Raw genomic sequence first — 57,671 nt, 5'->3', positions numbered from 1 at the left:
ACCTCCACTAGCAAATTGTTCTTTAAATTGAATTTCACTTCGTTATTATACGCTAACTTTAGCAAATATAGTAGTTTTTTTATGTATTTAAGCATTAATGTTCGTATTTATGAAAAATAAGCTCTTAAAAGCTTGAATTTTTTCAGTCTATTACAGAACAAATTAACGTTCGCGTATTACGAAGCAGCAAGATTTAACTTATCACTTTTTACGAGTTTCGTCAATCTTTTTATTAAAATAGCTAGTCACTTGACGTTTGTATTGCTTACTTAATTAAATTTTCCCACTAATTATCCGTTAAACTGTTTTAGTTCGTCCGTTAGGCTTTTAAAATTGTATTATTATAGATATAATTAAGTTTAACAAACGTTTAGGAATAAGGTGAGACCTTGGAGATCACAGAAAAGGCCCCGGCCAAATTAAATTTGTGTCTAGATACCCCATTTCAACATCCTAATGGTTGTTTTGAATGGGAGATGGTAATGACAGCGATCGACCTGGCAGATTATGTTCATATTGAAACCATGTCTGATGACGACCGGATCACTGTCAAAACCGACAGCGGCTTTTTACCTTGCGACCAACGCAACTTAACCTATCAAGCCGCAAAAAAAATCAAAAGTCATTTTGGCATTGAAACAGGCCTTAAAATTTCAATCAAAAAAAATATTCCGGTTGCTGCTGGAATGGGGGGCGGTTCAGCGGATGCAGCTGCAGTTTTACGAGCGCTGAATAAATTATGGAAATTGGGATTGTCTTCCAAAGAATTAGCACAGTTCGGACTGTCGATCGATTCTGATGTTCCTTTTTGTGTCTATAGTCAAACTGCACTCGTGACGGGGCAAGGCGAAATAGTCACCCCTCTTAGAGAATTACCAACAATGTGGTTCGTTATTGCTAAACCTCCTGCAAGCGTCTCTACTCCCTTTATCTTGAAGCAGATAAACTATGATAACCTAGAGCATTTAAATGTCGCTCAACTCGTATCAGGGATCAAAGACCAAGATTTCAAGCTGATCACTAGTAATATGCAAAATGTTCTAGAACCGATCTCCGCTGCTCGTTATCCGGAAATAACGAGGATCAAGCATAAAATGCTTCAATTCGGGACCTCTGCAGCTTTAATGAGCGGAACTGGACCAACTGTTTACGGAGTTTGCCAAAACTATTCTCGTGCTGCCCGTGTTTACAATAGTTTGCGGGGGTTCTGTGAAGAAGTCTATCTGGTGAAGCCTATCACTTTGAAGGGCTCCAATGTTCATACAATAAAATGATCTTACCCTGTTTTTTGAAGAAAACAGAGTAAGATCATTTTATTAAAAAAAAGCCCTTTGATGTTATCACATCAAGGCGCATTTTTAGTCATTATCAAAATTTAATTCAATGTTTTTAGTTAAAACATCTGTGTAACTAAAAGAGACGCGTTTGACCGCATTCTCATTTTGGTCAAGGTCAACAACGAAAACAGCAGGAAATGTCTCACGTAAAATTCCATGTCTTGTAGTAACTTTTTTGCGGCCAACCTGAGTTGTTACAGTTAAATTATTACCGATGCGGTCATCTAATTTGGTTTTGATCGTAGCTATCGTAACAGGCATTTGATCCACTCCTTCTAAAGAGCAATGATACCACTTTTTTACAAAAACCGCAATTATACCACACCAATAATTTTACATCAACAAAAATAATAAATTTTTTATTTACTTTTTGGTACTAACTTTTGTTCTTCTAAACTATCGCTCAGCTTGACAAAATCCGCGACACTAAGCCTTTCTGCTCTGATTCCTGGCTCGATTTGCGAACTGTTTAAAGCAGAAGTTAATTTGTTTTTAATATTTTCATCCTTACCATATAAGCCTAATAAATTATTCCATAAACTTTTGCGCTTATGCATAAAACTCCCACGAACTAATCTTTTAAAATTAACTTCATTTTGTGGATGATATTTCTCCTGCCGCCTTTTTTTCATTGATACAATAGCAGAATCAACTTTAGGGCTTGGCACGAACACTGTCTTAGGTACAGTAAAAGAGATCTCACTGTCAGTTGAATAAGCAACTCCGATCGTTAAAGACCCATAGTCCTTATTTCCGGGGCTAGCTGTCAAACGTTGTGCAACTTCCTTTTGCATCATAACCGTGATCGACTCAAAATCTGCCTCTTCATCAAGGAGATGTAATACGATCGGAGTCGTAATGTAATAGGGCAGATTGGCAACGATTTTTACCGCATGCTGCCCATCAAAATGTTCTTGGATCAGGGCTGATAATTGTGTTTGTAAAATATCACCATGTAAAACTGTAATGTTGGCATAGTCTGCTAAAGTTTCTCCTAAAACAGGAATCAATCTTTCGTCGATCTCTAAAGCCAATACTTGATGGGCATTTTTTGCGAGCTGCTCAGTCAAAGCCCCAATTCCAGGTCCGATCTCGATCACATCATCATCTGCAGTAACATCAGCCGCAGTTACTATTTTTTTTAACACATTCAAGTCAGTCAAAAAATTTTGTCCTAAGCTTTTTTTGAAGGTCAGACCATAGGTTTCCATAATTACTTTAGTGCGTGTACCAGAACCAATTTCCGGTCTTTCATTATCACTCATTATTTTCCTCCATCTCGTTAACGTATTGTAAAGCTTTCTTAAATTCTTCTGGCGTGACTTGAAATAAATTTAATCTTTTATATAGTTGTTTGCCATTTACATAGCCGATCCGTAAAAATTCGCATAAAACTTCTCTTCTTTTTCTAGCATTGGGTCCAGAAATCAGCTTAGCGGCTAACAGATCCGCTTGTGTGATCTGCGGCTGCGCTTCAGGAACTTCTGTATACAAATGTGCTAAAGCATCTCTGATCGTTTCAGGGGTTGCATGTTCCACTCCTAGACTTCCTTGTCCATGAGGCACAGCATCTTTTTTCTTCAAAAAGGCATGCTTTACTCCTGGTACAGCAGCTTGGATCGTCTTTCTGATTTTTTCTCCAGAAAAATCGGGATCAGTAAAAACGATCACTCCTCTGATCTCATTTAATTCATCAATTTGTTGCAAGACTTCATCGCTGATAGCTGAACCCCTGGTTTCGATCGTATCGGCATTAACGGCCATGTTGATCCGTTTAGTATCATCTTTTCCTTCAACTACGATCACTTCTTGAATCTTCATTTTTTTACTCATTTAAGGTGTAAAACTCTTTTCGTATTTTGATAAGCAGCTTCTGCAAGTTCAAAAGCAGGTACTCTTCGAGCCTCCGCAATAAATTCTAAAGTGTAACGTGTCATGGCAGGCTCGTTTTGCTGACCACGATATGGCACCGGCGTCAGGTATGGTGCGTCTGTTTCAACTAATATGTGGTCGAGCGGAGTTTTAATAGCAGCCTCTTGAACTTCTTTTGCATTATTAAATGTTACCACACCGCTATATGAAAGTTCCATTCCTAAGTCTAAAAATTTCTGTGCCCACTGCCAGTCTCCATTAAAACTATGCATAATTCCGCCATAATGGCCGACATCAGCTTCTTTTAAAATCTCATAGCAATCAGTAAAGGCGTCACGATTATGCACACTGATGGGCATTTCAAGCGTTTGTGCTAATGCAATTTGCTTTTTAAAGACTTCTTTTTGCAAATCATGGTCAACGCCGCAATGATAGTCGAGCCCTATTTCACCGACTGCAACTACTTTATCCTTCTTTAAAAAATCTGTCATTTTCTTCTCTAAAGTCAGACAATATTTTTTGCTATCTTCAGGATGACAACCGACTGCGCCATAAATATGCTGGTAGTTTTCTAATAATTTTCCTAATTCAATAGTGCTTGGCTCATCATAACCAATAACCAGCATCGCCTCAACACCCAGAGCTTTTGCACGCTCGATCACGTCTTCCCTGTCGTTTTCAAATTCAGCAGAGTTAATATGTGTATGTGAATCAAAAATTTGCATCAGATACTTCCTCTCCTATTTTTAAGACATAAATAGTTCTTGCTAAACCCCGCTTATCCTGTCTGGGTCTCACAGTGCCAGAAACACAATATGCTTAAAACCCGATATACTCGCTTCTTCCCGCTTGCCTCCGCTCTGTTTTTGTAGTCGAGCTCCAAAACCCAGAAGGTTGTGCCTAGCTAACTTTCACACCATATTACCAAGTACGCAATATAGCATGAAAGCCTGCTAGTGCTCACCTTCTACCCGGGTTTCTCCGCTCTGTTTTTATAGTCGAGCTCTGGCAAGCAAGAAGTTCCGTCTATCCAACTTCAACAACACAGTGCCTAAACCGCACTATCTTGTTGGGGTCCGATATACTCGCTTCTTCCCGCTTGCCTCCGCTCTGTTTTTAAAAAAGGTTCGAGAAGTTTTTCTCCCCGAACCTCTATCTTTTCTATATTAGCTGATACTTGATCCTGCTGGAATATTGTCCGGAACAGTGATCAATTGCACCTGATCACCAAATTCAGCTGAAAGCAGCATTCCTTGGCTGACCTCACCCCTCATTTTACGTGGCTGGAGGTTAACAACAGCGACTACCTTCTGACCTACTAATTTTTCAGGTTCTGGATACCTTTGAGCTATACCTGATAAAATCTGCCGTTCGCCTTGATCACCAGCATCTAAACTAAACTTCAAAAGTTTATCTGCACCTTCAACTCGGCTGACTTCTTTGATCAAAGCAACACGTAGCTCTACCTTATCAAATTTATCAAAACGAATCTCTTTTTTATTTAAAGTTAAGGTATTTTCCTTAGCAGCATTAATTTTTTCTGCCATTGCTTTACGCCCCTTAACCTTCTCGTTTTTGGTCATCTTAGATTTGATGTATTCAACTTCTTCATCAGTATCTAAACGAGGGAAAAGCGGTGTTCCTTTTTTGATTACCTGACTATTTTCAGGTAGATCAAAGAAAGAAACATTATCGATCTGCATATCCGCTGTTTCAAAACCAAGTTGCGTAAAGATCTCTTTAGGAGCATGAGTCAAAACAGGCTGTAATAAAATAGCAATTACTCTTAAAGAAGCTGCCAAATGAGCCAAAACACTATCCAACTCGTCTTTTTTAGTATCATCTTTTGCTAACGCCCACGGCTCGGTTTGATCGATATATTTATTGCTGCGCGAAACAAACTTCCATAAAGCACTTAAAGCATTGGAGAAGTGCATGTTATCCATTTCTTCTTCATACTCTTTGACAGCAGTTCGTGCGCTTTCTTCCAGATCCTTATCAAATTCAGTCACACCGCTAACTAATGTTGGAATTTGACCTCCACGATATTTATTGATCATTGCAACTGTGCGATTCAACAAATTTCCCAGATCATTGGCTAGATCATAGTTAACTTTATTAACAAAATCTTCGGGAGTAAAGACCCCATCATTTCCAAAAGGCACTGCACGCATCAAGTAATAGCGCAAAGCATCAAGTCCATAACGTTCAACCAGCATTTCCGGATAAACAACATTGCTCTTGGACTTGGACATTTTGCCACCTTTCATTAAAAGCCATCCATGACCGACAATATGCTTTGGCAATGGCAAATCTAAAGCCATTAAAATGATCGGCCAATAAATCGTATGGAAACGAACGATTTCTTTACCCACCATGTGCACATCGGCTGGCCAATATTTATTGAATAGTGTCAAGTCATCGGAACCATAACCTAAGGCAGTGATATAGTTGCACAAAGCATCGATCCATACATAGACAACATGCTTAGGGTCATTTGGTACTTTAACGCCCCAGTTAAAACTAGTCCTTGTGATAGCTAAGTCTTCCAAGCCAGGTTTAATGAAGTTATTCAGCATTTCATTTTTTCTAGTTTGCGGAATAATGAAATCAGGATGTTCATCGTAATATTTGACTAAGCGGTCAGCATACTTGCTCATCTTAAAGAAATAACTTTCTTCTTCTACCAAGGTTACTTCATGTCCGGAAGGTGCCTTACCGCCGATCATGTTTCCTTGATCATCATGATAAACTTCAGCTAACTGTGATTCCGTGAAGAATTCTTCATCAGAAACAGAGTACCATCCCTTATACTTGCCTAAATAAATATCACCTTGGTCAAGTAATTTCTGAAAAATCTTTTGGATAGCTTTTTCATGATAGTCATCGGTCGTACGGATAAACTTATCATTAGAAATTTCCAAGGTTTTCCACAATTTTTTGATGCCAGCAACCATTTGATCCACGTATTCCTGTGGTGCCATCCCTAGTTCTTCAGCTTTTTCCTCAATTTTTTGTCCATGTTCATCTGTTCCCGTTAAGAAAAAGACATCAAAATTTTGTAATCTTTTGTACCGTGCCAACACATCACAAGCAATTGTTGTATAGGCATTACCGATATGCAATTTACCTGATGGATAATAAATCGGTGTTGTAATATAGAATGTTGGTTTATCAGCCATATAACTTTCGTCCCCTTTATCAAGTTCAAGTTTGTTTTTTATTTAATAAATTTTAATTTCAATTCTTTTTATTATAGCATATTAACCTTGATGTTCTCACTATCTCTAGCCAAATTAACTTGGAAAAAACAAAAACATGAGATTTTTCCCATGTTTTTTGTAGTTATTCAACATTTACAGAGGAAAACTCTTTCGTAGCATCATTTTGTATCATGACTCCATTTTCTGGAATACTAATTCGCTGCTTATTAACCGCCACTAATTTAGCATGCAAAGAACGATAAGAGATCAGACCTGCAAAAGGATAAACTACAAATGAAGTTCCCACTACGACCAAAAGATCAGCAGATTCAATGGCGGCTAATGAACGTCGCAAGTTATCTTCATTGATCGGCTCGCCGTATAAAACTATCCCTGTCCGCAAAATACCGCCGCAGCCTTTATGATGCATGTCTTGTTGATATTCCGCCAATGTGGCTGTTTGTCCACATTTTTGACAGTACACATTCGTCAGGTTACCATGAAATTCCACCAGCTTTTCTGCAGGCGTACCGGCCTTACTATGCAAACCATCAATATTTTGCGTGATGATCATAGCACCCTTTTTTTGGGCAAACTCAGCCATTTTTTCGTGGATCACATTTGGTACAGCATCCGGATAGATCATACTTTTGGTTACAAAATCATAGTGCTTTTGTGGTTCCCGTTGTAAACACTGTGCACTCAACAAATATTCTGGTGCCTCTTGTCCGGCATAAAGACCATTTTTAGACCGATAATCCGGGATACCTGACGCCGTTGAAACGCCTGCCCCAGTCATAAATACAACATGTTTTGCTTGATTCAATAAGTCATTGAGTTCAGTCATTTCTAGACTTCCTTTCCAAATTTTAGCGTAACAAATAGTTAACGTTCATTTGTTGCAAGATGTCACCAATTTTTGCCGCATAAAAACCACGGAATATTTTTTCTTTATCGCTCTTTGGTTCTGGAAGCACAAAAGAATTTTGCCGGTCAGACTTGTACCGCACAATATACGCCGGCTTAAAGTGGAGATTATCTTGTAATGATGAATGGTACACTTCAAATAATTGAGAGACTTCCAACCTAGTTTGCCGCTCACTCAAGACCGGTTCCAGACTAATGAAATCATTTAGTCCTAAGGGAGCAAGGCCCCAACTTTCTAGTTGTGCATCAAATCCACGCCATAACTTGACGATTGCTGCCCTTATTTTCTGGGGGCCTGCTGTCTTTTTTTCCGTTAAGCTTGCATATAATCTTTGAGCTGCTTCGAAACTTTGGGGATATAGTTCTTGCAGTTTCTTTTCGGCTTTTGGCTGTTCACCTGCAAATAAAACTAATGCATCGACCAACTTAACAGTCCGTAAAACCATCCAACTATCAACTTCATCTTCTTGTTCTGGTTTTAATTGCGCCAAGATCCCTTTATAAAACAACTCAACTATCCCATCGTCAAGCAAACCTAATTCACGTTGACGTGGATAAATCTGCAAATGAAGCACACTATCATACAGTTCCATACCAACTGTCATAATTTTTGAATCATGTTCAGTCTGGCCAGTAGTCATATTAAAATTGATCTGTGGGACATCTTGCACCATCGTCATGATATGAAGCAATTCATGAGAAACCGTGTAATTAGGCGCTGTAATATCATACACATCTAATTGCATTTGCCCATCATGTAAGTACATTTGCGCCTGATCACTCGCCAGCCAGCCCTTTTTTTCTTCCTTAAAAGTAACGTTCACAGTTTTCTTAACAGCTTCTTCGACCTGCTTTTGCAGCTTTAATGTAGTCTGATTCAACATTGATTCACTCATTTTTAAAAACCCTCATTTCTAATTTCGTATAAAATCTTTTTGGCAGCCGCTGCATCTTGTTGTGGTAGTTTCTTCAAACGTTTGATAACTTGGCTGACCTCTGCTCCGCTTGCCCCGACGGAGGCAGCTAGAGATTTCATTTGCAGATTCATATGACCCTTTTGAATACCATCAGTAACTAGGGCGTACAATGCGGCTAAATTTTGTGCCAGCCCAACACTAGCAATAATATTTTCCAACTCACGTGCATCCTGCTCTTGCCTTAAAGTGGAATTGAGCTGTACAAGTGGGACTAGTCCGATCGAACCCCCAACTGAACCCACCGGAACAGGAATACGTAATTGTCCCACCAACTGTTCACCCTTGATCTGCCAAGTACTTAGGCCGCGATAATATCCATCTTTGGCAGCGTAGGACTGGATCGCAGCTTCTATAGCACGCCAATCATTTCCACTGGCGATCACAGCAGCGTCGATCCCGTTCATGATCCCTTTATTATGGGTTGTCGCCCGGTAAGGATCTAATTGAGCGACTCTGCTGGCTTGAACGATTTTTTGGGCTATTTCTTTGCCTGAAAGATTTTCCTTTGCCAAAGATTCAACTGGTATTTCACATGAAGCAGTTACTAAACATTCAGTCGTAAAATTAGACAAAATTGCCATTAGGACATCCACCTGCAAATCAGAACGTAATTTAGCGGCTACAGCTTCCAACATAGTATTGATCATATTAGCCCCCATAGCTTCCTTAGTATCGATGATCATGTCAACCGACAAGAGATCATGATCTAAGACCCTAACAACCAGCTGTAAGGGACCTCCACCTCGTTTGACAATAGATGGATGAGCCTCTATCGCCGTTTGTAATAGTGCAGGTGCAAAATCTTCTATTTCCTTTTTTAATTCTGCTACATTGCTAACATTTTCAATGATAACTTGTCCGCGCATAGCTCGTTGTTCACTTTCAGCAGTAAAACCGCCAGCTTTTTTAACAATAGCTGCTCCGTGACTAGCGCCTGCTATCACAGATGGCTCTTCAGTTACCATCGGGACCAAGTATTCCTTGCCATTGATCACAAAATTTAACCCCAAACCTTCTGGTAAGCTGAATTGGGTAATAAAATTCTCTATTTGAGTTTCGCCAAGCTCCGGAGCCAAAGCACTTTTCTCTAATTGTTGAATCTCCGTTTTTGTAAGTTTATTTTCGTGCTCTAAAACACTTAATCTTTCAGGCCAGCTCTTGCGATAGTATTTTTCAAATCCCTTCATTTTGTGAACTCCCACTTTCTCCAAATTTTATTTAAGAACCGATTTTTTCACAAATTATTCAGTTCCTATTATATAATAAGAAGTGATATACACTGCAAGCTTTTAGTTTATTCAACTATTAAATAGTTAGTTATATTCTATGTTTGCTCGGCTAGCAGGCAACAATTCTATTTTTTTCAGAAACAGGAGCAAGCTTTATTTTTAGTAGTCCAGCTCCAAAAGCCAGAACTCTCCGCCCAATCAATTCGAACATCACGACAAGAAAGACGCTTGTCATCTTGCCCGAAACCATTGGTGCTCAAGTTCTCTCGACTTTTTACCGCTCTGTTTTTTTTTTTTTTAGTCGAGCTGCTCATGACAGAAGGTTGTGCCTAACCAACTTGCACCCCCTAATGCTGAAAAACGTATTATTGGGCGCAAGTCCGTTAGTGCTCACCTTCTAAACGTCATGCTTCGCTCTGTTTTTAAAGGAGGTTCTTTCTTGAAATACACCGCTCGTAAACATTTTATACTGATATTTGTACTCTCATTTTTTATACTGCTCTTTTTTACGCCATCTATTTCAGCTGTTAACGTCCTTAAAGTGGGCGTGCTAAAGGATGACGCACCACTTAGTTCAGCATACTCTAACAATCAAGCTCACGGAGCAAATGTCGCGGTAGCTGCTCAACTCGCAAAAGACTTGGATCAAAAAGCTAAAATTGTTCCTTGCAAAAATAAAAAGCAACAGCTCAAGCAATTACGTAACGGTAAGATTGACATTGCACTGGGAAGCTTTTCGCCCCAAACCGCTAATTACAAATTAAGCACACCGATTTTTTATGTAGAAAATATCCTTTTTAGACGGGCCGATGGCACTAAAAAGTCAGTACAAAAACTAGCAGACCACAAGGTTGGTATGTTAAAAAATGGTACACAAAGCTCCTTGTTAAAAGAATTGCAGTTTAAAAGGAAACGCTACTCGTCTATCTCTGCAATGGTGACCGCTTTACAAAATAAAAAAATCAAAGCTGCGATCTTAACTGGTCCTGAATATACATCTTATTTGCAAAAACACCCGGAATATACACAAGCTAAAGACCACACAGACCAGCAACAAACTCAGCAAGTTTTAAAACGGATCAAAGATTCACAGATCACTGCACAAGAAGTGAGCGTTGCAACATATCATTCAAAAAAACTTGCAAAAAAAATCAACAAAGATTTGAAAAAGATGTCCAAAGATGGCCGCTTAAACAAAATTTCACTAAAATATTTTGGGAAAGACATTACACAACAGTAAAAAAAGACGGTTCTATACTTTTTCCTGTTGATAGCTTACTTAACATGGTAATCTATTAGCAGGATTTTTTAGTGCAAAATAAAAAAGGCCCATAAGCCTCGCACCTAAAAAATCCACCCACTACAGTATCATTTTTAAAGGACGTGAAAACTTATGGACCCTGTAGATAATAATATAAAATTTGCGCTCAGTATTAAAGACCCAAATGTGGTTTTTTACAAATATAACTATCAAGTGATTAAAGCTAAGCGCGCAAAAGTATATATAGCCACGGTTAAGTTCGACCAGAAACATTGCGCTAACTGTGGCTTTTGCGAGCTAATTCATAATGGACACTACGTATCACGCGTGACCTATCTGGCAGCGAATGCGAGTGAACCAGTTTATTTAGAACTCCATAAAGAACGCGTCATTTGTCGTAATTGTAAAGCGTCGTTTATGGCTACTTCTGATGTGGTAGACAAGTACTGTTGTATCTCCCGAGCCACGCGTCAGAAAGTGTTTATGAGTCTACAAGACGACCGCACTCAAGCTAGCATTGCGATCGATGCCGGCATATCAGCTAGCACTGTCTGTCGTTACTTAGACAACTATGATGACTTATTTCGCAGAAATCTTAACTATCTACCGGTTCATCTCGCCATGGATGAATTTAGAGGAATTGGTGGTCGGCTCCATTTCATCTGTATTAATGGCGCTGGTGAGCACGAAATTCAACAAATTCTGCCAGACCGATTCAAGCAAAGTATTACTGATTATTTTAAACAATTTCCAGCAAGTGTTCGAGCACGTGTCAAAACAGTTACCGTAGATCTAAATAGTTACTATCAAGACATTGCCAAGGCAATGTTTCCGCAGGCAAAAATTGTGATCGACCGCTTTCACATCGTTGCAATGATGACTCGAGCTTTTAATCAAACTCGGGTGCAAACCATGAAAAAGTACAATAAAAGATCCTATGAATATCGCACGTTAAAGTTCGCCTGGCGGCTTTATTTGAAGTATGCCGGAAATCTAGATGAGGAACATGTCTTTTATGACCGACACCTGCGAAAACAACTCACACAACTAGAACGTGTAGAACAAGGACTGACAATTAACGAAGAACTTAAAGCATCGTACGAGTCGATGCAAAGCATCATGGAAAACCTTAAGAATCAAGACAAAGACAAGCTTGTGGAAGATCTATATACAAATCAAAATATAAGTCCCTACATGAAAGCAGTGTTTCAAACGTTCAAAAAGAACTTAGTGGTTGTACTCAACGCCAGTGAATCGGACTATACGAATGGCCCAGTCGAAGGCATGAATCGAATGATTAAACAAATTCAACGCACAGCATTTGGATTCCGTAATTACCATCATATGATTTCACGTATTAAGTTACGGCAAATGAGAACAAAACCAATGAAAAAAACAGAGTTGAAAGTCGCATGACTTTCAACTCTGTAAAAGCTATTCATCAACAGGATTTGACAAAGAGCCAAAAAGACTTGAGGATAAAAATCTCAAGCCTTTTTATTTACTTAGTTAATTCGGCTATAATTCCTTCACGGACCCCACTTTCAGAAAAAATAACTTCAGGAACTTCAAATTGTTGAATCAGCATGACAACCGGAGTCAGTCCAGCAATGATAATATCTGCCCGCTCTTTTTCAACACCCAAAGAGTCTTCCCGTTCTTTTTTATCCTGCCCCAGCCACTTTTGGAAAATCTCGACAAAACTAAAGGATGACATTTTCTCTCCGTGTAAATTTACTTTATTTTTTTGAGCAGCTTGGTCTCGTCCTTGACGGGCAACGGTTCGATTGGCCCCACCCAATAAAACAAGTGGAAAGCCATTACCTTCAGAAAGCCAGGGTAATTGTCGAAATTTATAGAGAACAAAACGTTGTAAAGCAAAGAAATCAGCCGCACTTATCTTTTCACCAGCATGATACTTCTCACTTAAAGTCACGGCTCCATATGGGATACTGATATAATTAACTGCCTGCCGATTTTTGACCACAGCAAGCTCAAAACTACCGCCTCCCATATCACAGATCAGGCAGTTTTTCAGATCAAAGGCATGCATCACGCCCACATAGTCATAATATGCCTCTGAATCACCTGACAAGACCTCAATTTCAACCCCGATTTCTTCTTTTACGCGGTCTAAAAATCCTGCCCCATTTGAGGCATTACGCACAGCTGCCGTAGCAACACCGCGAACCATAGTAAGATCTGAGACTTGTTCATACTCTGACTTAAATCTCTTTAAAGCCTCGATAGTTCTATCGATCGCATCTTGTTTTAAAACTGATTTAGTGCTAAATTCGCCCATACCTTCTGCCAAACGGGTCATTTCTTTGAAACGTTTGATCTCTTGAAAAGAATTATCTTGGTTGATTTGATAGATCCCCATCCTAGTAGAATTAGAACCTAAATCAAGTAGTGCAACTTCCCCCATACTTGTCACCCCTTGTCTCAAACTACACAATTTATTCGGTTATTTCTTTAAATTGTATTATTCAAAATAATTAACGCCGATCGCAGCTCTGACCTCTTTTAAAGTCTGTGCAGCAACTTCATTGGCCTTTTCACTGCCCTTTTTTAAAATATCATAGACAGCCAAAATATCTTGAGCATACTCTGCACGCCTGTTCCTGATTGGAGCCAAAGTGTCTTCCAAAACATCATTTAGATAACGTTTGAGCTTAACATCACCCAGTCCTCCGGCACGGTACTGGTCTTTAAGATCAGCTACGTGCTGCTTGTCTTTTGCAAAGACATCTAAATAAGTAAAGACTGTGTTCCCTTCGACTTTGCCGGGATCTTCCACATGAATATGGTCAGGGTCAGTGTACATTGACATGACCTTTTTCTTTAAAGTATCCGCATCATCTGACAAATAAATGGCATTATTTAATGATTTGCTCATTTTAGCATTGCCATCTAAACCAGGCAAACGTCCAGACCCTTTGGGCGGAAAAATACCTTGAGGTTCGACAAGTACTTCTTGTCCATAAATACTATTAAAACTGCGCACGATCTCTCTGGCCTGTTCGATCATTGGTTCCTGGTCATCGCCAACTGGCACAGTATCTGCCTTAAAAGCTGTAATATCAGCAGTTTGGCTGACTGGATAAGTGAAAAAACCAGCCGGGATAGAACGCTCAAAATTCTTTTGCTGAATCTCAGCTTTCACGGTAGGGTTACGTTCAAGGCGTGAAACTGTCACTAAGTTTAAATAATACAGGTTTAGTTCTGCTAAAGCCGGAATGGCAGATTGAACAAAAATAGTCGATTTTTGAGGATCGATCCCCACTGCCAAATAATCAAGTGCCACTTCGATCAAGGACTTCTTAATTTTTTCAGGATCACGAACGTTATCTGTTAAAGCCTGTTGGTCGGCAATCATAATATAAGAGTCATAATCACCCGTTTCTTGCATAGCGACCCTTTGAATCAAAGAGCCGATATAATGTCCAATGTGAAGCTTGCCAGTTGGACGATCACCAGTTAAAATTACGTGTTTACTCATAACGATTTTCTCCTTTGCATTCTTTTACTCTTGATTTATATCAGATAACACGATAACTAAAATTTTTTTGCACCGCTGTACAAAAAAATCCTATTGTTGAAAAACAATAGGACGATTGCTCGCGGTGCCACCTAAATTGCGGAAATCCCGCCACTCATTTTATTTATCATGTCTTATCCCAGGTCCATTTCGAGTTCTGTTTACATCTTTCAGCTTGCAATGTATCTCTGTCAGCCAGTCTCTACTTTTCCTGTTCAACTAATTAACTTAATTTTATCAAACTGGTCAAGCTTGTAAAGACCTAACGACCAAAAAACTAAAATTCTGACAATTCGCAGATTTTGTGGTATCTTAATTAGAGTTTATTCAAATATTCCGCACGATCTAAGACACGTATCTAAACAGCTTGTTAACTTTGCAAGCTGATATTTGTCGCGGAATAAGCTTATCTTTTAGAGAAAGGATCTGCATTCATGGAAAACGAAAGAAAATTAGAACAAAAGCGTGTAGATCAAGTTATCACAGAAATACAATCTCAGCTGAAACAGACTGAAAAAGAATATAAAAAAGCCCATGACGAAACATCATCGGTTGAAAAAAATTACGTACAAAATGCCAAAGTCAACACAACCGAAGTTGATGATCGGATGGAAACAAATGCCGAGATCCAGCAACAAAAACAATTAGTTGCTAAAAACATTCAAACCGAGCAGATCTTAAAAGAACAGTTAAATACACTGGGGGAGCTAGAAAAAACACCCTATTTTGGTCGGATTGATATCCAAGACCCTGGCGATGACAGGGAAACGTTGTATATTGGCACAGCATCGCTAAATGATGACCAGCAAAACTTTCTGATTTATGACTGGCGTGCACCGATCTCTTCCGTTTATTACAATGGTACCTTGGGTACAGTTGAGTATGAAACTCCTGCCGGGCTGCAACAGACAGATCTTCTAAAGAAAAGACAATTTAAGATCAACGATGGTGTCATCAAAAATATGTTTGATACTAACGAGACCGTTGGTGATGAGATCTTGCAAAGTGTACTCGATGAACACAGTGACGAATATATGAAAAACATCGTTGCTACTATTCAAAAAGAACAAAATGACATTATTAGGAACACCAAAAGTGACCTCCTATTAGTCCAAGGTGTCGCTGGCAGTGGAAAAACTTCTGCCATTCTACAAAGAATTGCCTTTTTGCTATATCACAGTCGAGACACGTTAAATGCAGATCAGATCGTTCTTTTTTCGCCTAACTTGTTATTCAGTCGTTATATTTCTGACGTTTTGCCGAGCCTAGGCGAAAAAAACATGCGCCAGGTAACTTTACACGAGTTTTTCTCTCGTCGTTTACAAGGCTTAAACGTAGAATCACTGTTTGAACATTATGAAAGCTCAGACAATTTATCACGGCAGCAAAAAAAATTAAGTTCATACAAAAAATCACCTCAGTTTATGCAGACTGTTAAAAAGTATGCTGCTCATTTGCCGGCCGCTGAGATCTGCTTTACTGATGTCACTTTAAACGGCGAAACAATTTTTTCTAAAGATGAAATTCGGAAAATATATACCAGTTTTCCGGGCAATATGACCTTAGCTCACCGTTTTAACGCTTTGAAAAAGAAATTATCCAAAAAATTAGACTCTTTAGTAGCCCAAAAAGCTACCAATCAAGAAATTCAAGATATGCTCGAAAACCTGAGCGGTGAACAATATCATGAATTACTGGGAGAACAGAATAAAGAAAGTTTTATTTCTTCTGATGAAGAACAGGCCTATCTTGGGATGAAAATTGCAGAAAAGCAATACGCCGTCATCTATGATGCATTATTTAATGATTTTTTCTTCGATGATTATGAACAATACGGCAGCTTTTTAAAACAAAAACTGCCACAGTCGTTTGAAGAATATTCACAAAATTTAGAGTATCATCGTATCACTTTAGATGACTGTGCTCCTTTGCTATTTTTGAGAGATCTACTGACTGATAGCGGACAAAACCATAGCATCGCTCATCTCTTTATTGATGAGATGCAAGATTATAGTCTGGCACAAATGATCTATTTAAAACATGTCTTCGGTGCTGCAAAATTAACCTTGCTCGGTGATAGTGAGCAGGCCTTATATTCAGAGTCTAAACGCCCCAAAGAATTGCTGTCTGAGCTGTCTGAAACACTGCAAGCTCGACATAGCAACCTTAAGTTACTGAACAAAAGTTATCGTTCCACCAAACAGATCACCGACTTCATGAAAGCAATGTTACCAGAAGGTAATTCCATCCAGGCTTTTAAGAGGCCGGGGAAGCGACCGCTAATTTGCCAAGTACCAGATAAAGAAGCATCTTTTAATGCTTTATATCAACATTTGGAAAAATCCGCAAAAGAATACTCTTCAGTTGCTTTGATCACTAAAAATATGAACGAAAGCAAGCAGCTCTATGAAAAATTACACAGAAAGCTACCTGTGACCTTACTAGAGGAATCGGACAGAACCTTGCCCGCAGGCATCGCGATCTTACCTATTTATTTAGCTAAGGGACTTGAATTTGATAGTGTGATCGTAAATAATGTTTCTGCTGACGAATATCCAGATACAAGCGAACGTGGCATTTTATACACTATTTGTTCACGTGCCATGCATGAATTAGTTATGATCAGTATTGGCCAACCGTCCCCACTGATCACACAGCTGGATCCAGATCTATACGGTGTTGAACAAACCCTAACGATCAAGTAATGATCACCTTTTTGACGCAAAATTCGATTTTTCCTGTTAGCGTAAAGTATTTGTGGGTGGAAGTCTAAAAAGACAAAAAAAGAGAAATAACTCTCTGTTACAATTGTAATTACGACAAAACAATGAAAGAGAGAGTTATTTCCCAATGAATATTTTACAACAGATGAGCGAACAAATGTGGGCGAATTTTACAAAAAATGGTGAAAAAGTTCTGTACCAAGATCTTGCCTTTGATGACTGGATCGAAAATACAATGGCCGCAGGGAGAAAACTATGCCTAAACTTGATCAGGGTCTTTTTAGAAGAAGCCGACCGGCAGTTTAAGGAGTCTGAGATCCGCAAGGATAAATTTGCGATCAAAGCGATCCGTGAAACGACTAAGTCGACTTTGTACGGTGATCTCACAGTGAAGCGGACATATTATCAAAATAAAGAAACCCGGGCGTATTTCTTTTTGTTGGATAAAGTCTTAGGCTGGCAAAAATATAGCCGGATGACGCTGGGAGTCAAAGCGCAGATCTTAGAAAATGTTGCTGGACATACTTACCAAGAAGCGCTCACGATGATCCCCCATTTGGGGATCCACTCTAAAACAGCAGTCATGAACATTGTTCACCGTGAAGGTCAACAACTGCCCAATGAGCCTTCTGTGACTGAGAAGCCCGCCCCCAAACCGATCCAAACGCTATTTATTGAAGCTGACGAAGATCATGTTGCTTATCAGGACAGTACTAATCGTTTCATGAAACTAGTTTATGTTCATGAAGGTTATGACGTAACTGATCCGCGCCATCCACTGATCAAAGCGCATTACTTTACGGGTAACTATCCGGGCAAAGACAACGAAGAATTATGGACAGAAGTTCTAGATTATATAGAGACCAACTATCGGCCAGAAAAAGTTTATTTAAGCGGTGACGGTGCTCAATGGATCAAGCACGGAGCCGACTTTATTCCGCACTGCACGTTCATTTTGGATCGGTTTCACTTACGTAAATATTGTAAAAAAGCTTCCGTAGGGATCGCTGGTCTGGACCGGACTTTATACCATTGGGCTTTAGCTGGACAAACTAATTTTATCCAGGATTACTTTAGGGTCCGTTTTAGTGACCCAACGGTAACTGTCAGCCAATGTCACAGCTTGAAACAAGCCGCTAAATATCTGACCAACAATGCCGCAGCGATTTGCGATAACCGCTTAGAGGATTATCATGGCTGTTCGGCTGAGGGCCATATCAGTCATTATCTGTCCCGGCGCTTGAGTTCACGCCCGCAAGGTTGGAGTTTAGTGGGTGCGCAAAGTGTCGCCCGAACACGGATCTTTCAGCTGAATGGCGGCAATATCACCAATTTCTTACAAGCAGAACAGCTAAAAGCGCTCAAGCAAGAAAAAATCAGCCAGTTCGACCGGCGTTTGAATGTCAGAAAAAACATTAAAAATAAGTATTATGAACAAGCACAAGCTGCGTTCAGTGGGCATTTGCGAGGACATCGGAGTTTGTGGCAACATGGTCTGCAAGTTGGCTGGTAGTTCAAAGACGCTCAATTCAAGCACAGCATTGGACTAAAAATAAATAGAGCAATTACAAAAAGCAGAGGAACAAGCCCTTTAAAAATTTACCCACACAAAGTTGACACTATCATTTTTCCTTTAAGTATTGCAATTATTAAATGTATATAATATACTATTTAAGTACTGATAATTGCATGCCACTTTAGCTCAGCAGGTAGAGCATCACCATGGTAAGGTGGGGGTCGCCGGTTCAAATCCGGCAAGTGGCTTATTGAAGTTGTGGGAAACTGTTCTTAACAGTTTCTCTTTTTTTTCGTTTTTTTGATAAAATTCGTAAATTTTTCTGTGCAAAATAAAGCGCTTTATTTTAGAATTTTGCATTTTGTGTCAAACTTAATACTGAATCACAAATTCATAAGGATAAGAGGTATTAGTATGACCAAAAACAAGAATTATGTTGCCAATGATCTTGAACTTATTACAGACATTTTAGCGGACCCTGAAAGTTTATCATTACTGATACTTTTTCAAAAATACCATCCGTTAGTCATCTCAACGATCAGCGCCTTCAAGTTTCGTTATTATGATTTTGATGACTTGAAAGTTGAGGCAATGGTGATCTGTTATCAGAGTGTTCAAAATTTCGAGCTGGATCGAAACGTACCTTTCGGCTCTTTTTTTAAAGCAAACTTGTCTAATTATTTTCGTACACTATTGCGTAATCAAGCCGCAAAAAAGCGTCACTTTGACCTTTTGGCTAATTCGTTTGAATCCTTAATAACCGAAAAAGGTAGTGGTTACCTTGGACCGGATCGTACAAATTTAACACCAGACAGACAAGTTTTGCTTGAAGCAGATATAGCTAGGTTGCCAAAAGTTCTTTCAAGTTTAGAAAATCAAGTCATGCAAATGTATTGTAATCCAAACCCCTACTCGAAAGAGACTATTGCAAATAAACTAAATATTTCCCATAAAACACTCTATAGCGCAACCAGTCGCTGTAAAAAGAAAACAAAGAAACTAATATATAGTTAGAAATTTATAACAACACTCAACAAAAGAAGTTCCAAGCTTAATTAAGCACGCTTCAAACGTGCCACAATAAACTTGGAACTTCTTATTTGTATATTCTTTACTAACAAAAATGCACCAGTAGGAGTCGAACCTACAACCTTCTGATTCGTAGTCAGACACTCTATCCAATTGCGCTATGGGTGCATAAATCATTATTAGGTAACTTCACTGAAACTCTAGCGAAGCGGAAGACGGGATTCGAACCCGCGACCCCCACCATGGCAAGGTGATGTTCTACCACTGAACTACTTCCGCAAAAAAGATACTGAGAAAACTCAGTATCTGAAAAATTAGCGCGACAGCTACCTACCCTCACAGGGGGCGATCCCCCAACTACTCTTGGCGTGACGAAGCTTAACTGCTGTGTTCGGCATGGGAACAGGTGTAGCCTTCGTGCTATCGCCACCGCACTTCTGTTTTTTTCTTTGAGAGATCCATTCCCTCAAAACTGACTAACATTCATTTCTTGCTGCTTTTATCTGACCGAGCCCACTCACGCGACTCGTTGGTTAAGTCCTCGACCGATTAGTAATGGTCCGCTCCATGCCTCACGGCACTTCCACTTCCATCCTATCTACCTGATCATCTCTCAGGGGTCTTACTTCCATAAAGGAATGGGAAATCTGATCTTGAGGCGAGTTTCGCACTTAGATGCTTTCAGCGTTTATCTCATCCACACTTAGCTACCCAGCGCTGCCTTGGGCAAGACAACTGGTACACCAGCGGTGTGTCCATCCCGGTCCTCTCGTACTAAGGACAGATCCTCGCAAATTTCCTACGCCCGCGACGGATAGGGACCGAACTGTCTCACGACGTTCTGAACCCAGCTCGCGTACCGCTTTAATGGGCGAACAGCCCAACCCTTGGGACCGACTACAGCCCCAGGATGCGATGAGCCGACATCGAGGTGCCAAACCTCCCCGTCGATGTGGACTCTTGGGGGAGATAAGCCTGTTATCCCCAGGGTAGCTTTTATCCGTTGAGCGATGGCCCTTCCATACGGAACCACCGGATCACTAAGCCCGACTTTCGTCCCTGCTCGACTTGTAAGTCTCACAGTCAAGCTCCCTTCTGCCTTTACACTCTGCGAATGATTTCCAACCATTCTGAGGGAACCTTTGGGCGCCTCCGTTACCTTTTGGGAGGCGACCGCCCCAGTCAAACTGCCTACCAGACACTGTCTCCCGCCGGGATCAACCGGCGCGGGTTAGAGTGTTCATACAACGAGGGTAGTATCCCACCACTGCCTCCAACGAGACTAGCGTCCCGTTTTCTACGGCTCCTACCTATCCTGTACAAGTTGCACGAACACCCAATATCAAGCTACAGTAAAGCTCCATGGGGTCTTTCCGTCCTGTCGCGGGTAACCCGCATCTTCACGGGTATTATAATTTCACCGAGTCTCTCGTTGAGACAGTGCCCAGATCGTTACGCCTTTCGTGCGGGTCGGAACTTACCCGACAAGGAATTTCGCTACCTTAGGACCGTTATAGTTACGGCCGCCGTTTACTGGGGCTTCGATTCTGAGCTTCGCTTGCGCTAACTCATCCTCTTAACCTTCCAGCACCGGGCAGGCGTCAGCCCCTATACGTCATCTTACGATTTTGCAGAAACCTGTGTTTTTGATAAACAGTCGCCTGGGCCTATTCACTGCGGCTGGTCTGTCGACCAGCACCCCTTCTCCCGAAGTTACGGGGTCATTTTGCCGAGTTCCTTAACGAGAGTTCACTCGCTCACCTGAGGATACTCTCCTCGACTACCTGTGTCGGTTTGCGGTACGGGTGATCAGATCCTCACTAGAAGCTTTTCTCGGCAGTGTGACATGACTTCCTTCGCTACTTAAATTTCGCTCCCCATCACAGCTCATCTACCACCAAAACAAGCCTTTCACTCGTTTTGCGACTCGCTGCTTGGACGTGCAATTCCAGCTGCACGCTCCGTTAGCCTCCTGCGTCCCTCCATTGCTCAAACAGATCTGATCAGTACAGGAATCTCCACCTGTTGTCCATCGCCTACGCCTTGCGGCCTCGGCTTAGGTCCCGACTAACCCTGGGAGGACGAGCCTTCCCCAGGAAACCTTAGTCATACGGTGGGTCAGATTCTCACTGACCTTGCGCTACTCATACCGGCATTCTCACTTCTAAGCGCTCCACCGGTCCTGACGGTCCGGCTTCTTCGCCCTTAGAACGCTCTCCTACCACCCGACCTGACGGTCGGATCCACAATTTCGGTAATGTGTTTAGCCCCGTTACATTTTCGGCGCAGGATCACTCGACTAGTGAGCTATTACGCACTCTTTGAATGGTGGCTGCTTCTGAGCCAACATCCTAGTTGTCTGTGCGATCCCACATCCTTTTCCACTTAACACATATTTAGGGACCTTAATTGGTGGTCTGGGCTGTTTCCCTTTCGACTACGGATCTTATCACTCGCAGTCTGACTCCCGGAACAAGATCAGTGGCATTCGGAGTTTATCTGAATTCAGTAACCCAAGACGGGCCCCTAGTCCAAACAGTGCTCTACCTCCACGATCCTTAACTTCCGAGGCTAGCCCTAAAGCTATTTCGGAGAGAACCAGCTATCTCCAAGTTCGTTTGGAATTTCACCGCTACCCACACCTCATCCCAGCATTTTTCAACATACACGGGTTCGGTCCTCCGGTGCGTTTTACCGCACTTTCAACCTGGACATGGGTAGGTCACTTGGTTTCGGGTCTACGTCAACGTACTCGTGCGCCCTGTTCAGACTCGCTTTCGCTGCGGCTCCGGTCTTTCCACCTTAACCTGGCACGTTAACGTAACTCGCCGGTTCATTCTACAAAAGGCACGCCATCACCCCTTAACGGGCTCTGACTACTTGTAGGCACATGGTTTCAGGAACTGTTTCACTCCCCTCCCGGGGTGCTTTTCACCTTTCCCTCACGGTACTGGTCCACTATCGGTCACTAGGTAGTATTTAGCCTTGGGAGATGGTCCTCCCGGATTCCGACGGAGTTTCACGTGCTCCGCCGTACTCAGGATCCTGGACTGAGGAAAAACTGTTTCGTCTACGGGGCTGTCACCCTTTCTAGCCGGCCTTCCCAGGCCGTTTGACTACAGTTTTTCTTGGTAACTCAAATGTCCAGTCCTACAACCCCAAGAAGCAAGCTTCTTGGTTTGGGCTGTTCCCCGTTCGCTCGCCGCTACTGAGGGAATCGAAATTTCTTTATTTTCCTGCAGGTACTTAGATGTTTCAGTTCCCTGCGTCTGTCTTCCACCGGCCTATGTATTCAGCCGGCGATAATAACTCGTTACAGTCATTGGGTTGCCCCATTCGGAGATCTCCGGGTCATTGCTTACTTACAGCTTCCCGAAGCATATCGCAGTTAGTCACGTCCTTCATCGACTCCTAGTGCCAAGGCATCCACCATGCGCCCTTCCTAACTTAACCTCTCATTTATCAAAGATAAATGGGTCATGAGTTTGCGTTTAATACTTAATAATTGAATTCTTGTTTGAAACTCTTTCAAACGCGGTGTTCTCGGTTTAATAAAATTATTGATCAAGAAATAAATGTTATTCAGTTTTCAAAGAACGGATCTGAGAGTAGACCTCTCAAAACCAAACAAAGTTTCATGTAACAAATCGTGTGAGTTTCCGTAATTTTCCTTAGAAAGGAGGTGATCCAGCCGCAGGTTCTCCTACGGCTACCTTGTTACGACTTCACCCCAATCATCTGTCCCACCTTAGACGGCTGGCTCCAAAATGGTTACCGCACCGGCTTTGGGTGTTACAAACTCTCATGGTGTGACGGGCGGTGTGTACAAGGCCCGGGAACGTATTCACCGCGGCATGCTGATCCGCGATTACTAGCGATTCCGACTTCACGTAGGCGAGTTGCAGCCTACGATCCGAACTGAGAACGACTTTCAGAGATTAGCTAAACCTCGCGGTCTCGCGACTCGTTGTATCGTCCATTGTAGCACGTGTGTAGCCCAGGTCATAAGGGGCATGATGACTTGACGTCATCCCCACCTTCCTCCGGTTTGTCACCGGCAGTCTCGCCAGAGTGCCCAACTGAATGCTGGCAACTGACAATAAGGGTTGCGCTCGTTGCGGGACTTAACCCAACATCTCACGACACGAGCTGACGACAGCCATGCACCACCTGTCATTTTGTCCCCGAAGGGAATTTCTGATCTCTCAGATGGTCAAAAGATGTCAAGACCTGGTAAGGTTCTTCGCGTTGCTTCGAATTAAACCACATGCTCCACCGCTTGTGCGGGCCCCCGTCAATTCCTTTGAGTTTCAATCTTGCGATCGTACTCCCCAGGCGGAATGCTTAGTGCGTTAGCTGCGGCACCGAAGGGCGGAAACCCTCCAACACCTAGCATTCATCGTTTACAGCGTGGACTACCAGGGTATCTAATCCTGTTCGCTCCCCACGCTTTCGAACCTCAGCGTCAGTTACAGACCAGAGAGCCGCTTTCGCCACTGGTGTTCTTCCATATATCTACGCATTTCACCGCTACACATGGAGTTCCACTCTCCTCTTCTGCACTCAAGTCTTCCAGTTTCCAATGCACTTCTCCGGTTAAGCCGAAGGCTTTCACATCAGACTTAAAAGACCGCCTGCGTTCCCTTTACGCCCAATAAATCCGGACAACGCTTGCCACCTACGTATTACCGCGGCTGCTGGCACGTAGTTAGCCGTGACTTGCTGGTCAGATACCGTCAGCGTCATAGCAGTTACTCTATCACGTGTTCTTCTCTGACAACAGTATTTTACGATCCGAAGACCTTCTTCATACACGCGGCGTTGCTCCATCAGACTTGCGTCCATTGTGGAAGATTCCCTACTGCTGCCTCCCGTAGGAGTTTGGGCCGTGTCTCAGTCCCAATGTGGCCGATCAACCTCTCAGTTCGGCTACGTATCATCACCTTGGTAAGCCGTTACCTTACCAACTAGTTAATACGCCGCGGGCTCATCCAAAAGCGACAGCTGACGCCGTCTTTGCCCGGCCGACCATGCGGTCAGCCGGTTGATGCGGTATTAGCACCTGTTTCCAAGTGTTATCCCCCACTTTTGGGCAGATTGCCCACGTGTTACTCACCCGTTCGCCACTCGCACTTTGACCGCTGAGTGCAAGCACTCATTAGTCAAAGATTGCGTTCGACTTGCATGTATTAGGCACGCCGCCAGCGTTCGTCCTGAGCCAGGATCAAACTCTCATTTTAAAGTTTGTGACTCATAAATTTTACTAGCGAATTGACTTCGCAAATGTTGTTTGCACTTATCGTTAAGATAAGCGACCTCACACATTTGATTTGTCGAAACTTTGTTCAGTTTTCAAAGATCTACTAACAATTACAATTAGCTTTCTAAGTATACCATTGATTGTTTCCAAATGTCAACAACTTTTTTTAAATGAAGTTTTCTTTCAAAAACAAAGACAACTTTTAAAGTATACCGATTTATCTAAACAATGTCAAGATAAATTTTTGTTTTATTGAAAGTACCGGTAAAAAACAGCACCTGTCTTTCAAACAACAAATATAATCATACCAACCAGTTCGCCTGCCGTCAACACTTTTTTTAAATTATTTTGATCAACATTTAAATCACGAATTTTAACCTATCCAACCAACTAAAATGTTATATTTTACTTTAAAATACACTGTGAATAGTTGCATCGTTCGTATTAACGATTATAAAAATTATTTCTTACTCAGCTTTCAGCTTTAAGACATAATTTTTATCTAAAAAAGCTGTTTAATAAACAGAAATAACTTTCCTATTCATTAAGCAGCCATAAAAATTATTTAGTGATTTTTTCAACGCCATGCATATATGGGCGAAGAACTTCTGGGATCGTAACTGAGCCATCTTCATTTTGATAGTTTTCTAAAACAGCAGCTACTGTCCGACCTACTGCAAGTCCAGAACCGTTTAAAGTATGCACAAATCTTAATTTGCCATTTTCATCACGATACTGAATATGTGCTCGCCTTGCTTGAAAATCTTCAGTATTAGAACAACTCGAAATTTCACGATAAGTGTTTTGAGCAGGCATCCAAACCTCTAGATCATGTGTCATCGCAGCACTAAAGCCCATATCTCCAGTGGACAAAGTGATCACATGGTATGGTAAACCAAGTTTTTCCATAATACTGCCGGCATTAGCTGTCATTTTCTCCAATTCATCATATGAATCTTCTGGTTTGGTATACTTGACCATTTCAACCTTATTAAATTGATGCATCCGGATCAATCCACGAGTATCACGCCCAGCACTGCCTGCCTCTGAACGGAATGATGGACTTAAAGCTGTCACATAAACAGGCAACTTTTCAGCAGGAATCACTTCACCACGATAATAGTTAGTCAAAGGTACTTCGGCAGTAGGGATCATCGTCATATTTTGTCCCTGTATCTGATAAACATCTTCTTTAAACTTAGGAAATTGACCAGTTCCAAACATTGATTCATCATTAACGATGTATGGAGTGATCATTTCCGTATATCCTTCTTTTTCATGCTCATCCAGCATAAAATTATACAAAGCACGTTCTAATTTTGCACCTAAACCTTTATAGTAAACAAAACGTGCTCCTGAAACTTTGGCACCTCGTTCAAAATCTAAAATATCTAGTTCTTCACCAAGATCCCAATGGGCCTTTGGTTCGAAAGCAAATTTACGCGGTGTCCCCACCTTACGTAATTCAACGTTGGCACTCTCATCAGGACCAACAGGAATAGTTTCGTTAGGCAAGTTAGGCAAACGAGCTGCCATATCATTGACCACTTCAACAGCATGATTTGCTTGTTCATCTAATTCCTTGATTTTTTGTCCCACTTGGCGCATTTTCGCGATTGCATCCGAAGCATCTTCTTTATTACGTTTGGCCAAAGCTATCTGGCCCGAAACATCATTACGTTGACTCTTTAACTGTTCAGCTTGGCTCAATAATTCTCTACGCTTCTTATCTTCCGCTAATAAAGCATCGATCTCTTCAGGAGCAACTCCACGTGTCCCCAAACGGCGCTTGAATTCATCTGGATCCTGCCTGATCATTTTAACATCTAACATTACAATTCCTCCTTGATTTACCTGATCGTTCTTGATAAATAACCATTCACCAAGATTTTTTTGACGTTAAAAAAAGCAAGCCTTCCATCCCACTAATTGGGACGAAAGACTTGCTTTTCGCGGTACCACCCAAGTTCGAATATTAAATTCGCACTCTACAAAATAACGGTCTCCCGTGCAGCATTACCTGCCCATCGAAAAATACATTGGAATTTCAGCTTCACAGTTTCCACCAACCACTGTGTCTCTTTAATACCTACTTAAGATGTACCTTGACGTTTATTTATTTGATTAACTTAAATATAAGCGAAAGTTTGAAAAAGTTCAAGCTTTCTTAGCTTTTTTTTCGGCATTCATATCATGCGGTGTCAAATCAACTTCCTCTAACGGGATCAGTTTAGTCTTATGCTTGACTTTATAGTAAATATATAAAACTAAAAACAAGGGTACTGACATATATGAAAATAAAATTGCTTGCCAGTCAAAATCGGCAAAAGAATGCAGGTCTTGCCCAATGATCACCAGTATACATAAGACCAGCGCCAAAATTGGCCCAAGCGGGAACCATTTTGCATGATATTGCAACTCAGACAGATCATGTCCCTGGGCCTTAAATGCTCTTCTAAAACGGTAATGTGATAATGCTATCCCGACCCAAGCAATAAAACCGCTTAGTCCACTAGCACTAACAAGAAAATTATAAATATGATCTCCAAAAATACTTGTCGAAAATGTGATCAGCCCAACAGCGGCCGTTCCTATCAAAGCAGGCATTGGTATGCCGCGTGTATTGACCCGCTTAAAGATCTTCGGTGCATTACCTGAAACCCCTAAAGAAAACAACATTCTGGTTGAAGCATACATCCCTGAATTTGCAGCAGATAACACAGACGTTAAGATAACGGCATTCATGACCCCTGCTGCAGCAGCCAGTCCAGCACGACGAAAAACTAACGTAAATGGACTGATCGTAACATCGGCTGCATCAGAACCTAATAAATTAGGACTTGTATACGGGATTAAAGCCGCAATAACAAAAATTGACAGGATATAAAACAAGATGATCCGCCAAAAGACCTGCTTAACTGCCTTAGGAATACTTTCTCCCGGATTCTCAGATTCACCGGCAGTAATACCGATCAATTCCGTTCCTTGGAAAGAGAAACCAGCCACAACAAAGACTGAAAGTATTGACGGTATCCCGCCGACAAAAGGAGCCTTCTTGTAAACAAAGTTATCCAAGTAAGCAGCATGACCATCCATGATCCCAAAAATCGTTAAAAACCCGATCACCAAGAAAACTATGACCGTGACTACTTTGATCAAGGCCATCCAATACTCAGCCTCTCCAAAAGAATTAACTGATAAAGCATTGATAATGAAAATAAGTACTAAAACAACCAGACTAAAAGTCCAACTTGGAACATGCGGAAACCAAAACTTAAAAACCAATCCCACTGTCGAAATATCAACAGCGAGTGTGATCGCCCAGTTAAACCAATAATTCCAGCCCATCGCAAATCCCATTGCAGGATCTACGAACCGCCTTGCATATGTCGCAAAAGAACCAGTCACTGGTAAATAGGTTGCCATTTCACCTAAAGATGTCATCAAAAAATACACCATCAGACCGATACCGGCATATGCAAGCAAAGCACCGCCGGGGCCGGCCGTTGAGATCGCCGAACCACTGGCAACAAATAAACCAGTCCCAATACTACCACCTAAAGCAATCATCGAAACATGTCTTGTTTTCAATGACCTTTTAATTCCATTAGCTCCTTCTTTTGGTTCAGTTGTCTGCTGACCATCATGACCCTTTGAAACATCCTGTTCCATCAAAATAGTTCCCTCCAAATAAAATTTTTCATTCGAAGAGGCGACCAAGAAAATAATAAAATAACAAAAAGGCGCGGTTTTCATAATCGAAAACCGCGCCACCCGATATCCTATCAATAATCATCCCGTAAAAACGGCAAATAACATCTCGATAGCGCCCCGTGGAAGTATTCCTCCACGACAGTTCCCAGCATCTTATGCAGGGCCCCAGCTACCAGCGCGGAAAATCACTGGTACCTTCGGCAGGCTCCCCTTTCACATGACCTCCGTCTTTTTCCCAACTAAGTCATCTTACTATTGAAACCCGCGACCTCTTTTCGATATTGCATATTATAAGACTAAAAATGTTTAAATAACAAATAAAATATTTTAGGTATTATACTGATTTTGCATTTTTGAACTACATTATTGGCTGCTAAACACCATGAAATCAACTTAAGATTCAGAATGTCTGATTTCAGAATCCATTTTACTCAATTCAAAATTATGTTGCATAAATTCTTGATCTTCAAGAGGGAAATGTTGTTCCACACTAGCAAAAGGCTGAATAGCCAATGATCCTTCACTGACTGTGAAGTCAAGCAAATGTCCACCCATCGTTTTGTTATCATTCAAATAATGCAAGTGAAAGCCGGCCGAAGCCATGCCTTGGAAAAGTTCAGGTGAAAAATACCCGATCACGGTCCCTTGACTATTATCCTCCTCAAAAATCGCCTGCTTATCTGCAACTTCTGCCAAAGTTGGATAAGGTCGTTTTTGTGCAGCTACGGCTCGTGTTTTAACATGGGAAAAGTTGCCCGTGATCTTCACAGCGAAAAAGACATTTTCTAATGCATTTTTATGAAATATTTTTTCGCCTAAGTCAGCCTCGTTAAGGTCATTGACTTTGATTTTTTCTGCATTTTTATCGTCAAAATGCACAGTCGCAAATGGGACCATGGTTTCGTCAGGCAAAATAGCGATTTTACCATCACTTTTGACCAAATATGGCGTCCCTTCCAAAACGACCATCTCTCCGCCTAACCCTGTGGCTGTCCCAATACCCGTATCTCCATTTTTTAAGAGCTTGCCGATAGGAAAAGTCCCTTCAAACAAACCTGGAACCAATGTGGCTAATGTGCCATGTTGATATAATTTGGAATAATTTTTTACCAAAATAAATCCCCCTCTTAAAACTGTTTATAACCTGTTAAATGTTTTCTCCAGACTAACGTAATTGATCGTCCAATAACTGCTTACCAAGTTCTTGGTTAAAACTATAGTCGACTGGAATGTCAACCACAACTGGACCGTCTGTCTTAAAGGCCTGATCTAGTACTTTGCTTAAATCAGCCGCTTTATTGACCCTTAATCCAGCCGCACCAAAACTTTCAGCATATTTGACAAAGTTTACCGGCCCGAATTTGACAGCGGCAGAAGTGCCATACTTCATTTCTTCTTGGAATTTTACCATGTCATAATTACCATCGTTCCAGATGATATGCACAATATTTAAATGCAACCGAACCGCTGTTTCAAGATCTTGGGCGGAAAACAAGAAACCACCATCGCCAGAAACTGAAACGATCTTAGTTTCGGGACGAACTAAAGCTGCTGAGATAGCCCATGGCAATGCGACTCCTAAAGTCTGCATCCCATTACTGAAGAGTAAATGACGCGGATTGTAACTGCGGAAATGTCTTGCCATCCAGATATAGAAACTCCCGACATCAACAGTGACCGTCATTTCATCCGAGACCCGCGCTTGTAAAGCATGGATCACAGAGAGCGGATGGGAGCGTACTTGCCCGTCCTCTAATGCTGGCGGCTCATCTCTTAACTTCAATTGGTCACGTAATTTTGCCAAGAAAGGCAGAGACTGTTCAGGTAAATTAAAGCCTTTCATGTATGGTAATAAAAACTCCAAAGTCTGTGAAATGTCGCCGACCAACTCCCGTTGCGGTTGGAAGTTTTTATCCAATTGTGCACGCATCGAATCTATCACAACGATACTTCTATCAGGATTGGTATTCCAGTTACGCGGTTCATACTCGACTGGGTCATATCCGATCGCTATCACAAGATCACTTTCTTTAAGAAGTTTATCCCCTGGCTGGTTGCGGAATAGACCTACTCGGCCAAAAAAGTCGTCTTCTAGTTCACGTGAAATGATCCCAGCGCCCTGGAAAGTTTCTACGACTGGCAAATGAGTATCACGCACTAAGTTGCGGATCGCATCGGTGGTACGTGGGTCTGAAGCGCGCATCCCCACCAACAGGACCGGTAATTTAGCTTTTTTGATCCGCGCAGCTAACAATGTTGATTCGATCGGGCTGGCAGGTCCTAAGATCGGTGAAGGGATCGGTGCCAAAACATCAGTCTTCACTTCACTATCCGTCACATCTTGTGGGATCGAAACAAAGCTTGCCCCCTGTTTAGATGCTTCTGCTTCTTGATAAGCATTAGCGATAACTTCCGAAATATTATCCGGGTCTTGAACTTCAGCATCATACTTAGTAATACCCGTAAATACAGAAGTATTATCCATACTTTGATGAGTCTGACGCAAAAGGTCAGTTCTTTGCACCTGTCCAGACAAAGCTAAGACCGGGTCACCTTCTGTAGTCGCTGTTGCCAAACCCGTAGCTAAATTAGACGCCCCTGGTCCTGAAGTAGTGATCACAACACCAGGATGTCCAGTGATCCGTCCAATCCCTGCCGCCATAAAAGCAGCATTTTGTTCGTGTCGTGTCAAAACAAATTGCGGTGCATTTTTATCAGTCGGATGATCAAGCTTTTCAAAGATACGGTCAATTTTCGCACCAGGTATTCCAAAAACATACTTAACATCATGGTTGATCAAACTATCAACCACTGCATCAGCACCATAATACTTCTTGTTTTTATCTTTCTTGTCTGTCATTTTCATACTCCTTTTATTGCTTAAAATATTTAGGTTCGATCCTGCAAAATTTAATTCAATTTATTGATATCTTCTTCAGTCAAATTATTCCAATCAACCAAAGGTATCTGATCGACCTTAAAGGTCTGCCATAAAATATCTTGGACAGTCACATTTTCAATATAATCAGACCACCGCCGATCAGCTTTATGGAAAACATCCGTGATCGCACTATCAGCCTGAGTAGCTATTGAAGGAAAGTCCTTAAAGGCTCGCACAAAAAAACCAAGATCAGGGAAAGTGTCGACCTGTCCTTCAGTCGCATGATAAACCTCCAATAACGTAATATCTTCCGGTTCTTTCGCTAATGAAAAACCACCGCTGTTTCCAGAAACAGATGTGATCAAACCACCCACCACAAGTTTGCGCATAATTTTATGCAAGTAAGTAGCAGATCCGCCTAAAGTTTCATTAATGACGCCCGAAGAAACTGGAATGTCCCTTTTTTGTGTGGCCAGTAAAGCAACGATACATGCGGCTTGCTCAAAACCTTTCGTCAATTGCATTATCTCAAAACCTTTCTTCCTTTTGAACTAACATCTTAACATAAAACAACTCCAAGATTTTTTTGTTCGATTGAAAAACATCAAAAACCTCTCTATCCCCCTGAAATTTAAAACCATTTTTTTGCAAGACTTTCTGAGATGCTAAATTATCTGCATATACTCGTGCCTGTAAGAAACTAGTTTTTTTACTTCTTTCCAACTTGCACAACGCAGCTAAAGCTTCAGTCATGAAGCCCTGTCCCCAAAAATCTTGATTTAAAGCATATCCAACTTCCCGGCCATTTTTTTCAACTAGCCCATCGGCTTTGATGATTTCAAAAGCGCCAATATTACCGATCACTTTAGCTGAGCTTTTTTCTTCCAGTGCTAAAACCCCATCGCGGAAAAGAACTCTTTCAAAAGAAAAGGCATCCCTTTTTGTGCGCAAAGGAGTAAAATTAGCTCGTTTTGCCACCTGTTCTTGCGAACCATACTCCAATACATCTTGCCAATCTTTTTTTTGAAATTGGCGCAGTATCAATCTTCGAGTTTCCATCATACTTAGCTCCTTTTGTTTCCAAGAAAGTTGGCTTTGTTCACAAAACTAGTTAAAATGTTGACTGGCATTTTATTTGTCATGCTTATTTTTATTCTTTTTCCTAGGATCTTCAAATGTATATGTTGATTTAGTACGTCGTTGTGGCATCGCTGCGATAATAAATGCTATTAGATCACCACCTGGAATAAAGAGCAAAAGTGCAAGGTAACCAGGCAATTCAATATCATGCAGACGTCTAACTTCTGCCGTTAATAGCGCAACGTAGAAAAACGCTATCCAAGCTGCAACACCAAGTAGATAAATATTTTCTACTGAACCTGACCCCATAGAAGCGAACAAGGAAGCAAGCAAGCTGATCATGATCCCAGCTGGGATCGACAATAAAAACGTTCCTAACAGCCCATACCAAAAATCAGCACGTCCCATCCTTTTGTTAACATTGATCCAATCTTTTAGAAACAGTCTCGTTGAAGGAACAATACCTGGCCGTAATGATTCATTTTTGCCCAAGACATGAACCTCTATGCCTTCTTTTTCAGCCATCTTGATAAACTCTTTTAATTTTTTGGGATCGCTGATGTCGATCGTCGGGACCTCCTGTTTTTCTTTTTTTTCTGCGATTTTTTCTTTCTTTTCAGCAGGTTCGTCCAAATTTTTTAATAAAATTTCTGCCTGATCTTGGCCGCAATAGTAGCAATAGTTGGAAGAGACCGGGATTTCTTTGTCACACCGCTTGCACTTTTTCATCTCAACTTCACTTGAGCCGACTTCTTGCTTAGTTCCACAAAACGAACAACGCTCTTCTTTTAATTCATTTAATTCATTCTTTTTTCCACACTTTTGGCAATAAAACATTGCTAATTTTGACATCCTTTCTACAGCGTGTTCCGATCAAAAAATTTATCTAGCAATAACCATGTGCTTATTCATTACAAGATCAGAGGTAAACAAATCATTTAAATCATGCAATACTTTCACATTATATCATGTTTAGTAAAGAGCTTAGTTGCTAAAATATGTAGTCTAGCCGTAAATACTTAATAATTATTCTGTCAAAGTAAAACCATTTTTAAATTTTACCAAATATGCAGTATAATACCTTGTATGTTAACATTTAAGAATTTATGCTATCCTGAATTATTCATACTTTTCCCTTAAGGACTACTTTTTGTTGTTGTCATGCTAGTTCGCATCTTTTTCGTTTTTCACCTGTTGGGTGTACAAAAAGAGCACATCCTGTGCTATTGTAAAGTCGATGAAAACCACAAAGAACAGGAGTGCTCCTTATGTCAACTTTACATCATGAAAAACTTTTATTCAATAACCAGATCAACATTTCTAATGACGGTGGTGAGTTAGCGAACGATGCCGGAACTTTATTAATTGCTGAATTTCTGCACCAAATTCACTTTGACCAGCTCTTAGAAGATAACTTGCATTTTAAAGATGACCGTAAATATTGTACCTTTCCCTTGAACAATTTATTTAAGCAGTTGCTGTTGCAATTGCTGGCAGGATACTGCCAAGATCAGTCGGCTAATACCTTGTCACACGCCGTTGATTTTAAGCTGGTCTTGTCTCAAGCGGTCGCTTCCCAGCCGACACTTTCACGCTTTATCAATCACATTTCAGCGTCTGGGCTCTTTTCAGTCAAATCATTGCTCGGCTCGGTAGCTCACTTTGTTCTTGGGCAGCTAAATCAACATCAGCTGATCCTTGATCTAGATTCGACACATGCCGATACGTTTGGTGACCAAGAAAAGAGTGCTTATAACGGTCACTACCAGACCAACGGTTATCATCCTTTACTAGCCTTTGATGCTTTATCGGGCTGCTTGTTGAATGCTCAATTACGCCCCGGCAATCTACTTCCCAAGGTGCGACTAAATTTTTATTACGGAGCTTACGGGCCTATGACGGATCTTCCCTGGATGTCTTAGTGCGAGGAGATTCTGGTTTCGCAGCTCCAGGGATCTACCATGCGTGTGATAAAAAGCAGGCTAAGTTCGTGATTCGTTTAAAAGCGAACTACCAGCTCCAAAGTCGGGCTGAAAACCTGATCCAAGTGGGTGACCAGGACTTCACCGAAGCTGAAGTCCAATGGCATGTCCTGCGAGACTATTGTCCTCAAAGTTGGTCACGACCTTATCGTGTGATTATTAAATCAACGCGGCCGGCGGGCAACTTTCTGTTTGACCATGAGTTTATCGTGACCAACTTGGAAGAATTAAGCGGTCCACAAGTCTTTGCCCTCTATCACCAACGCGGTTCCATGGAAGACTTGATCAAAGAAGTTAAACGTGGCTTTCACTTTGATAAAACGGACAGTTCTAGTTTTGAGGCCAATGAGTTCCGGATGCTGGTAGCTGGGGTCGCTTATAATATACTGCAAGCCATGAAGAACTTAGTTTTACCAACAAAGCTTAAACACGCTCAGGTCGGGACGATCCGTTTTAAATTACTCCATGTGGCAGCTAAGGTCACGCACCATGCGCGTCAAGTCTGGGTCCATTTATCTCAGACCAATGTGTTCGATAAATTATTTTGGCAGACACTGTTCAAGATTCAAAATCTAAAAATATATCCGCTGTGAACTCACAAAATAAAAAATGTTTTTCTTAGGGAAAGGGTGAAGTCTGTCCTTTTTTAAACAGTCCGACAACAAAACTAACAAAAAGCTGCTTTTTTTACACACTAAAGTAACTTTGCACAAAGTTTTAACTGCAACGAAAAGTATGAATAATTCAGGGCTATTCAAGTTAGCAACATTTTTCCTGTAGCTAACTGTCTTAAATACATACAAGGTCCTGAACTTTGAGAAATTAACTGTGATCAAAGGCCATTTTCAGTGTGGGTGAACAGTGTTTTTTCTTTGGCTTTGTAATTTTCAGGAGGATTTTTTATGCCACAACGCAGATCGCAATATACTCAAGCCGACTCTTCATTTAGAGATGAAGAAATGCAAACTGATGAACCCTTGCAAAGAAGACATCAGACGCCTCATCACCGTTTAAAGGGCTGTTTTTTTTGGTTCCTATTATTTTTTGTGGTCGTTTTGTTAGCTGGTGGTCACTACATTTATCAGAAATATCGAACGGCTCACTCCACGATCAATACGATCCACAAAGAAACCGGCGTCCAAAAAGCCCGAGACACACAAGCCGCTCTCAAACAAGGTCGACCTATCTCGTTTTTGTTGATGGGAACTGACACTGGGGCTTTAGGGAGGACATATAAGGGGCGAACTGATACTTTAGTCTTAGCAGTTTTAAATCCTAAGAGTGAAGCAATGACTTTGGTCAGTCTCCCGCGCGACACCAAAGTAGCAGTTTATGGGCACGAAAGTGATTATCCTGCCAAACTAAACGCAGCTTATGCTTATGACGGTTCTGCATCGGCTGTCCGAACAGTGCAAAAATACTTAAACGTGCCGATCGATTATTACGCTACGATCAACATGGGCGGACTCGAAAACTTGATCAATGCAGTCGGCGGAGTAGATGTTTCTCCTACTTTAACATTTTCTTATGCCGGTTACTCATTTACAAAAGGTCAAAAAACACATATGAATGGAAAAAAAGCACTAGCATATGTCAGAATGCGTTATTCTGATCCACAAGGCGACTATGGACGACAGGAACGTCAGCGTCAAGTCTTAATGTCTGTCGCGATGGAAGCCACTCAAGTTGAGAATCTTTTAAATGAAAAATTTTTGAACACTGTTTCTAAACAAATGACAACTGACCTGAGTTTTAATGATATGTTACTGTTAGCCGCAAAATACCGTAAGGCAACTCATCATATGAATTCAACTCACTTACAAGGCCAATCAAGCATGATCTCTGGTCAATCATTTGAAGTTCCAGATGAAAGTGAAAAGCAGCGTATTACCGATCTGCTCAGAAAAGCGCTTGATTTGTCTCCAGACCAAACAGGGAGCACTTTAAGTTCCAGTGACGAAATAAATGTCAATTAAAATAATAAACAAATAAGGAGCTTCGTTAACAAGCAAAGCCACATTCCCCTCAAATTAAAAAATTGCTGGGACTGTAACTTTACAAAAAAACGAAGCCCTTCTTTTTGCAGACACAAAAAAAGCAAGCTCACAAAGGCTTGCTTTAATGGTTCTATACTTTTTCCTGTTGATAGCTTACTTAACATGGTAATCTATTAGCAGGATTTTTTAGTGCAAAATAAAAAAGGCCCATAAGCCTCGCACCTAAAAAATCCACCCACTACAGTATCATTTTTAAAGGACGTGAAAACTTATGGACCCTGTAGATAATAATATAAAATTTGCGCTCAGTATTAAAGACCCAAATGTGGTTTTTTACAAATATAACTATCAAGTGATTAAAGCTAAGCGCGCAAAAGTATATATAGCCACGGTTAAGTTCGACCAGAAACATTGCGCTAACTGTGGCTTTTGCGAGCTAATTCATAATGGACACTACGTATCACGCGTGACCTATCTGGCAGCGAATGCGAGTGAACCAGTTTATTTAGAACTCCATAAAGAACGCGTCATTTGTCGTAATTGTAAAGCGTCGTTTATGGCTACTTCTGATGTGGTAGACAAGTACTGTTGTATCTCCCGAGCCACGCGTCAGAAAGTGTTTATGAGTCTACAAGACGACCGCACTCAAGCTAGCATTGCGATCGATGCCGGCATATCAGCTAGCACTGTCTGTCGTTACTTAGACAACTATGATGACTTATTTCGCAGAAATCTTAACTATCTACCGGTTCATCTCGCCATGGATGAATTTAGAGGAATTGGTGGTCGGCTCCATTTCATCTGTATTAATGGCGCTGGTGAGCACGAAATTCAACAAATTCTGCCAGACCGATTCAAGCAAAGTATTACTGATTATTTTAAACAATTTCCAGCAAGTGTTCGAGCACGTGTCAAAACAGTTACCGTAGATCTAAATAGTTACTATCAAGACATTGCCAAGGCAATGTTTCCGCAGGCAAAAATTGTGATCGACCGCTTTCACATCGTTGCAATGATGACTCGAGCTTTTAATCAAACTCGGGTGCAAACCATGAAAAAGTACAATAAAAGATCCTATGAATATCGCACGTTAAAGTTCGCCTGGCGGCTTTATTTGAAGTATGCCGGAAATCTAGATGAGGAACATGTCTTTTATGACCGACACCTGCGAAAACAACTCACACAACTAGAACGTGTAGAACAAGGACTGACAATTAACGAAGAACTTAAAGCATCGTACGAGTCGATGCAAAGCATCATGGAAAACCTTAAGAATCAAGACAAAGACAAGCTTGTGGAAGATCTATATACAAATCAAAATATAAGTCCCTACATGAAAGCAGTGTTTCAAACGTTCAAAAAGAACTTAGTGGTTGTACTCAACGCCAGTGAATCGGACTATACGAATGGCCCAGTCGAAGGCATGAATCGAATGATTAAACAAATTCAACGCACAGCATTTGGATTCCGTAATTACCATCATATGATTTCACGTATTAAGTTACGGCAAATGAGAACAAAACCAATGAAAAAAACAGAGTTGAAAGTCGCATGACTTTCAACTCTGTAAAAGCTATTCATCAACAGGATTTGACAAAGAGCCGCTTTAATTTTAATTTTTAATTAGTCTTTAACAACGTTAGCTGCTTGTGGGCCACGGTCGCTGTCTTCAACATCAAAGGTTACATGTTGACCTTCGTCCAAAGTCTTGAAGCCGTCGCCTTGGACAGCTGAGAAATGTACGAATACATCGCTGCCGTCTTCGCGTGTGATAAAGCCATAACCCTTGTCTGCATTAAACCATTTTACTGTTCCTTGTTCCATTATAATGGATCCTCCTTGTTGCGCCTTTCGGCACGTATATTGTAATTCTAGTCGGCGCTTTATGGAGGAAATCGTGAAACATCCTTACCAAAAAAACCTATTCAAACTACATAAAGAATTATAACACAGACTAATAATAATTGATACAGCTAATTTCAACTAATTTACAAAAATATAATGAGCCGCATTGTAACTGATGCTGACTTCTTTTCCTGTATCAACAAGTTTGACCTTGATTGGGCCTTCAAAGGGAACATGCTCCACAACAGTAAACTTATCACCGATGTTTAGTTTGATTTCACCAAGATACGTCAATAACTCATGATTATCAACGAAACGGTCGACAACTTTTGTTGAGCCTATTTCTGCATCAGCTAACAAATCATAACTTTCTTCGGCATAATCGCCATCGATACTTGGGATCATTCCCCCATGCGGACAGTTCTTGGGGTGTCCCAAAAAGTCATCTAAATGCTTTACTAAGTTATCACTAGTCGCATGTTCCAAGACTTCTGCATCATCATGAACATCTTGCAGCTTGTAATTTAATTTATCAACTAAAAACGTTTCCCATAAACGGTGACGCCGAATCAAATTTTCAGCAACCTCGATCCCATCAGCAGTTAGTGAGATCCCTGCGTATGGTGTATGGATCACTAATCCTTCACTGACTAATTTAGTAACCATTTCTGTGACCGAACCAGCTGCCACGTTTAGGCTTAGCGAAATCTGTTTGTTGCTGACCTTACGCTGTTTGCCACCAAGTTCAAATATAATTTTTAAATAATCCTCTTTTTTAGGGGTCAAATTATTCACCTCATGTATTAATTTACCGATTCCACCTGGCCAAAAGATTCACTGACTTTTTTCATTGCGCAAATATTTGAGCGTGGCAGCGAGATCTTGGGGCAAGCGGCTTTCATATTTTAATTTTTTATTAGTAAACGGATCAACAAAGACTAACTTTGCCGCGTGTAAAGCTTGCCTTCTCATTCCAAATTCATCACACTGTCCACCATAAAGTTCATCACCCACTAATGGATGACCCAGATAACTAAAATGGGCACGGATCTGGTGGGTTCGTCCGGTATGAAGCTGAACTTCCACAAGTGTTGCAAGAGAGCCAAAATTTTCTAAGACCCAGTATTCAGTTCTGGCTGACTTTCCTGCCTCATTAACCTCTTGGGCAAAGCTGCCAGCAGACTGACGCAAAGGAAGGTCTATCAGATCATGCTGTTTTTCAACGTGCCCTTCAACCAGTGCCACATATTTCTTAACAACACTATGATCTTCCATTTGCTTATTGATCAATCCCTGTGCAAAGCGGTGTTTAGCAACTAAAGTTAACCCACTTGTAAACCTATCCAAACGAGTTAAAACGTGAGGTACTAGGTCCTTGGCATTTTGACTAAGCAAATATCCCTTGACTCGATTGACCAAAGTATCACTACGATCATTTGGCCCAGGCACACTATTTAAGCCAGCCTGTTTATCGATCACCAGCCAATTTGTATCTTCATACAACACATTCAACTGACCATCACTAGGTGGGACCCCAGGATCAGATTTTTCTGGGGCTAATATTAAAGTTACAGCACATGGATTTATCAACAAATGACCTAATCTTTGACTTCGATGATCTACCAATACTTTTCCCTGATCATGTTTGATCGTCCTAAACATGCGATGACTTACCCCATGTCGCGACAAGAATGTCTTAACAGTTTCTTCGCCTTGATCATCTTTTTGCCATGTAAATCTCATGAACTAGTCCCTTTCGCTTCAAATGTTATTGCTAAATCGCTTATTGAACGAACCGATTTGAAAGCATTACCCTTTATTATAGCAGAATTTTGATAATTTCAACTACTTCATCTCAAATCAAAAATTATTTTTCCGAATAAGTCTCCCCACTAAAGCAACACCTAACAAGAATATGCCAATATATCCATATAGTCTGGCATAATGGTCGAAAGTTGAGATCACGGCCGTCCCATAATCAACTATAAATGACCGATACATTCCAACTGAAGCAGCAAAATTATCGACCATGCCGCTGACTTTAGTTAACTCCACCAACAACCACACTAGCAAACCCACTAAAAGGAATGCGATCCCCATATAATGTGAAAACCTGAAAAAGGACCTTGTTTGAATAAGTAGTAACACCGCCAAAATGAGACTTAAAATTATCCCCCATAAATACATATTTTGAAAAATATGTTGTGCTTTTTGCAAAAAACTGCTGCCTTTTTGTAACAAAGAATTATTGATTTGATTATTTATTGCCGTTTCAACTTGGGCAACAAAGTTACTTTTATAACTCAAAAAATCTTCAGACTGTGTCGAAACTCCCTGCTTACGTGCCTGGGTCATAAAATTATCTGTTATCTGACCAACTATTTTAGATGGCGCCAATAATTCATTTTGCCCTGCATACACGTTATTGATCGCTTCGTTCAGGTCTTCTTTGACCTGCTTTTTTGTAACAAAATCGCCATCTAATCGAAATCCTGCATCCGAAGTAATAAACGAGTTTACAGAAGCAGACAATCCCTTGTGCAAAGCAGAGACATTCTCAGTGGTCACCAATTCTTTTGTGGTAAAGCTCTTGTCTAGAAAAGAATTCTTGGCTATTATCCCCAGTAAGCTACACATCAATGTCACCGACAAGAAGAATGTGATCAGCTGACTAAGACCATATGAAGGCGGTTTATTTTGAACAAAATGTTGGCCTCCTCCCCGTCGCAGTTCTTCTTTTTGCTGAGCCATTTTACCACTTCCTTTTGTTAAATTTACCTGGCTTTATCATAGCATAGGCTGAAGTAAGAATTAAAATATACACCCTTTGCAAATTAAAGATTATCATAATTTGTACAGTATTTTATCTCACTTTACTAACATAAGTTATAATATATCCTGAATATTCAGAAAGGAACTATTTATGTCAAAATATGCACACCCTTACTCCAGATCAATACTAGGCAGTGCTTCACTTTTTCTGTTCATTTTATGGACTATCTTGATAAAACATCATGCATCTTTCATCACTGCCGTTGATCAAGGAGCAATCAATTTATTGCATCCATTGATCGATCCGACAAATACAAGGATCATTAGCAGTATTTCAAATTTAGCCAGTCCCATTATGATGACAGTTTATGCTTTGGCCATTGCAGCGTATCTAGGACACAAACAACAATTTCGAACGGGGCTTAATTTTCTGATTTTATTTAGCGCATTTAATTTGTTGAATCACGTTGTTAAGTCCTTGATCGAACGTCCACGTCCCTTGCATCGTCTGGTTTCGATCGGCGGTTTCAGTTTTCCTAGTGGTCACACGTTCGCAACGATCATACTTGTCTATTCGATCACGGCTCTAACAAAACGATTCGATTTTTCTCGAAAAAGTCAAATCACAATCGCTATTATCGGATGGTTGCTGATCTTATTGGTTGCCTTTACGCGGATATTCTTACACGTCCATTTTTTCAGCGATACTATCGGCAGCCTCTTGTTAGCAACAGCCAGTTGGCAATTATTCACTGCAACCAGTGAACTTTTTAGAAAACACAAGAAACTATCTACTTAAAGATAAAAAAATACCAGGAAAGTTTTCTTAACATGGGGATGATACAGCCCCAATAAACTTTCTTGGTATTTTTTTGTCACATTAAATTAAATAAACATTGATGTTTTATGTTACACCTATTTAAGACATTTCAAATAGTAAAAATTTACAACTACTTATGCCTTACTACTATATTAGTTGATCTACAAGATGTAAAAAGTCCACTAATGGACAAGCGCTCTTTTTGCTTGCTCCACTCTATTATTTGAATATTTCCTTTAGCCAATTTTCAAATAGTTTAGGCCAGACTGCCACGGCCTGTGACCTTTGTTCACTGTCTTTGGGTGCCGTTTCCTCGTTAGCTAAACTCATACCATGTGTTCCATGTGCAAAAATATGCACTTCACAATTGACCCCTACTCTCTTCAAGGATTTTACATAAGACAAGGTATTTTCAACAGGAACTACCGCATCATCATACACAGTCCAAATAAAAGCAGGCGGTGTTTGGTCTGAAACTTGTTTTTCTAATGAAACATCAAGCAGATCTTCTGCAGAAGCTTCATCACCTAATAAAGCTTTAAACGAATCTTCGTGGGCAAAGGCTCCGGTCGTGATCACCGGATAAGCAAGCGCCAATGCATTAGGCTTAATTTCTTCTGCAATGAACCCAGCAGAGGTCAACAATGGCTGATCCCATTTTGTAGCCAAATTAGCTGCTAAATGTCCACCCGCTGAAAAACCGAGGACAATGATTTTTTGCGGATCTACATAAAAATCAGCTGCTTTATCCCGAATAAATTTAACTGCTGTTGCTAATTCAAATAAAGCCGTTGGATAATGTGCTGGCGCACAAGAATAGCGCAAAACAAATACCTGACAGCCTAATGAATTCATTTCGACAGCGATCGGTTCCGCTTCTTTATCAGATGTAAAACGGTAACCGCCGCCCGGGCAGATCAGCACGGCGGGTCTGGTCCTCTCTAAATCAATTTCAGGACTATTATCTAAAATATAGCCAGTCAGAGTTGCTTTTTTTGATAATGAAGTCAAAATTTTTTCAGTAAAGTATTTCAAACTTCCTCCTTACCTATAGAACAAAATTTAAGCAAACGTTTACTTCTAACCATCAGTATACCAACTTAAAAATACTTTTAAAAGAATAAAAAAATAGACCATCTCTTTCAGATAGTCTTTCACTTATTCAAATTAAATGGGTACAACTAATGATAAAACTGCCACCGCGATCAAACCAACTACAACTGATAATCCCATTGACCGTGAATAATAAGCCACAGCCATAACGATCACAGATGCAATGATTTTTGCAACACTGTCAAAGCCAATAAAACTATATGTTTCAGTGTTCATAAACACATCTTTAACTACCAATGCCGTAAATAAAGAAATAGGCACATACTTCATCCACTCGTTAAACCAATTCGGTATCTGCCTGCTGGAAAAGATCCTCATTGGAAAATAACGCGGTACAAAAGCAACCAACATCGATAGCATGATCAAGATAAAATGATTCAAATTAGTAGTTACGCTCATAATCTATTCTCCCGATTTACTGATTTCCTTGCGTCCAGCATTAGGCTTTACTTTTTTCAATAAAAAGCCTCTATTTTTGCCTTTCTTCACTAACCGATCCTCTAATGCAAAACCGATCAAGGAAGCAAGTAAAGTTGCCACAACCAGTCCCATCGTGCTCTTTAACCACATCATAGATAAAACGGCCAGCACACCTGAAACGATACTGATCACAATGGTCAACCGATTCTTGACCTGCATTACGATCATATAAATAAACAAGGCTGTCAGTGCGTAATCAACGATCGTCAAGTTAACGGAAATAAATCCTCCGGCCAAGCTGCCGATCAAATTAGACACTGTCCAAAATAGTAATGAGAGATGCTCGACTAATAAAGCATTTTGCGGCGACCAAGTCTTATCAGTCGCAAACTTTAAATAATTCACCGCATAGTTTTCATCGTTCATTGATGCTGCAAATATCAGCAAGAATTTTTTGCTCGTTCCACGAACATATTGGGATAGACTCGACCCCAACAACGCATATCTCATCTCCAAAAACAACAACATCAGTAAGATAGTTTGCATCGGAGCATGGATCGTCAACATGGAAGCGATCATAAATTGAGCCCCACCAGAAAAGACCAGTAAGGAAACCAAAGCTGTCATTAAAAAGTTGAAACCAGCCGCATGTAACAAAACACCGCATGCCAAACCGATCGGTATGTAACTCATGCACAACGGTAACGCGATCTGGAAAACTTCCTTACGACGTGTATCGGATTTTTTCACAGGTATGCCTCCAAAAATTCCAAATATCAAATATAAAGATTCATCGTAAATTATAACATAGGAACAATCACTATTTACAACTTTTTTCAATGAAAAAGTCCATTTTACTACCATATCGGTCAGATTTTTACTATTTGCTCATAAACTCATAATTTCAAATTAATAAAAAGACCATATCTTTAAAACCAAAGATATAGTCCTTTTCATTTAGAATAAGCCCTTAACAGCACGCCATCCGATCACGAAAATATTCGCCTTTTTGTCTGCTTGGCTAGCAACAGCCTGTGTTTTAAAGCCGTTACTACCATTGACAAATGGTGTTTCTTGTCCTTTGACCGTTAATTTATAACTACCAACTTTTTGACCTTTTTTGATCGGTGCTTCTAAACCGTTCTTTTTATATAGCTTTTTGTTACCTGAAACTTTACCGGTAACAGAATCAACATCTACCCCTTTTTCTAACCAGATATGAGTACACTTGCTGGTTTTAGTTGGAATAGTCAGATCTTTACCATGATAAACAGGTAATTGTGAATCCTTTTTAAAGTTCAAACCAGACTTCACGTTAGTGTAAGTATAATTATTATAGACATATGACATCAATTTTTGTGTTTCTTCAAAGCGAGCTGTGTCTTGATCATTTTGATGACGAGCACCCATTACAACTGTAATAACGCGGTGTCCATCTTTATGAACCGTCGCTGCAAAGTTGGCACCGGCAGTATCAGAAGTTCCTGTTTTGAGTCCATCGACCGGCAAAGCAGAATAAGATTTAGTTAATCCCTTGAGCATCCAATTCCAGTTTGGCATATCAGTCTTAGTGTCGCCATTGTCGAATTTGGCTTCTTTGATACTTGTCGTCTTTAAGACTTCCGGATGATCCTGTATTAATTTTTGTGATAGCAGCGCCACATCATTGGCTGACATTTTGTTAGTTGCTGAATCCGGTGCACCCTTATACTTATCTTGTTCAACGTCGCCGTTATTTAAACCATTTGCTGTATAAAACTCTGCGTCTTTGATGCCCATCTTTTTAGCTTCGGCACGCATCATATCAATAAATTTCTGTTGTGTACCGCCGATCTGATCAGCTAAAGCCATTGCGGCACCATTAGCTGAGTATATCACTGTTGCTCGATAGAGATCGCGAACAGTATACTCATGATCAGCTTTCAAAGGAACATTAGAATAATTTGTATTCTGGCTGACTTTAACAGCGCCTGCTGAAGGAGAGATTTTTTGATCCCAACTCAACTTTTTATTATCAATTGCGTCTAATACCAAATAAAGTGTCATCAATTTACTCATTGAAGCAGTTTCTCTTTTTTCATTGGCATTCTTAGCATACAAAACCTGACCCGTTTTGGCATCGATCGCAATCGCAGACTTCACGTTTAAATTAACATCGCCTGTTTTTAAATTATTCGTTGTATTTGCAGAAACCTGTGTGGCTGAAGATGTCACATATACTCCGGCACCAAAAAGTGCAAGTCCTGTCGCAACACCTGCGACAGCTTTTTTTAATTGACTAAAAGTTTTCATAATTTCAAATGGTCCCTCTCGCTAACATTATTATTTTTACATACTTATTAACTTTGACACAAACTTTCATAGATTGCAATAACCAATGAAAACTCACTGTGAAAAACATGTTATTGGTTCGCGTTGTAACGCTATTTTTTCATAATTAAACATAGCTTCACAATAAACAAACCAGCAGACAAGTAAAATGATCTGCTGATTTGCATCTTTTGTGAAAAACAACCACATGGATCCAGGCGAAAAAGAAAAGCAGTAATTATCTTTCTTTATGCTTGCACTACATTTTCTGGCGCTTTCAAAGTATCACTATGCTTGATCGGAAAATGCATAATAAACTTAGTGATCTGCTCATCTGAAGAAGCATAGATGTAACCATGGTGAAGTTCCACGATCCCTAATGCGATCGCCAACCCTAAGCCAGTTCCGCCAGTCTCTTTAGAGCGCGAGCCTTCCACACGATAGAAACGTTCAAAAATCTGTCTTAAATCACTTTGCGGGATCGGTTCGCCATCGTTAGCTACAACTACTTCGACCTCACGATTCGAAACTTTTTTTGCCGACAAATAGATGTTTTTACCACCATGACCGTACTTCAAAGCGTTAGACACAAGATTATTAAAAACTCGCGCCAGCTTTTCAGGATCCGCATCAAACATTAGCGGTGCAGCACCAACATTGACCGTGATCTTCATTCCTTTTTTAGAAGCTTCCAGTTCAAAACTTGCGCCTAATTGTTCAAGCATCGCATTCAGATCGATCTGCACAGTTTCAAGTTTAGCATCAGTTTGTTGAACCTTTGTATATTCAAACAAATCATCTACTAATGACTTCATCTGTTTGGATTTTAAAAAGGCAGTATGTGTGTACTTCAACAGGTCTTCTTTGCTTTGATATTGCTGGTCCTCGATCAATCCTAGATAGCCGATGATCGATGTCAACGGTGTTCGAATATCATGACTGACATTCGTGATCAACTCGTCTTTAGAACTTTCGATCGCGCGTTCCTCTTCCAGAGAAGTGATCGTACTGTCAACCAAAGCATTAACACTTTCAACAACACGCTGCATCTGGCCAGACAAAGTAAAAGGGATCCGATGATCAAAATGTCCGGACGCAATATAGTGTAATTCAACTATGACATGCCGTAATTGCATCTGCCGATATCTACGGATCAAACGCCAGTATAAAACAAAGGCATCCCCGATCAGCATAAGTAAGTTGAAAGCCCATCCCCAACTCCAAAACTGAATATGCTGAGGTCCAAAAGAAAGTGACATTTTGATTTGAAAAATACCATTTTCAATGCCAGGATTCGTATCGATCAACTGATCAATAATCAAAAAGATAGACATGTTCAACAAAAGCATCACAATAATAGTCACGATTGCTTCGCCAAAAAGCTCGCTTTTTTCCCTACCAGTTAACTGAAATTTCAAATACATTCACTCTCCCTGCATGATTTAGCGTGTTTCAACTTTATAACCAACACCCCAAACAGTTTGAACGACTTTTTCACCGCCAGTAGCTTCTTCAATCTTGTCACGCAAATGACTAACATGGACCATGACTGTTTTAGCAGAAACGACTGATTCTTGTTTCCAGACACGTTCGAAGATCTCATCCGCTGAAAAAACACGATTTGGATGACTGGCCAGCAAATACAAGATCCCAAATTCTAAGGCTGTTAGTTGGACCTCTGTTCTGTCAACAGTCGTTACCTCATGGGAGTCTTTTTTAATGATCAATGGCCCAACTTCTAACTGATCAGGTTCCTCATTTTGTACCTGATGTTGGGAACGCCGTAATAAAGACTTGACCCGAGCCATGACTTCTAACGGATTGAACGGTTTAGTGACGTAATCATCTGCACCTTGGATCAAGCCGTGGATCTTATCAATATCATCGGTCTTAGCAGACAACATTAAGATCGGGATCTGCGAATCGCGCCGAACTTCTTTAACGACTTCTAAACCGTCAACTTGCGGCATCATAATATCTAAGATCATCAAGCCGATGTCCGTATTCGTATTCAACTTAGTCAAAGCTTCCTTACCATTAAAGGCTTTTTCAACTTCATAGCCCTCGTTTTGGATATAAATACTTAACAATTCAACAATATCTTTATCATCATCTACAACTAAAATTTTCATCTTTATTTCTCCTTGTTAACAGCTGGCCTTTCCACTTAAGAACACCTATCTAATAATAACTTTTTTCTCTATGGGCTGCCTATTTAAGAAAGCATAGTTGAGAGTATAAAATAGTTTGTGTAAATAAATAAAATCCTATTGAAAAGGGAATCCCTTCCCCGTATGATTAAATCGTCAAACCAAACCAAAACGGAGGGATTCCCCATGGAACAGTTTACCAAAGATTTAACCAAAACTCTATTATCAAATGGCGATGTTAAAGAACTTTTTCGCCAACAACTTGAAAAAGCTATTAATCAAATCTTACAAGCTGAGTTAACTTCGTTACTCGGTTATGATCCTTATGAACGTAATGGTTTTAAGGCTAACAATTATCGGAATGGTCAATACTTTCGGTTAATTGATTCCGAATATGGTAAGTTGAAAATTGCTGTGCCGCGTGACCGACAAGGCAAGTTTCATAATCATTTACTTCCAGCTTATTCTCGTCGTCAAGATGCTTTAGAAACTACAATTATTCAACTTTACTCTAAAGGTGTTACCACTCGTGAAATCGCTGATTTGATTGAGAAAATGTATGGTTCTTATTATTCAGCTACAACTGTTTCTAACATTACTGCTCAAGTAACTGAGCAGATTGAAGCTTTTCATCAACGAACCATTAAAGCAAACTATGTTTGCTTATTCTTAGATGCAACTTATTTACCTTTGCGTCGTGACACAGTTCAAAGAGAAGCGGTTTATATTGCCTTAGGAATTACACCCACTGGAATTAAGGAAGTTCTTGATTATCGCATTGCACCCAGTGAAAATGCTGAAGTCTGGTCGGAAATGGCAGCAGATCTTAAGCAGCGAGGGCTTAAACAGGTTCAATTAATTATTGCGGACGGAATGGTCGGACTTCAACCAGCGCTGTTACATGCTTTTCCTAAAGCAAAATTTCAAAGATGTTTAGTTCATGTTATGCGTAATATTAGTACACATGTCCGTTTAAAAGACCGTGAGGTCATTTTAAATGATTTCAAACAGCTTCATTCGGTAACTAATAAAACTGAAGCTCATAAAATGCTTGCCGATTTTTATAGTACTTGGGAAAAGCAATACACAAATCTGATTAGTCACATTAGGTCAATTGAAAAGGAATTATTAGCTTTTTTGGCTTTTCCAGCCGCAATACGCCCAACCATTTATTCAACAAATATTATAGAATCGCTAAATAAAAAGATTAAACGCAAGACTAAAGCAAAAGAACAGTTTCCCAATGAAAAATCATTAGACAATTTCATTGGAGTGCAAGTAATTAGTTACAACGAAAAGAACTTTAATCGAATTCATCGTGGATTCGGACAAGTTAAGGATACATTAGAATCACTTTTCGACTGAAAAGATTTAATTTTATGAAGAAAGGGCAATTCCTTTTTACACAAACTTCTTGACACTCCCGCATAGTTACTTTCAGCATCCCACCGGTTTTCAAACCTTTTTTTATTAGATGCCCTAGAAAAACCACTGATTTTATTTCATTATATCGAATTTTTATTTTGAGTTATTATTTATAGATAATTGTACCAAATTCTATCTCAATCGTACCTAAAGAATTCGTTAAATTCAATCAAAAAGCCTATTTGCAAATTATTTAGAACGCCCTTAACCGAATTAAACGAATGATAAGTTTACATTTTACCAAAAAAGGAGGACAAGAAAAAAAGTCCTAGAAGCAGGACTTTTTTCATTTAACGAATAATTTTAGTCGGTTCAAACTCATTTCACACTGAATACCTGGTCGTCTATAAAATCAAACGGTTGATGGTTAACATTTAACTTTTCAACTAAGATCAAATCAGCATCCCGCCAAAATTGCGCTGAATTAGTTGCGCCATTCTTTTCACCGATCACTAAAAGTTCACCCGGCCAGCTGGAATTACGCAAAAATTGAAGGATCTCATCGTCGATCTCTAAACCATCAGGGGACCATTCCATAATGATCACATCGACAGTCTGGTAGTATTTCTGCACTGCTCTTAACGCATCCAAACGTTCGATTTTTGTCCACGGAGCGGGTCGAGTGATATCTTGTTCTTGCCAATCTAAGTTATCAGTTGCGTTAATGTTTGCTAATTGACTCGCCAAGATGCCATTACCAGCCATGACTTGTAAAGTTGAACGTCCATTTAAATATTCTTGCAGATCAGCAACCCATGCAGCCGAGAAAATATGCCAGATACCAAAACTTTCGATCACACATTGTCTGAGGTCATTCAGAAAACTTTCCACCTCTAAAATGTCTTGGTGATGACCTAACACTTCAAAGACCAGGTTTGGCGATAATTCCAATTTTGGTAAGGGCTCTCGTGGCAGTTGCCTTTTCTGAAAAGCCGTGACCGTTTCTTTCACAGCCCGTAATCTTTTATTCACGGCAGGCAGCTTCTCATATTCCTGCTGGTATTTAGCTAACTTTGCCAAATATTTTTCAGCTTTAGCTCCTGTTTCCATTATGACTGTCCATTTTCGACTGAAACTTCCGGATCAGTCACGGTTGAAAAATGCTGCGTGTTTTCTTTGACCCAAGGTTCTAGTGCTCGATGCGAGTAATGTTTATATAAAGCCGAGTATCTGCCAAAATACCCAGATTTCCAGGGTTTCTCACGTCCACAAAAGTGTAAGATCGCCGTATGTTCCATGACCCAGTTCAAATCCCACTCACCCATGCTTAATACTTCATAGGTCCGGTTTTTACGGGCGTCAAAATTCCAGATCTCATCCGGCAGGTCTTTGATCTGATGCCCATACAAGCCATTTAAAATGTCCTGATCTGGCAACAGTAAATTAAATTTATTGTTTTCTATAAAATCAAAGATATCATTTGGATCAACATTTTGCCTGATCTCACTTAAATTCATCAATAATACACCAGAATTATAATAGGCATCAGCATTTTCGTTTTTCAAGCGAACTTTATTAACAACATCAGTCACGTTTGTTAAACGACTATGGCTGCATGCAGCATAAAGATACCCATTAATATCAGTATCGTACAGTGGCTTAATATCATTGATACATAATAGATCTGCATCCAGATATAAAACCTTATCAACGTCTTCTGGCAAATATTTGTGAGCCAAAAGACGGTAGTAGATCGTATGTGGATAACGATCCGTGATCTTTGCATTCGCAAATTCATTACCAGTCACGATTATGGGACAATAGTCAACCTGATTTTCGTGGCAAAATTGGTAAATTTTTGAAGTTTGTTCCAGCTCTTTTTCTTGGATCACAAACATTTTAATGTGTGTGACCCGCGAATTTTGCAAGATGGAATAAACAACTGTCAGCATTTGATCAACAAATCCATCATTCACTGCAAACAATAAATTCATGACTTAAACCCCATTTAATTTCTTAGTATATATCGAACTTCGCCACCATTATATCATAACTATTTGGCTCCATGCGGTTGGAGTTTTCTTTCGACCCATCCCAAAGCCAGGTCAGAAATAATCGCCATCAAAGCCGTTGGCAAAGCACCAGCCAAAATGATCGCACCACCATTGGTTGCGTTAGTCCCGCGAATAATAATATCACCCAAACCGCCAGCACCAACGAAGGCCCCAATCGCAACATTTCCGATCGCAACGACCAAAGCATTTCTCAAACCAGCCATGATCACGGATACAGCCAAGGGCAACTCGACCAAAAACAGCTGCTGCATTTTCGTCATACCCATTCCTTGGGCAGTATCGATCACATCACTGCTGACACTGATCATCCCTGTATAGGTGTTTTTAACGATCGGTAACAAGGAATACAAGAATACGGTCACGATAACGGTATTAACACCCAGACCCAATGCAAGCATCAAGATCGATAACATAGCCAGCGAAGGGATCGTTTGAATAACGTTAGCCGCTCCAATCGTGAATGAACTAAGTTTATGATGCCGTGCAATAAATATTCCCAGTGGTATGCCGACTATTGCAGCAAATAAAACACCGTATATGGCGATCAAAAAATGTCGAGTAAATTGTTCGAGTACATATGAGCCATTATGGACCATATAGTACCAAAATTGTTGCCATAACCCCATGTTACTCATTATTGATCAGCTCCTCTAAAGTAGTTATTCTTTTCAAGAAATTGGCGGGCTGCAACGGATGGTTCTAATAGATTATTATCTACTTGGTAGTTCAAAGTTTGCATTTGTTTTAAGTTTATTTTTCCATCCAAACGGTGCAGCAACTTACGCAGATCTGGATGTGCCTTTAAAAACTTGCCGTTTACTACAAGTGAGCAATCATAAGGCGGGAAGAAATGTTTATCATCATTGAGGACCTTTAAGTTATAACTTTTGATCCGTCCATCCGTTGAATACCCTAAGACGGCATTCATCTTACCCTGCTCAACGGCGCTATAGACTAAGCCCAATTGCATTGGATAAACTCTTTGGAAGTCAAAACCATAAGCCTGAGAAAATTCTTTATACCCATCGCCCTTCCGGTTCATCCATGAACTGTCGACACCTGCTTTCATGTCTTTAGCATGAGCCTGCATGTCAGAAACATTAGTCAAGTGATATTTCTTAGCAGTTTCTTGCGTAACCATGAACGCATAAGTGTCAGCAAAGCCCATTGAAGGATAACGAATTTGTCCATACCGTTTCTTTAACTGTGTATTAACGATATGCGTGGCCTTTTTTGGATTTTTCTCGGGGGGCAATTGTAATGTCCCGGTGAGATCTGTCCCGGTGTAGCTAGTGGCCATCACATCGGCATCATTTCTTTGCAAGGCTGCCTGTGAAACAGAAGATGACCCTAAATTATTGACTAAGGACGTCTTATAATCAGTTTCATGCGTGATCAGTTCCGAGATAATATTTGCGATGATCTGTGATTCCGTCGAAGTAACTGAAGCGATCCTGACTGTCTTGTCAGAAGCTCCGGTACCGCTTAGCCCAGGAAAAGAACAACCGCTGACCAAGACTAACAGTGCACAAAGTGTAAGAATAAGTGATTTTTTAAATCTATGTGTGGAATTTCTTAACATAAGTGACCCTCCTATCGCTGTGAGATCGGAGTCAAACGATACTCCAATTTGCCTAGCAGGAAGTCGACAACTAATGCCAATATTGTAACTGGGATCGTCCCGCCAATGATAAGATCCGGTTGATAAAGATTCAAACCATTAAAAATAAAGTCTCCCAATCCACCGGCACCAATGTATGAAGCCAACGTAGCCCATGCAATAACGTAAACTGCCGATAAACGAATCCCTGCCATGATAACCTGCATGGCCATTGGTAATTCGACTTGCCAGATCGACTGTAAGGTGGTCATACCCATTCCTTTGGCACTGTCTTTTAAGGTCGGGTCAACATCATTCATGCCAATATAGGTATTACGTAAGATTGGCAACAAGGAATAGATGAATAAGGCCACGATCGCAGGAACCTTCCCGATCCCAAAAATCGGGATCATCAATGCCAGTAAGGCAAGTGAAGGGACTGTTTGCAGCATACTAGCGATCCCTACAATAATTTTGGCTGTTTTAGGAAAACGTGTTAACAAGATCCCGATCGGAACAGCAACAAGGACACCTAGTAACAGCGCAATTGCGGAAATATAAAGCTGTTCCCAAGTTTTAGTAACTAGTTGACCGCCATATTGGTTTAAAAAGGACATCATTGTAATCACTCTCCTTTGACAGCCGAAACGCCATTATCGCGATCACTATTTTCCTGGCCTCCATCAGTATCATCAACAAGTTGTTCATTTGCGGATTCGCCCCAGATCGTATCGTAGACCACGTCGACCATGGTCGTCCGCGTGACGATACCCAGCAGTTTTTTGTCTTTATCGACCACTGGCAAATATTTGAAATCACGGTTCAACATTTTGCGCACAGTTTTTCTGACTAAGGTATCATTTTGAAGTGTCGGCATGTCGGTACTCATCAAGTCTGAAACACTGGTAGCACTCTTATAATGAGTAGTGATAGTGTCGATATCAACATAACCTTTAAAATAATTATCCTTGTCGACAACGATCAAAGTATCTACCCGTCGTTGACGCATTAGTTTAACTGCATCTGAAACTGAACGTTCCAACGTGATTTTGACCGGATCTTTTAGCATGATCTGGTCAACTGTGGATAACTCAGCCCGTGCCTGACTTAAACGTTCTTCACCCAAGAGGTTTTTGACGAAATCATTTGCCGGATGCTGCAAGATCTCTTCAGGGGACGCACTCTGAACGATGTGGCCGCCATCTAGAATAACAACTTTTGTGGCTAGCCTAAGTGCTTCATCAATATCATGGGTCACAAAAACGATCGTCTTTTTCAAATGTTTCTGCAGGTCACTGACCAGGTCTTGTAATGACTCACGAGTGATCGGATCCAAAGCACCAAACGGTTCATCCATCAAAATCAGATCTTGATCAGCCGCCAATGCCCGAATGACCCCGACACGTTGCTGTTGTCCACCTGAAAGTTGTGACGGATAACGCTCTAAAAATTCCTCAGGAAGTTCTACTTCCTTACACAATCTTTGAGCCTGTTGTCTTTTCTTTTCTTCCGGCCATTTCAAGAGACGAGGAACAAGCGTGATATTATCGTAAATCGACATGTGCGGCATTAACCCAATGTTTTGGATCACATAACCGATTTGCCGACGTAAAGTTACCGGGTCAATTTTCTTGATATCTTTCCCGTTAAATAATATTTCTCCCGAAGTAGCGTCGTGCATCCGATTGATCATTCGCATCAGTGTAGTCTTCCCAGAACCAGAAGTTCCGATCAAACAAACAAATTCACCCTTGTCGATCGACAGGTTGACACCTTCAACCCCCACACTTCCACCACGGTAAACCTTTTTAACATCCTTGAAGGATAAAATAGGTTCTTCCATTACTTCTCCTCCTATCTTTAAAAACAGGGCATTGTGTGGCTTTAAGGAAGCAAGCACTAGCAACTTCCGCACTATATTGCGCTTTTTTGCAATGTTCTGTGAAAGTTAGCCAAGCGCAAGCTCCTGCCGCACAAAGCCCGATTAAGTTCATGTACTCACTAAAAGAATAGCATAAATTCCGCATTTTTTTAAATAATATGAATTTTATCATAATTTATAGTAACCGTATTCATGCCTATTTTTCAATTCTAGTTGCTAAAATAATCGGGTAGGAGATAGTTCACACTATCGACCTCCCACACCACCGTACGTACGGAACCGTATACGGCGGTTCAACAACTTAAGCTTTTGCTTGAATAGACTGGTACAGTTTGGACAGATTTATTAGCCCACGCTGTGCCAGTCTTTTATTAGTTATGGTCATCAACAGTGTTTTACTGTGCGCGTTGCGCCAGTATCCCTTACGAGTATTGACGTAGATTTTCGCCTGTTTGGGTGTCAAGCCTAGTTTAATCAATGCTTTATAACGGGTTCCGATATTCTTCCACTGTTTCCAGATATACTGGCGGATGCGCGAGCGCAACCATTTGTCTAGTTGTTGGAGAAAGGTTTTCATCTTCCCAATGGAATAATATTGGATCCAGCCCTGCATTTTCTGCTTAATTTCATGCAGAATCCTATCAAGGCTGACGCCTCGGCTTCTCTTGGTGATTCTTGTCAATTCCTGTTTAATTCTCTGTTTAGGTTTTTGATGAGGACGCGGGTAGGCGCTATTGCGTCCCACACCCAGAGAAAAACCTAGAAACTTCAGTCTTAGTGGAGAACCGACTTGCGTCTTTTCTGCATTCACTTCAACTTTGAGTTCCTTTTCTAAAAACTGGGTGATGCTTTTGAGAACCCGTTCACCCGCACGCTTACTTTTAACATAGATATTACAGTCATCCGCATAGCGTACAAATTTATGTCCTCTTCTGGTCAATTCTTTGTCCAGCTCGTTCAGATAAATATTTGCTAGTAATGGTGAAATATTGCCACCTTGCGGTGTACCTTTAGCGGACTTCTCGAAAAATCGACCATTCATAACACCACTCGTCAAGAACTTACGAATCAAATGCAAGACCCATGGCTCACTAATGTAATTTTCAACAAATTTAATTAGTAAATCATGGTTCACATTGTCAAAATATGACTTTAAATCAAGGTCGACCACGTAGTGATAACCCTGATTATAATAAGCAACCACCTTTTTCACAGCACTTTGTGCACTGCGGTGTGGGCGAAAACCATAACTATTATCTGAGAATACTTTTTCAAAAATAGGAGACAGTTGCTGTTGTAACGCCTGTTGAACCACACGGTCAACGACCGTTGGGATTCCTAACTGACGTTTCGAACCATCTGGCTTAGGAATCTCAACTCGTTTGACAGGTTGGGGTTCATAGCTTTCGGTTCGCAAGGCCTCGATTAGTTTTACGTTATTCTCTTTCAAGTATGGGCCAAGTTCCTCAACGGACATGCCGTCAATTCCTCCAGCCCCTTTATTACGCTTGACATGGACAAAGGCCCGATTTAAATTATTCCGGTCTAAGACCTTCTCACGTAATAAGCCATTTTGAGTTCTCTTTTCACCAGAAACAACGCTACGCGCTCCTGTTTGCTCTGACCCTTCCAGGGTTACCCTCCGCAGGTAGTCAGCTTTATTTTCTGTTTTCTGCGATTGTCGCATTGTTTCCACCTCCAGGATGAATCAAAATTATTGTTGTTCAGCCCTTCACCATTACTGGCTACTATGGTCTCGGCTGACTTCTGTCACGGACAACCCCACATTACTGTTGAGCCTGTTCCTGCTAGAATTAACTCCCAGCTTGAGGGAACCGCCATAACAGATCTCCCCGGGTAAGAACAGTAGCTTTCACATCAAACCGTTGGCTTTACTGTGATGGTTTCGAGTGGTCAAGGACTTCGGTTTGTTGAGCAACCTCATCCCACCGTTTCCAGCCTTTTAGCCACTTCTTGTTCATCGATTCGATGTTTCGTCTAGGACTTCCTTCAGATTCTACCTCACGATAGACACCCTTGTCTTCGACTCGTGATACCGGCCACTACGGCTCACAGCGGACTTACACCGCCTAGTTACTGCCCATGCCGGGCGCACCTATAACAATAAACTTATAACCAGTTTATATTTATACTTTTTGATGTTTTGTACTAGGATTCACTAAATGGCTGACATACTCCGAAAAAAAGACAAAAAAAGAGAGGAGCATTTCATTCCCCTCACATAACGACTTGCTTTAAGCTGTCAAAGCTAGTCTGATATTTTTAATTTGTTTAGCCAATAACTTACAACCCGTTTTAATTTGTTGCTCCGAAACGCCCGTAAAGTTTAAACGCATCTGATTAGCTTGATGGCTAGTTTCATACAACTGTGAACTTTCAATAAAAGTTACCGGACTGTTGTCTGTCAACAAACTTTTAGCTGACATATTTTGAGGTAATGTGACCCAAATGAAAAATCCGCCATCCGGTTTGGAAAAACTGCAATCTTGTGGCAAATATTGGGCCAATGCACTTTGCATTACTTCATTTCGCTGACCATAAACTTCACGGATCTGGTTAATATGTTCTTCCAGATCATTTTCTTCCAGATACTGATCGATCATTTGCAATACGACATTTGACGGCTGAAAATCAGTAGCTGAACGCAAACCGTTGACGAGTTGGAGAAATTGCGGCTCTGCGACCATCCAGCCAACACGTAAAGCCGGCGACAATATTTTAGAAAAACTCCCTAATAACACAACATTACCAGTCTGATCAAATGATTTG

At 40.6% G+C, this 57,671-nt stretch carries 45 protein-coding genes, 3 tRNA genes, 3 rRNA genes, 1 pseudogene and 1 riboswitch (1 of these 53 only partly in view); of the genes and pseudogenes, 12 read left to right on the top strand and 40 right to left on the bottom strand.

The genetic code is table 11. The annotated features are described in order from the left end of the window. Window positions 1-389: 389 nt before the first annotated feature. A complete protein-coding gene (ispE, locus tag BQ5903_RS03590) occupies window positions 390-1,274 on the top strand; it encodes a 4-(cytidine 5'-diphospho)-2-C-methyl-D-erythritol kinase (protein WP_079578876.1) in 885 nt (294 codons plus the stop codon). An 84-nt stretch (window positions 1,275-1,358) separates the two neighbouring features. On the opposite strand, the gene BQ5903_RS03585 is transcribed toward ispE, so the two are convergent. From BQ5903_RS03585 to BQ5903_RS03550, 8 genes are all read right to left on the bottom strand, one after another. Beyond that, a complete protein-coding gene (locus tag BQ5903_RS03585) occupies window positions 1,359-1,598 on the bottom strand; it encodes a Veg family protein (RefSeq protein WP_010499388.1) in 240 nt (79 codons plus the stop codon). 98 nt (window positions 1,599-1,696) lie between these two features. After that, a complete protein-coding gene (gene rsmA / locus BQ5903_RS03580; RefSeq protein ID WP_079578874.1) occupies window positions 1,697-2,602 on the bottom strand; it encodes a 16S rRNA (adenine(1518)-N(6)/adenine(1519)-N(6))-dimethyltransferase RsmA in 906 nt (301 codons plus the stop codon). After that, entirely contained in the window at window positions 2,595-3,158 is a 564-nt protein-coding gene (gene rnmV, locus BQ5903_RS03575; protein ID WP_172823824.1) for a ribonuclease M5, read from the bottom strand. Before rnmV ends, rsmA begins: the two co-directional genes overlap by 8 nt. A gap of 8 nt (window positions 3,159-3,166) precedes the next feature. After that, entirely contained in the window at window positions 3,167-3,934 is a 768-nt protein-coding gene (locus BQ5903_RS03570) for a TatD family hydrolase (protein ID WP_056972238.1), read from the bottom strand. A gap of 441 nt (window positions 3,935-4,375) precedes the next feature. Further along, on the bottom strand, window positions 4,376-6,391 hold the full coding sequence (gene metG / locus BQ5903_RS03565; RefSeq protein ID WP_079578872.1) for a methionine--tRNA ligase: 2,016 nt from the start codon (window positions 6,389-6,391) through the stop codon (window positions 4,376-4,378). Between the two features lie 163 nt (window positions 6,392-6,554). Continuing rightward, on the bottom strand, window positions 6,555-7,259 hold the full coding sequence (locus BQ5903_RS03560; protein ID WP_010499380.1) for an NAD-dependent protein deacylase: 705 nt from the start codon (window positions 7,257-7,259) through the stop codon (window positions 6,555-6,557). A gap of 22 nt (window positions 7,260-7,281) precedes the next feature. Beyond that, window positions 7,282-8,235: a hypothetical protein gene (locus tag BQ5903_RS03555; protein ID WP_010499377.1), complete on the bottom strand. Its 954-nt coding sequence runs from the start codon at window positions 8,233-8,235 to the stop codon at window positions 7,282-7,284. A gap of 2 nt (window positions 8,236-8,237) precedes the next feature. Then, window positions 8,238-9,503: a hydroxymethylglutaryl-CoA reductase, degradative gene (locus BQ5903_RS03550; RefSeq protein WP_079578870.1), complete on the bottom strand. Its 1,266-nt coding sequence runs from the start codon at window positions 9,501-9,503 to the stop codon at window positions 8,238-8,240. A gap of 583 nt (window positions 9,504-10,086) precedes the next feature. Here BQ5903_RS03550 and BQ5903_RS03545 point away from each other — a divergent pair. Continuing rightward, the gene (locus BQ5903_RS03545; RefSeq protein WP_231920915.1) at window positions 10,087-10,785 is read left to right on the top strand and encodes a substrate-binding periplasmic protein; all 699 of its coding nucleotides are present in this window, start codon (window positions 10,087-10,089) and stop codon (window positions 10,783-10,785) included. A gap of 153 nt (window positions 10,786-10,938) precedes the next feature. After that, window positions 10,939-12,222 carry an ISL3 family transposase gene (locus BQ5903_RS03540; RefSeq protein ID WP_079578369.1) on the top strand — a complete coding sequence of 428 codons (1,284 nt, stop codon included), beginning with the start codon at window positions 10,939-10,941 and terminating at the stop codon, window positions 12,220-12,222. Window positions 12,223-12,307: 85 nt separating this feature from the next. Here the strand turns inward: BQ5903_RS03540 and BQ5903_RS03535 are convergent, their stop codons facing one another. Beyond that, the gene (locus BQ5903_RS03535; protein WP_079578866.1) at window positions 12,308-13,234 is read right to left on the bottom strand and encodes a Ppx/GppA family phosphatase; all 927 of its coding nucleotides are present in this window, start codon (window positions 13,232-13,234) and stop codon (window positions 12,308-12,310) included. Window positions 13,235-13,291: 57 nt separating this feature from the next. Further along, entirely contained in the window at window positions 13,292-14,308 is a 1,017-nt protein-coding gene (gene trpS / locus BQ5903_RS03530; RefSeq protein ID WP_010496669.1) for a tryptophan--tRNA ligase, read from the bottom strand. A 473-nt stretch (window positions 14,309-14,781) separates the two neighbouring features. Between trpS and helD the strand changes: the two genes are divergently transcribed. The 4 genes from helD (at window position 14,782) to BQ5903_RS03510 (ending at window position 19,600) form a co-directional block, all read left to right on the top strand. Then, on the top strand, window positions 14,782-17,052 hold the full coding sequence (helD, locus tag BQ5903_RS03525; RefSeq protein WP_079578864.1) for an RNA polymerase recycling motor HelD: 2,271 nt from the start codon (window positions 14,782-14,784) through the stop codon (window positions 17,050-17,052). A gap of 145 nt (window positions 17,053-17,197) precedes the next feature. Beyond that, the gene (locus BQ5903_RS03520) at window positions 17,198-18,583 is read left to right on the top strand and encodes an ISLre2 family transposase (RefSeq protein ID WP_079578614.1); all 1,386 of its coding nucleotides are present in this window, start codon (window positions 17,198-17,200) and stop codon (window positions 18,581-18,583) included. Between the two features lie 178 nt (window positions 18,584-18,761). Further along, window positions 18,762-18,834, top strand: a tRNA-Thr gene (locus BQ5903_RS03515). A gap of 166 nt (window positions 18,835-19,000) precedes the next feature. Continuing rightward, entirely contained in the window at window positions 19,001-19,600 is a 600-nt protein-coding gene (locus BQ5903_RS03510) for a sigma-70 family RNA polymerase sigma factor (protein ID WP_010496666.1), read from the top strand. A 109-nt stretch (window positions 19,601-19,709) separates the two neighbouring features. On the opposite strand, the gene BQ5903_RS03505 is transcribed toward BQ5903_RS03510, so the two are convergent. The 12 genes from BQ5903_RS03505 to BQ5903_RS03450 all read right to left on the bottom strand — a co-directional run bounded on the left by BQ5903_RS03505 (window position 19,710) and on the right by BQ5903_RS03450 (window position 33,402). Next, window positions 19,710-19,784, bottom strand: a tRNA-Arg gene (locus BQ5903_RS03505). 38 nt (window positions 19,785-19,822) lie between these two features. Then, a tRNA-Gly gene (locus BQ5903_RS03500) sits at window positions 19,823-19,894 on the bottom strand. 38 nt (window positions 19,895-19,932) lie between these two features. After that, a 5S ribosomal RNA gene (gene rrf / locus BQ5903_RS03495) occupies window positions 19,933-20,049 on the bottom strand. Between the two features lie 95 nt (window positions 20,050-20,144). Further along, window positions 20,145-23,068, bottom strand: a 23S ribosomal RNA gene (locus tag BQ5903_RS03490). A gap of 222 nt (window positions 23,069-23,290) precedes the next feature. After that, window positions 23,291-24,855 (bottom strand): 16S ribosomal RNA (locus BQ5903_RS03485). The 16S, 23S and 5S rRNA genes sit together here with 2 tRNA genes alongside, the layout of an rRNA operon. A 581-nt stretch (window positions 24,856-25,436) precedes the next feature. Next, entirely contained in the window at window positions 25,437-26,708 is a 1,272-nt protein-coding gene (gene serS, locus BQ5903_RS03480; protein WP_010499601.1) for a serine--tRNA ligase, read from the bottom strand. A 324-nt stretch (window positions 26,709-27,032) separates the two neighbouring features. Continuing rightward, window positions 27,033-28,547: an amino acid permease gene (locus BQ5903_RS03475; protein ID WP_079579649.1), complete on the bottom strand. Its 1,515-nt coding sequence runs from the start codon at window positions 28,545-28,547 to the stop codon at window positions 27,033-27,035. Window positions 28,548-28,691: 144 nt separating this feature from the next. Further along, window positions 28,692-28,872, bottom strand: a riboswitch (Lysine riboswitch). A 110-nt stretch (window positions 28,873-28,982) separates the two neighbouring features. Beyond that, window positions 28,983-29,702 carry an acetolactate decarboxylase gene (gene budA / locus BQ5903_RS03470; protein WP_079578862.1) on the bottom strand — a complete coding sequence of 240 codons (720 nt, stop codon included), beginning with the start codon at window positions 29,700-29,702 and terminating at the stop codon, window positions 28,983-28,985. A 52-nt stretch (window positions 29,703-29,754) separates the two neighbouring features. Then, window positions 29,755-31,449, bottom strand: a complete 1,695-nt coding sequence (gene alsS, locus BQ5903_RS03465; RefSeq protein WP_010499588.1) for an acetolactate synthase AlsS — start codon at window positions 31,447-31,449, stop codon at window positions 29,755-29,757. A 50-nt stretch (window positions 31,450-31,499) separates the two neighbouring features. After that, window positions 31,500-31,994, bottom strand: coding sequence for an Rrf2 family transcriptional regulator (locus BQ5903_RS03460; RefSeq protein ID WP_010499587.1), 495 nt, complete (start codon window positions 31,992-31,994; stop codon window positions 31,500-31,502). A 4-nt stretch (window positions 31,995-31,998) separates the two neighbouring features. After that, complete coding sequence (locus tag BQ5903_RS03455; RefSeq protein WP_079578860.1) at window positions 31,999-32,532, bottom strand: GNAT family N-acetyltransferase; 534 nt, start codon at window positions 32,530-32,532, stop codon at window positions 31,999-32,001. 69 nt (window positions 32,533-32,601) lie between these two features. Then, on the bottom strand, window positions 32,602-33,402 hold the full coding sequence (locus BQ5903_RS03450) for a zinc-ribbon domain-containing protein (RefSeq protein WP_231920914.1): 801 nt from the start codon (window positions 33,400-33,402) through the stop codon (window positions 32,602-32,604). A 416-nt stretch (window positions 33,403-33,818) separates the two neighbouring features. On the opposite strand from BQ5903_RS03450, the pseudogene BQ5903_RS12565 reads away from it, so the two are divergent. The 3 genes and pseudogenes from BQ5903_RS12565 to BQ5903_RS03435 all read left to right on the top strand — a co-directional run bounded on the left by BQ5903_RS12565 (window position 33,819) and on the right by BQ5903_RS03435 (window position 38,084). Continuing rightward, window positions 33,819-35,125 (top strand): annotated as a pseudogene (locus BQ5903_RS12565) (IS1380 family transposase). A gap of 309 nt (window positions 35,126-35,434) precedes the next feature. Beyond that, entirely contained in the window at window positions 35,435-36,508 is a 1,074-nt protein-coding gene (locus BQ5903_RS03440; RefSeq protein WP_079578856.1) for an LCP family protein, read from the top strand. A 292-nt stretch (window positions 36,509-36,800) separates the two neighbouring features. Further along, the gene (locus BQ5903_RS03435; RefSeq protein ID WP_079578369.1) at window positions 36,801-38,084 is read left to right on the top strand and encodes an ISL3 family transposase; all 1,284 of its coding nucleotides are present in this window, start codon (window positions 36,801-36,803) and stop codon (window positions 38,082-38,084) included. A gap of 68 nt (window positions 38,085-38,152) precedes the next feature. Here BQ5903_RS03435 and BQ5903_RS03430 read toward each other — a convergent pair whose 3' ends face one another. From BQ5903_RS03430 to BQ5903_RS03415, 4 genes are all read right to left on the bottom strand, one after another. Beyond that, window positions 38,153-38,353 (bottom strand): cold-shock protein, encoded by a 201-nt coding sequence (locus BQ5903_RS03430; RefSeq protein WP_010499572.1) that lies wholly within the window; start codon window positions 38,351-38,353, stop codon window positions 38,153-38,155. Between the two features lie 159 nt (window positions 38,354-38,512). After that, a complete protein-coding gene (locus BQ5903_RS03425; RefSeq protein ID WP_010499570.1) occupies window positions 38,513-39,160 on the bottom strand; it encodes a metal-dependent transcriptional regulator in 648 nt (215 codons plus the stop codon). A 48-nt stretch (window positions 39,161-39,208) separates the two neighbouring features. Beyond that, a complete protein-coding gene (locus tag BQ5903_RS03420; RefSeq protein ID WP_010499569.1) occupies window positions 39,209-40,117 on the bottom strand; it encodes an RluA family pseudouridine synthase in 909 nt (302 codons plus the stop codon). Window positions 40,118-40,234: 117 nt separating this feature from the next. Beyond that, window positions 40,235-41,125 carry a hypothetical protein gene (locus BQ5903_RS03415; protein WP_079578854.1) on the bottom strand — a complete coding sequence of 297 codons (891 nt, stop codon included), beginning with the start codon at window positions 41,123-41,125 and terminating at the stop codon, window positions 40,235-40,237. A gap of 172 nt (window positions 41,126-41,297) precedes the next feature. Here BQ5903_RS03415 and BQ5903_RS03410 point away from each other — a divergent pair, with 172 nt between their 5' ends. After that, window positions 41,298-41,945, top strand: coding sequence for a phosphatase PAP2 family protein (locus BQ5903_RS03410; RefSeq protein WP_010499565.1), 648 nt, complete (start codon window positions 41,298-41,300; stop codon window positions 41,943-41,945). Window positions 41,946-42,185: 240 nt separating this feature from the next. On the opposite strand, the gene BQ5903_RS03405 is transcribed toward BQ5903_RS03410, so the two are convergent. The 6 genes from BQ5903_RS03405 to BQ5903_RS03380 form a co-directional block, all read right to left on the bottom strand. Continuing rightward, on the bottom strand, window positions 42,186-43,001 hold the full coding sequence (locus BQ5903_RS03405) for an alpha/beta hydrolase (protein ID WP_010499556.1): 816 nt from the start codon (window positions 42,999-43,001) through the stop codon (window positions 42,186-42,188). Between the two features lie 132 nt (window positions 43,002-43,133). Next, the gene (locus BQ5903_RS03400; protein WP_010499549.1) at window positions 43,134-43,478 is read right to left on the bottom strand and encodes an AzlD domain-containing protein; all 345 of its coding nucleotides are present in this window, start codon (window positions 43,476-43,478) and stop codon (window positions 43,134-43,136) included. A 3-nt stretch (window positions 43,479-43,481) separates the two neighbouring features. Further along, window positions 43,482-44,192, bottom strand: a complete 711-nt coding sequence (locus tag BQ5903_RS03395; RefSeq protein WP_237756897.1) for an AzlC family ABC transporter permease — start codon at window positions 44,190-44,192, stop codon at window positions 43,482-43,484. Window positions 44,193-44,456: 264 nt separating this feature from the next. Next, window positions 44,457-45,791, bottom strand: coding sequence for a serine hydrolase (locus BQ5903_RS03390; RefSeq protein WP_079578852.1), 1,335 nt, complete (start codon window positions 45,789-45,791; stop codon window positions 44,457-44,459). Window positions 45,792-46,057: 266 nt separating this feature from the next. Further along, the gene (locus BQ5903_RS03385; RefSeq protein ID WP_010499543.1) at window positions 46,058-47,227 is read right to left on the bottom strand and encodes a sensor histidine kinase; all 1,170 of its coding nucleotides are present in this window, start codon (window positions 47,225-47,227) and stop codon (window positions 46,058-46,060) included. A gap of 24 nt (window positions 47,228-47,251) precedes the next feature. Continuing rightward, entirely contained in the window at window positions 47,252-47,941 is a 690-nt protein-coding gene (locus tag BQ5903_RS03380; protein ID WP_010499541.1) for a response regulator transcription factor, read from the bottom strand. Between the two features lie 204 nt (window positions 47,942-48,145). Here BQ5903_RS03380 and BQ5903_RS03375 point away from each other — a divergent pair, with 204 nt between their 5' ends. Then, on the top strand, window positions 48,146-49,324 hold the full coding sequence (locus tag BQ5903_RS03375) for an IS256 family transposase (RefSeq protein WP_057785074.1): 1,179 nt from the start codon (window positions 48,146-48,148) through the stop codon (window positions 49,322-49,324). Window positions 49,325-49,702: 378 nt separating this feature from the next. Here the strand turns inward: BQ5903_RS03375 and BQ5903_RS03370 are convergent, their stop codons facing one another. The 8 genes from BQ5903_RS03370 to BQ5903_RS03335 form a co-directional block, all read right to left on the bottom strand. Next, window positions 49,703-50,434: a hypothetical protein gene (locus BQ5903_RS03370; protein WP_010499231.1), complete on the bottom strand. Its 732-nt coding sequence runs from the start codon at window positions 50,432-50,434 to the stop codon at window positions 49,703-49,705. Next, window positions 50,434-51,318: a glycosyltransferase family 8 protein gene (locus tag BQ5903_RS03365; protein ID WP_010499229.1), complete on the bottom strand. Its 885-nt coding sequence runs from the start codon at window positions 51,316-51,318 to the stop codon at window positions 50,434-50,436. Before BQ5903_RS03365 ends, BQ5903_RS03370 begins: the two co-directional genes overlap by 1 nt. Before the next feature lie 59 nt (window positions 51,319-51,377). Beyond that, entirely contained in the window at window positions 51,378-52,034 is a 657-nt protein-coding gene (locus BQ5903_RS03360; RefSeq protein WP_010499227.1) for an ABC transporter permease, read from the bottom strand. After that, window positions 52,034-52,981 carry an osmoprotectant ABC transporter substrate-binding protein gene (locus tag BQ5903_RS03355; RefSeq protein WP_079578850.1) on the bottom strand — a complete coding sequence of 316 codons (948 nt, stop codon included), beginning with the start codon at window positions 52,979-52,981 and terminating at the stop codon, window positions 52,034-52,036. The genes BQ5903_RS03360 and BQ5903_RS03355 overlap by 1 nt, the downstream gene beginning before the upstream one ends. A gap of 11 nt (window positions 52,982-52,992) precedes the next feature. Beyond that, the gene (locus BQ5903_RS03350) at window positions 52,993-53,619 is read right to left on the bottom strand and encodes an ABC transporter permease (RefSeq protein WP_056972284.1); all 627 of its coding nucleotides are present in this window, start codon (window positions 53,617-53,619) and stop codon (window positions 52,993-52,995) included. 5 nt (window positions 53,620-53,624) lie between these two features. Further along, window positions 53,625-54,842, bottom strand: coding sequence for a betaine/proline/choline family ABC transporter ATP-binding protein (locus BQ5903_RS03345; protein ID WP_010499222.1), 1,218 nt, complete (start codon window positions 54,840-54,842; stop codon window positions 53,625-53,627). A gap of 340 nt (window positions 54,843-55,182) precedes the next feature. Further along, on the bottom strand, window positions 55,183-56,568 hold the full coding sequence (gene ltrA, locus BQ5903_RS03340) for a group II intron reverse transcriptase/maturase (protein WP_079578848.1): 1,386 nt from the start codon (window positions 56,566-56,568) through the stop codon (window positions 55,183-55,185). A 568-nt stretch (window positions 56,569-57,136) separates the two neighbouring features. Further along, on the bottom strand, window positions 57,137-57,671 hold the end of the coding sequence (locus BQ5903_RS03335; RefSeq protein ID WP_079578846.1) for an aminotransferase-like domain-containing protein. It continues 653 nt past the right edge of the window; only the last 535 of its 1,188 coding nucleotides appear in the window; its start codon lies beyond the right edge, outside the window — the gene reads right to left on this strand; its stop codon occupies window positions 57,137-57,139.

The organism is Ligilactobacillus acidipiscis, from assembly GCF_900116935.1.
Classification (GTDB): Bacteria; Bacillota; Bacilli; order Lactobacillales; family Lactobacillaceae; genus Ligilactobacillus; species Ligilactobacillus acidipiscis.
The sequence above is the reverse complement of the archived record's forward strand: the minus strand, read 5'-3'. Positions and strand labels throughout refer to the sequence as shown.

Excerpts from the sequence above, each read along its gene's own strand:
- BQ5903_RS03585 (WP_010499388.1), bottom strand. The coding sequence starts at position 1,598 with ATGCCTGTTACGATAGCTACGATCAAAACCAAATTAGATGACCGCATC.
- rsmA (WP_079578874.1), bottom strand. The coding sequence starts at position 2,602 with ATGAGTGATAATGAAAGACCGGAAATTGGTTCTGGTACACGCACTAAA.
- rnmV (WP_172823824.1), bottom strand. The coding sequence starts at position 3,158 with ATGAAGATTCAAGAAGTGATCGTAGTTGAAGGAAAAGATGATACTAAA.
- BQ5903_RS03570 (WP_056972238.1), bottom strand. The coding sequence starts at position 3,934 with ATGCAAATTTTTGATTCACATACACATATTAACTCTGCTGAATTTGAA.
- metG (WP_079578872.1), bottom strand. The coding sequence starts at position 6,391 with ATGGCTGATAAACCAACATTCTATATTACAACACCGATTTATTATCCA.
- BQ5903_RS03560 (WP_010499380.1), bottom strand. The coding sequence starts at position 7,259 with ATGACTGAACTCAATGACTTATTGAATCAAGCAAAACATGTTGTATTT.
- BQ5903_RS03555 (WP_010499377.1), bottom strand. The coding sequence starts at position 8,235 with ATGAGTGAATCAATGTTGAATCAGACTACATTAAAGCTGCAAAAGCAG.
- BQ5903_RS03550 (WP_079578870.1), bottom strand. The coding sequence starts at position 9,503 with ATGAAGGGATTTGAAAAATACTATCGCAAGAGCTGGCCTGAAAGATTA.
- BQ5903_RS03540 (WP_079578369.1), top strand. The coding sequence starts at position 10,939 with ATGGACCCTGTAGATAATAATATAAAATTTGCGCTCAGTATTAAAGAC.
- BQ5903_RS03535 (WP_079578866.1), bottom strand. The coding sequence starts at position 13,234 with ATGGGGGAAGTTGCACTACTTGATTTAGGTTCTAATTCTACTAGGATG.
- trpS (WP_010496669.1), bottom strand. The coding sequence starts at position 14,308 with ATGAGTAAACACGTAATTTTAACTGGTGATCGTCCAACTGGCAAGCTT.
- helD (WP_079578864.1), top strand. The coding sequence starts at position 14,782 with ATGGAAAACGAAAGAAAATTAGAACAAAAGCGTGTAGATCAAGTTATC.
- BQ5903_RS03520 (WP_079578614.1), top strand. The coding sequence starts at position 17,198 with ATGAATATTTTACAACAGATGAGCGAACAAATGTGGGCGAATTTTACA.
- BQ5903_RS03510 (WP_010496666.1), top strand. The coding sequence starts at position 19,001 with ATGACCAAAAACAAGAATTATGTTGCCAATGATCTTGAACTTATTACA.
- serS (WP_010499601.1), bottom strand. The coding sequence starts at position 26,708 with ATGTTAGATGTTAAAATGATCAGGCAGGATCCAGATGAATTCAAGCGC.
- BQ5903_RS03475 (WP_079579649.1), bottom strand. The coding sequence starts at position 28,547 with ATGGAACAGGATGTTTCAAAGGGTCATGATGGTCAGCAGACAACTGAA.
- alsS (WP_010499588.1), bottom strand. The coding sequence starts at position 31,449 with ATGACAGACAAGAAAGATAAAAACAAGAAGTATTATGGTGCTGATGCA.
- BQ5903_RS03460 (WP_010499587.1), bottom strand. The coding sequence starts at position 31,994 with ATGCAATTGACGAAAGGTTTTGAGCAAGCCGCATGTATCGTTGCTTTA.
- BQ5903_RS03455 (WP_079578860.1), bottom strand. The coding sequence starts at position 32,532 with ATGATGGAAACTCGAAGATTGATACTGCGCCAATTTCAAAAAAAAGAT.
- BQ5903_RS03450 (WP_231920914.1), bottom strand. The coding sequence starts at position 33,402 with ATGTCAAAATTAGCAATGTTTTATTGCCAAAAGTGTGGAAAAAAGAAT.
- BQ5903_RS03440 (WP_079578856.1), top strand. The coding sequence starts at position 35,435 with ATGCCACAACGCAGATCGCAATATACTCAAGCCGACTCTTCATTTAGA.
- BQ5903_RS03435 (WP_079578369.1), top strand. The coding sequence starts at position 36,801 with ATGGACCCTGTAGATAATAATATAAAATTTGCGCTCAGTATTAAAGAC.
- BQ5903_RS03430 (WP_010499572.1), bottom strand. The coding sequence starts at position 38,353 with ATGGAACAAGGAACAGTAAAATGGTTTAATGCAGACAAGGGTTATGGC.
- BQ5903_RS03420 (WP_010499569.1), bottom strand. The coding sequence starts at position 40,117 with ATGAGATTTACATGGCAAAAAGATGATCAAGGCGAAGAAACTGTTAAG.
- BQ5903_RS03415 (WP_079578854.1), bottom strand. The coding sequence starts at position 41,125 with ATGGCTCAGCAAAAAGAAGAACTGCGACGGGGAGGAGGCCAACATTTT.
- BQ5903_RS03410 (WP_010499565.1), top strand. The coding sequence starts at position 41,298 with ATGTCAAAATATGCACACCCTTACTCCAGATCAATACTAGGCAGTGCT.
- BQ5903_RS03400 (WP_010499549.1), bottom strand. The coding sequence starts at position 43,478 with ATGAGCGTAACTACTAATTTGAATCATTTTATCTTGATCATGCTATCG.
- BQ5903_RS03395 (WP_237756897.1), bottom strand. The coding sequence starts at position 44,192 with ATGAGTTACATACCGATCGGTTTGGCATGCGGTGTTTTGTTACATGCG.
- BQ5903_RS03390 (WP_079578852.1), bottom strand. The coding sequence starts at position 45,791 with ATGAAAACTTTTAGTCAATTAAAAAAAGCTGTCGCAGGTGTTGCGACA.
- BQ5903_RS03380 (WP_010499541.1), bottom strand. The coding sequence starts at position 47,941 with ATGAAAATTTTAGTTGTAGATGATGATAAAGATATTGTTGAATTGTTA.
- BQ5903_RS03375 (WP_057785074.1), top strand. The coding sequence starts at position 48,146 with ATGGAACAGTTTACCAAAGATTTAACCAAAACTCTATTATCAAATGGC.
- BQ5903_RS03370 (WP_010499231.1), bottom strand. The coding sequence starts at position 50,434 with ATGGAAACAGGAGCTAAAGCTGAAAAATATTTGGCAAAGTTAGCTAAA.
- BQ5903_RS03365 (WP_010499229.1), bottom strand. The coding sequence starts at position 51,318 with ATGAATTTATTGTTTGCAGTGAATGATGGATTTGTTGATCAAATGCTG.
- BQ5903_RS03360 (WP_010499227.1), bottom strand. The coding sequence starts at position 52,034 with ATGAGTAACATGGGGTTATGGCAACAATTTTGGTACTATATGGTCCAT.
- BQ5903_RS03355 (WP_079578850.1), bottom strand. The coding sequence starts at position 52,981 with ATGTTAAGAAATTCCACACATAGATTTAAAAAATCACTTATTCTTACA.
- BQ5903_RS03350 (WP_056972284.1), bottom strand. The coding sequence starts at position 53,619 with ATGATGTCCTTTTTAAACCAATATGGCGGTCAACTAGTTACTAAAACT.
- BQ5903_RS03345 (WP_010499222.1), bottom strand. The coding sequence starts at position 54,842 with ATGGAAGAACCTATTTTATCCTTCAAGGATGTTAAAAAGGTTTACCGT.
- ltrA (WP_079578848.1), bottom strand. The coding sequence starts at position 56,568 with ATGCGACAATCGCAGAAAACAGAAAATAAAGCTGACTACCTGCGGAGG.